The sequence below is a fragment of the Pseudonocardia sp. genome, from assembly GCF_035305885.1.
Lineage (GTDB): Bacteria > Actinomycetota > Actinomycetes > Mycobacteriales > Pseudonocardiaceae > Pseudonocardia.
Map to the genome: position 1 here is coordinate 1 of NZ_DATGOP010000132.1, position 56,337 is coordinate 56,337.

The following is a 56,337-nucleotide window of genomic DNA, read 5'->3' on the forward strand; positions in this document are numbered from 1 at the left end:
TGGACCAGAACCTGTTCAACGAGATCTGCCTGCAGCAGCTGACGCTGTCCGGGGTGCACGATGGCGAGACCGTCGCCGTCCTGACCAGGGGCGACGACCGCGCCGAGTACGCGAGCGCGTTCATGTGGGCCGCGCAGAAGCTCGGCGCCGCCACCTTCCACCTGCGCCTGCCCAACCCGGCCACGCCCAGCGGCGCGTGGGCCGTCGGCGACTCCGGGCTGGCTACCAACCCGCTCGCGGTCGAGGCGCTCAAGTCCGTCGACATGCTCGTCGACTGCACGTTCCTGCTGTTCTCCAAGGAGCAGTTCGAGATCCAGGCCGCCGGCACCCGGATCCTCACCGCGGTCGAGCCCGCCCCGCTGCTGGCCCGCCTCATGCCGACCAAGGAGCTGCGCGAGCGCGTCGAGGTCGGCGCCGAGCTGCTCGCCAAGGCCCAGACCATGCGGATCACCAGCCCGCACGGCACCGACGTCACCTACCGGCTCGGCGTGTACCCGACGATGAGCGAGTACGGCTACACCGACCAGCCCGGCCGCTGGGACCACTGGCCCGCCGCGTTCGTGTTCACCGGCGGCGCCGACGACGGGGTCGACGGCCGGATCGTCCTCGCGCCCGGCGACGTCCTGCTGCCGTTCAACACCTACGTGCAGACACCGGTGGAGTTCACCATCGAGGCCGGGTTCATCCGCGACATCCGCGGCCTCGACGGCCACTCCAGCCTCGACGCCGAGCTTCTCGACTCCTACATCAAGAGCTTCGACGACCCGCGCGGCTACGGCATGAGCCACGTCGGCTGGGGCCTCGACGAACGCGCCCACTGGCACGGGCTCACCCAGTTCGGCGGGGGCATGGGCATGGAGCTGCGCAGCTTCTACGGCAACGTCATGTTCTCCATCGGCCCGAACAACGAGCTCGGCGGCCCCAACGACACCCCCTGCCACTTCGACATCCCCATGCGCGGCTGCTCGCTGTACCTCGACGACGAACTCATCGTCGACGCGGGCGAGCTGACCGTGCCGGAGATGCGCCCCGCGGGCAGGCGCTGAGCATGGGCACGCACCACGTCGGGATGATCGTCCCGAGCTCGAACCGCACGATGGAGACCGAGCTGCCCCGGATGCTCGCCGCCCGCGAGCGGGAACACCCGCGGGACCGGTTCGTCTTCCACTCGGCGCGGGCGCGCATGCAGCACGTGACGCCCGAGCAGCTGCGGGCCATGAACGCGCAGGCCGAGCGGGCGGCCGCGGAGCTGGCGGACGTCCGTCCCGACGTGGTCGCCACCGCCTGCCTGGTCGCGATCATGGCCCAGGGCCCCGGCTACCACTGCACCGCGGAGGAGACGATCAGGGCCGCTTTGCGCGCCGAGGGCGCGCAGGCACCGGTCGTGTCCAGCGCGGGCGCGTTGCTGTCGGGGATCGCGGCACTCGGCGCGCGCAAGGTCGCGATCATCACCCCGTACCTGAAGCCGCTCACCGAGCTGGTGGTGGCCTACCTGGAGGACGCGGGCGTCGAGGTCACCGACGCCCTGTCGCTCGAGGTGCCCGACAACCTCGCCGTCGCCCGCCTCGACCCCGCCGACCTGCGCGAGCACTGGCGCAAGCTCGACCTGACCGGCGCCGACGCGCTCGTGGTCTCCGCGTGCGTGCAGATGCCCTCGCTGGAGTCGGTCGAGGCGATCGAGGCCGAGGCCGGGCTGCCCGTCCTGTCCGCGGCGACGGCCACGGCGCACCGGATCCTCACCGAACTGGGCCTGCCGCCGCAGGTCCCGGGGGCGGGGCACCTGCTCGCCGCCTGACCGGCTCCCACGCGTTCCGGCGAACGGCGCGTTCGTCGAAACCCATCGGGCGAACGCGCCGTTCGTCGGATCATCGAGCGCTGCTGCGCGCCTCGTCCTGCCGCGCGGCGCGGGCCCGCAGCTCGGCGAAGGCCACGGCGGCGGCGCCGGCCGGTGCGGCCTGGTAGACGACGAGCTGCTGGTGCGGGGCGTCGTTGACGCGGAAGGCCTGGAGTCGGATGTCCAGCTCGCCCACGTCCGGGTGGGCGAGGCGCTTCGCCTGCCGGGTCTTGCGCATCACCTCGTGCCGCGCCCACCGCTCGGCGAACTCCGGGCTCCCCGCGCGGAGCAGGTCGACGACCTCGGCGATCCGCGGGGAGCCGGGGTCGTGGCCGTACGCGGCGCGCAGCTCGGCCACGGACGAGTCCGCGGCCTGCTCCCAGTCCCGGTAGAAGGTCCGCCCGGCCGGGTCCAGGAAGACCATGCGGGCGAGGTTGTCGAACCGCTCGAACCCGCTGTGCAGGGCCGCGGCGAGCGCGTTGTGCGCCAGGACGTCGAGGGCCGGCCCCAGGATGAAGGCGGGCGTGTCGGGCCAGCCGTCGATCAGCTCGAACAGCTGCGGGCTGACCTGGTCGGGGCCGGCCGGGGCGCTCCGCCGCTCCCGGGGCGCCCGGGCGAGCCGGCGCAGGTGGTCGTGGGCGTCGCCGTCGAGGCGGAGGGCGGCGGCGATCGCGTCGAGCACCTGGAGCGAAGGGCTGGACTCGCGGCCCTGTTCGAGGCGCACGTAGTAGTCGGCGCTCACGCCGGCGAGCATGGCGACCTCCTCGCGGCGCAACCCCCGCACCCGGCGGCGGCCGTGCCCGGGCAGCCCCACGTCCCGCGGCGTGACGGCCTCGCGCCGCGCTCTGAGGAAGTCCCCCAGCGGGGTGCTGTCGCTCATGACGCCTCGAACCTAGTCGTCGCCGCGCGTCCGGGCGATGCGGACGCCCTGCTCGGGCAAGGGGGAGGCGGGGCCGCCGGCGCGGAGCCCGTCCAGCGCCAGCACGAGGTGGCGCCGGGCGCTGCGCTGCGCCTCGGCGGGTGGGATTCCGGGGATCGGCCGCAGGAGCGCGGCGAGCAGCAGCGCGACGTCGTCGACGGCGACGTCCGCGCGGAGGGCGCCCTCGTGCTGGGCGCGGCGCACGACGCGGTCGAGGATCGCCAGGAAGAGCCGCCGCAGCCGCCGGTTCTCCGGGTCGGCCCGCAGCTCGTCCCAGGTGCTCGCGAACCAGATCGACAGCCACGTGGCGAGCCGCAGCTCGTCGGCGGCGTCGAGGACGAAGCGCGACAGGGCCGCCCACGCGGTCGGCTCCTCGTCCTCGGCGGTCCGCGCCAGGTCGACCACTCGCTGGAAGCTGTCGAGCGCGAGCGCGCGCACGAGGGCCGCGCGGTCCGGGAAGTGCCGGTACACGGTGCCGATGCCCACCCGCGCGCGGCGCGCGACCGCCTCCGTGGTGGTGTCCGGCCCGTGCTCGGCGACCAGCTCGCGCGCCGCGGCGACGATGCGTTCGCGGTTGAGCCGTGCGTCGGCCCGCATCCCGCGGCCGCGTTCCTGATCGGGCACGCGCCGAGTGTAACCGGAGGATTTCCTACCGTATTGTGGGATGAAGCGGAGGGTCATCTATCGGTTAGGAGGCCGCGGTGCTCGACGCGATGCTCCGCCGGATCGGCTACGCCGGCCCGCTCGGCCGAGACGCCGCCACCCTCGTGGCACTGCACCGCGCCTGGCGCCGCGCCGTGCCGTACGAAACCTCGACATCCAGCTCGGCAGGCAGATCCGCCTGGACGAGCCGAGCCTGCTGGACAAGATCGTCACGCGACGGCGCGGCGGCTACTGCTACGAGCAGAACGGCGGGCTCGCCGCGCTGCTGCGCGCTGCGGGCTTCCCGGTGACGACGGCGGAGGCGGGCGTGCTGCGCGCGACCCGCGGCGACGCGGCGTGGGGCAACCACACCGTGCTGCTGGTCGACGCCGACGGGCGGCGGTGGCTCGCAGACGCCGGGATCGGCGACGGGTTCCTCGACCCGCTGCCGCTGCGCGAGGGCGTCCACGAGCAGCACGGGTTCACCTACCGGCTGGACCGGCTCGACGACGAGACCTGGCGCTTCGTGCACCACCCGCGCGGCAGCATCGGCTCCTACGACTTCCGCCGGGAACCGCGCGAGCTCGCCGACTTCGAGGGGCACTCGCACCGGCTCGCCACGTCCCCCGAGTCGCCGTACGTGACGACGCTCGTGGTGGCGCGCCCCCGGGGTGGCCCACACGCTCCTGCTGCTGTCCCGCACGCTGCGGCGGCTGGGCACCTGCGGGCGGACGGTGAGCGCGGTGGAGTCCGTCGAGGAGTTCGCGAACCTGCTCGCCGGTCCACTCGGGGTCCCGCTGCCCGACCTCGGGCCCGGTGCCGTTGCCCGTCTGTGGGAGCGAGCCTGCGCGCAGGACGACCTCCGGCGGGAGGCGCCTCCGCCGGCCCGACCTCCACCGGTGGTGAGGCCCACGATGGCCCGTATCGCCGAACGGCCCTGCGCCGGAGCGCGTTTCGGACCACGATGGGGGCCGTGCCGACCGACGACGCACCGCTGCACCCGACGTCGCACTACCGGAACGTGCTCCAGCACGCCGAGGCCGAGGCCAGACGGCGCGGCCACCAGCACCTCGGACCCGAGCACCTGCTGCTCGGCATCCTCGACACCGGGGAGTCGGCGGCGACGGCGGCGATCGCGAAGTTCGTCGACGTGCCGACGATCCGCCGCGAGCTGGAGCGGGTGCTCGCCTCGGAGACCTACGCCCGCGACCACCCCGGCCCGGTGCCACACCCGCGCGCGACCGACGAACGGTCCGACACCGTTCCGGTGCTGCTGGTCCGCGGCGAGGAGCGCCAGCGCGCGGTGATCCGCTGGTGGTGGATCGGCCGCGGCCCGGACGACGTGTACCGGGCGGAGCTGGAGTGGTCCGGGCCCGCGCTCGAGGTCAGCGCCCACGACATGTTCGACGCGCTCGTCCGGTTCCGCGAGCAGCTCGAGCCGGAGGGCTGGTTCGTCGCCGTCCAGGGCTCCCGACTCGACACCTACCCCAGCGCCATGCAGCGCGACATGGGCGGGGGCCTCAGCGTCTACGTGATCCGCATGGGCGAGCCGGCCCGCTCGAGCGACGTGGTCGACACCTTCGCCGAGGCCGATCCCGCCCTGCTCGCCACGGTGGAGGACCAGCGCCGCCACGCCGAGGAGTGGTCCCGCTCGGTGGAGGGCGCCGCGGCCCGGTGACCGTCACACGAGGATCCGCCCCTCGTCATCCACCGGGCCTCGGGCCGGCAGCTCGAAGCCCCCGTCGTCGAAGACGACGGACCAGAACGTCGTCCTCCGGGTAGTCCGCGCCGAGCGGCGTCGTGGGGCGGGGTGAACAGCCACGGCCGGACGTCGGCCCGACGGATCGCCACGACCGCCGCCTGATGCATCACCCCCACCGGTCAGAACGGCAGCTGGATCGGGTTGACCACGTCGGCGACCAGCAGGATCGCCGACCACCCGATGAACAGCAGCGCCACCACGTAGGCGATCGGCAGCAGCTTCGCCGCGTCCACCGGGCCCGGGTCGGGCCGGCCGCGCATCCGCGCGATGCGCTTCTTCACCGCCTCCCACAGCGCGGGGAAGATCTGCCCGCCGTCGAGCGGGGGCAGCGGCAGCAGGTTGAACATGAACAGCGAGATGTTCACCAGCGCCAGCAGGTTGAACAGGAACAGCACCTGCTGGGTGGCGGTGAACTCCGCGGAGGCCAGGAACTCGCCCCCGATCCGCGACACCCCCACGATGCCGACCGGCCCGTCCTGGTCGCGCTCGGCGCCGAGGAACGCCGAGCCGAACAGGTTGGGCAGCCGCTCGGGCAGGTTGAGGATGGCCTGACCGGTTCGGACGATCACATCACCGACCGCCACGACCACGGCGTCGGGCCCCTGCCGCGCGATCGTCCGCACCGGGGTGACGCCGAGGAAGCTCGCCTCCACGATGCGGTCCGGGTCGTCGAGGTCGCGGGCCTCGGTGCGGATCAGCGTGGGGGTGAGGTCGAGCCGCTCGCCGCCGCGCTCCACCGTGATCGTGACGGTGCCGGAGGCGGCGCGGATGGCCTCCTGCAGGGCCCGCCAGTCGTTCTCCACCACGGGCGCGCCGTTGAAGGCCACGATCTTGTCGCCGGGTCGCAGCCCGGCCGCCGCGGCCGGGCTGGGCGGGGCGTCGGCGGGGCACACGTCGGTGGCCGGGGCCGACGCGGGGAGGACGCACTCGCTGACCGTCGCGATCGTGGTGCTGTTCGTCGGCACCCCGATCCCCATGATCGCGATCGCGAAGAGCACCACCGCGAGGATCAGGTTCTGGAACGGCCCCGCCGCCATCACGACGATCCGCTTCCACGGGGCGCGCGTGTAGAACTGCCGGTGCGCGTCCTCGGGCCGGACGTCCATCGCCGACTGCCTGCGGGCGTCGTCGATGAGGCCCTGGAACGGGCCGGTGCGGCGGCTGCGGCCCAGCGTCTCGCCCTTGGCCGGCGGCAGCATGCCGATCATGCGGACGTAGCCGCCGAGCGGGATCAGCTTGACGCCGAACTCCGTCTCGCCGACCTGGCGCGACCACAGCGTCTTGCCGAACCCGACGAAGAACTCCGGGACCTTGATGCCGAACTTGCGCGCCGCCAGGTAGTGGCCGAGCTCGTGCCAGGCCACCGAGAACATGATCCCGGCGAACAGCAGCAGGATCCCGAGCACGAACATCATGACAGCCCCGCTCCCCTCGGGAGCGCCTTCCTCCGCGACGCCGCGAGCTCGCCCGCGCGCGCCCGCGCCCATTCCTCCGCCGCCAGCACGTCCGCCACGGTAGCGGGGTCGGCGGTCCAGCCGTCGGCCGCGTCGAGCACCTCCTCCAGCACCTCGAAGATGCCGGCGAAGGGCAGCTCGCCGGCCACGAACGCGGCGACGGCCTCCTCGTTCGCGGCGTTGAACACCGCGGGCACGCTCCCGCCGGCCGCGCCGGCCGCCCTGGCCAGCCGCACGCCGGGGAGCGCGTCGTCGTCCAGCGGCTCGAACGTCCAGCTCTGCGCGGCGTCCCAGCGGCAGGGCGGGGCGGCGCCGGTGAGCCGGTCCGGCCAGCCGAGGGCGAGCGCGATCGGCAGCTTCATGTCCGGCGGGCTGGCCTGGGCGAGCGTGGAGCCGTCGGTGAACGTCACCATCGAGTGCACGATCGACTGCGGGTGCACGACCACGTCGATCCGCTCGTAGGGCACCCCGAACAGCAGGTGCGCCTCGATGACCTCGAGGCCCTTGTTGACCAGTGTCGCCGAGTTGATCGTGATGACCGTGCCCATCGCCCACGTGGGGTGGGCGAGCGCCTCGTCCACGGTGACGTCCGCGAGCTCCTCGCGCCGCCGCCCGCGGAACGGGCCGCCGGACGCGGTGAGCACCAGCCGCTCGACCTCGTCGGTCCGCCCTCCGCGCAGGCACTGGGCGAGCGCGGAGTGCTCGGAGTCGACCGGCACGATCTGGCCCGGCGCGGCGGCGCCCGTGACCAGCGATCCGCCGGCCACCAGCGATTCCTTGTTGGCGAGCGCGAGGGTGGCGCCGGAGGCGAGCGCGGCCAGCGTGGGCCCGAGCCCCACGGAGCCGGTGATCCCGTTGAGCACGGTGTCGGCGCCCGCGGTGGCCGTGAGCTCGGTCGCCGCGTCCGGCCCGGCCAGCACCTCGACGCCGGGGAGCCGCTCGCGCAGCTCGGCGGCGGTGTCGTGGCTCGCGACGGCGAGCCGGGGCACGCGGTGCTCCCGCACCTGCCGTACCAGCAGGTCGGTGTCCCGGCCGCCGGCCGCGAGGCCCGCGACCGTGAACCGGTCCGGGTGGGCGGCGACGACCTCGAGTGCCTGCGTGCCGATGGAGCCGGTGGACCCCAGCACGACGACGGAGCGACTGGTCATCACCGTCCATCATCCCCGGCGCCGTGTTGTGCGACGATGAGGGCCGTAGTTCAGGCGGACCAGGAGGACTTCGGTGGCGAGGAACACCCGTGAGCTGGCGCGTCGGCCGGAGGTCGACCCCGAGGAGGAGCCCTCGGTCGAGTGGGGCTGGCACGGCGGCTTCCCGCGCGGCATGGTGATCGCCGGCTGGTTCTGCGTGTTCCTCCTCGTCGTCTTCAACTTCACCAACAACAACCTGGTGAACCACACCGCGAACGTCTGGCTCGTCGGCCTCGCGATCGTCATGGCGATCGGGCTCGTGGCGCACTCGGTGCGCAAGCGCACGTCCTGGCGGCGCTGAGCCGGCGATGGCGGGGCCAGCCGTCGAGCTGGAGGTCGGCGACCGGGTCGTGCGGATCTCCAACCCCGACCGGGTCTACTTCCCGGCCCGCGGGGAGACCAAGCTCGACCTGGCCGAGTACTACATGTCGGTCTCCGACGGCATCGTGCGCGCGCTGCGCGACCGGCCGTGCATGCTGCACCGGTTCCCCACCGGGGTCACCGGTGAGAAGGTGCACCAGAAGCGGCTGCCGAAGGGCGCGCCCGACTGGGTGCAGACCGTCCGGATCCACTTCCCCCGCTGGAACCGCACGGCCGACGAGCTGTGCGTGCAACACATCGCCGACGTGGTGTGGGCGGTGCAGATGTCCACCGTCGAGTTCCACCCGTGGAACTCCCGGCGCTTCGACACCGAGAAGCCCGACGAGTGGCGCATCGACCTCGACCCGATGCCCGAAGCCGACTACGCCGACGTCCGCCGCGTGGCGCACGTCGCCCACGAGGTGCTCGACGAGCTGGGTGCGGTCGGCTGGCCGAAGACCTCGGGCGGCAAGGGCCTGCACGTGTACGTGCGGATCCCGCCGGAGCACGGGTTCGCCGACGTCCGCCGCGCCGCGCACGCGTTCGCCCGCGAGGTCGCCCGCCGCTGCAAGCTCGTCGACCTGACGTGGTGGCGCAAGGACCGCGACCCCAAGTCGATCTTCGTCGACTACAACCAGAACACCCGCGACCACACGATCCGCTGCGCCTACTCCGTGCGCGGCGTGCCCGAGGCCGTGGTGTCCACCCCGATCCGGTGGGACGAGATCGACGACGCCGACCCGCGCGACTTCACCATCGCCACCGTCCCGCCGCGATACGCGGAGCTCGGCGACCTGCACGAGGGCATCGACGACGCCGTCTTCCCGATCGACGAGCTGCTCGAGTGGGCCGACCGCGACGAACGCGAGGGCGAGGCCCCGCCCGACGAGGAGCCCCAGCCCCTCGACTGACCCGCGAGTCGCGCGCCGGGTGTCGGCGAGTCGCGGGCTGGGCGTCGGCGAGTCGCGCTCTGGATGCGGGCGAGTCGCGGCCCGGGCGCGTCGCCTCTCGGTCCCCGCGCGTCGTGGCCTGGGCGGCCGGCTACCCCGCTTCGACCGCCGCCCGCAGCCGCGCGAACTCCGCGATCATGCCCGGCAGCTGCCAGTGGGCGTTGAGCCCGCTCGGGTTCGGCAGCACCCACACCCCGGTGTCACCGATCCGCTCCTCCTGTGGCCCGACCGCCGCCCGCGGGGCCCCGAACGCCAGCCGGTACGCCGTCACCCCGACGACGGCGAGCCACGCCGGCCGGTACCGCGCCACCAGCTCCCTCAGCCGCCCGGCGCCCGCGACGAGCTCGGCGGGCGTGAGCTCGTCGGCCCGGGCCGTCGCCCGCGGCGCCAGGTTCGTGATGCCCAGCCCGAGCGCGGGCAGCTCCCCCTGCTCCGCGGGTGTGAGCAGCCGCGGGGTGAACCCGGCGCCGTGCAGCGCGGGCCAGAACCGGTTGCCCGGCCGCGCGAAGTGGTGGCCGGTGGCCGCGGAGACCAGCCCGGGGTTGATGCCGCAGAACAGCACCCGCAGCGGCGGGTCCCCCGGGCCGGGCAGCACGTCGTCGATCGTGCGCTCGCGCGCGGCCTCCAGCTCGGCGCGGCTGAAGCGGGCCACCCCGCTGCCTCAGGCGGTGGCCCGGTGGCGCGGGCCGTCCTCGCCGAGCGGCCCGATGCCGAACGCGGCCGCGGTGAACGCCGCCCGCTCCGTCCCGGTGAGCCCGAGGGCGCTCGCCAGCAGCCGCACGGTGACCGGCCGCGGCCGGACGGTCTCCCCCGACTCGAGCTTCCCGAGCGCCCGCACGCTCAGGCCCGCCTGCTCGGCCAGCTCCTCCTGGGTGCGCGCGGCCCGCAGCCGGTGGCTGCGAAGCAGATCCCCGAAGACCATCACGAGCCCCCCGCTCTCCTGCGTCCTCTACGAACTCAGCGCGGGGGCCGCGGCGGGTATTACGGATCCGCCCCGACGGTCGCCCGTTCGGGCCAGCCATTTCCACCGTTCGCCGCACCTATTCGGCGGTCACGCCGGTGTGCAGGTGCTGACGGTCGTCCACCCAGCTGGCGTTGGCGCGGTAGAAGCCGACGCCGCGCCCGTACGGCCGGGTGACGTCGACGGCGGTGGCGTTGCGCCCGGTCTCCACCCCGACCGGCTTGCAGGCGGGGTCGCACGCCTCGATCGCGACCAGAGCGCCCTGCAGGGTCCGCCCGGCCTCGGCGCGCACGATCGCGGTCACCGTCGTCTGGTCGGGCGTTTGGCCCCGGTCGAGCCGATAACAGACGCTCACCCCGTCGAACGGGCCGGTGCAGCGCTCCTCACCCCTGGGCTGCGGCGCCGCGGCGGCCGGTGCGGCGATGCCCAGCCCCACCGCGCCCGCGACGAGCAGGACGGCCCCGGCGCGGCGGACGTGACGTGCGATGGTGTGCATCTCTTGCTCCTCTCCGGTGGTCGTGAGCGATGCCAACGACCAAACACCGGCGGCGCCGCGCTCAACAGGAACGGCGGTGGCACTTCCCCGGCATTCGACCGGAACTCAGCCGGCGAGCGCGATCAGACCGACCGCGGCCCCGGCCAGCCCGAGCCCGGCGGCCTGCCCCCGGGTGAGCTGCTCCCTCAGCACGGTGAGCCCGAGCAGCACCGGCACCACCGGGTACAGCGCCGAGAGCACGACGGCCACCGAGACCAGCTGCTCCCGGGTCGCGAACGTGTAGCAGGCGATCGCGAGCGTCCCGACCGCGCCGCTGGCCGCGCACCCCAGCGCGAGCCGCCGCGGCATCCGCACGCGCGCACCCGCGCGCAGCACCACGACCACCAGGACGGCGACGGACGCGACCCGGCTCGCCACCAGCGGCCACAGGCCGGCCGCCGGGTCCACCGGCACGAGCGCGACGAATTGCAGCGCGAACCCGAGCCCCGACAGCAGGCCGTCGGCGCTCCCGGCGGCCGAGCCGCGCCGCGTCCCGGCGCCGGTGACGAGCCACAGCGCGGGTGCGGCCGCGACGATCCCGAGCCAGCAGGTGGCCGACGGCCGCTCCCCGAGCAGGAGCACGCCGAACAGGACCGGCACCACCACGCCCGCGACATCGCTCAGCGGCACGACGACCGAGAGCTGCCCGTTGCCCATGCCGCGGAACAGGAACGCGACCCCGATCCCCGTCCCGACCCCGGACAGCGCTCCCCACCCGAGCGCGCCCGTGGTCACCGACGACGCAGGCACCACCACCGCCGCACCCGAAACCAGCGCCGTGCCCCCGAGCTGCGCGACGAGCGCGACCGCGGCGCTGTGCACACGACGGGCGAGCAGCGCGCTCGCGAAGTCGGTGATCCCGAAGCACAGCGCGGCGCCGAGGGCGAGCGCCTCACCCACCGGTGGCGTCCCGTTCGGCCTGCCCCACCGGGCAGACCGCGCCCGCCTCGGTGCAGCAGGGCCGGTCGCACAGCCTGCACACCCGCCAGGCGCTGCCGACCTCGGCGTAGAGCGCGCGCAGCAGCCCTTCCAGCAGCCCGGCGAGGGCCTCCTGATCGGACGGCGGGAGCGCACCGACGAGGGCGGCGAGCCGGTCCCCGCGCGCGTCCAGCAGGGTCGCCGCGGCCCTCCGGCCCGCGTCGGTGGGGTGGACGGCAACCCACTTCCCGAACGTCGGCCGCCGCTCGACGAGGCCGCGCGCCTCCAGGGCGTCGACCATCCGGGCGGCCGCCGACTGGGTCAGGCCGACCCGCCTGCCCAGCTCCGTGACGCTGATGCCCGGGTCCGCACCGAGCACGACCAGCGCGGCGGCGCCGCTGCCGCTCACCCCGACGGCGCCGGCCGCGCCCGCGAGGGCGAGGTCGGTGACGGCCAGTGCGGTCGCCCCGAGCAGGTTCGCCGTCCTCCTCGTGTCATGCATGACTCATGCATACCGGCACAAACACGGGCCATGCGGCAGACTGGCGGCCGTGAAGCTCCCGGTCATGCCGCCCGTCGCGCCGATGCTGGCCAAACCGATCGGCGACATCCCCGCAGGCCAGATGTACGAGCCGAAGTGGGACGGCTTCCGCTCGATCATCTTCCGCGACGGCGACGAGGTGGAGATCGGCAGCCGCAACGAGCGGCCGATGACCCGCTACTTCCCCGAGGTCGTCGCGGCCGTCATCGCGAACTTCCCCGAGCGCGCCGTGGTCGACGGGGAGATCGTGGTGGCCGACACCGCCCGCAACCGGCTCGACTTCGAGGCGCTGCAGCAGCGCATCCACCCGGCGGAGAGCCGCGTCAACCTCCTCGCCGAGCAGACGCCGGCGAGCTTCATCGCGTTCGACCTGCTCGCGCTCGGCGACGACGACCTCACCCAACGCCCGTTCGCCGAACGCCGCGCCCTGCTGGAGGAGGCGTTCGCCGACGCGGCGCCGCCTGTCCACGTCACCCCGCTCACCCGCGACCTCGACACGGCGAGGCAGTGGTTCCAGCAGTTCGAGGGGGCCGGGCTGGACGGGCTCATCGCGAAGAAGCCCGACCTGCCCTACCAGCCCGACAAGCGGGTGATGAGCAAGATCAAGCACGAGCGCACCGCCGACTGCGTGGTGGCCGGGTACCGGGTGCACAAGTCCGGCCCGGACGCGCTCGGCTCGCTCCTGCTCGGCCTCTACGACGACCGCGGCGTGCTCAACTCGGTCGGCGTGGTCGGCGCGTTCCCGATGGCCACCCGGCGGGCGCTGCTGAAGGAGCTCCAGCCGTTGGTCACCACGTTCGACGACCACCCGTGGAACTGGGCCGCCCACGAACAGGGCGAGCGCACCCCGCGCAAGAACGAGACCAGCCGCTGGAACGCGGGCAAGGACCTGTCCTTCGTCCCGCTGCGGCCCGAGCGGGTGGTCGAGGTCCGCTACGACTACATGGAAGGCGACCGGTTCCGGCACACCGCGCAGTTCGTGCGCTGGCGCCTCGACCGCGACCCGCGCTCGTGCACGTACGAGCAGCTGGAGCGGCCGGTCACGTTCGACCTGGCCGACGTGCTCGCCGGGGGCTGACGTGCGGATCCGGCCGGCCCGCGCCGACGAGGCGACCGAGCTCACCGAGCTGGTCCTGCGGTCCAAGGCGCACTGGGGGTACGACGAGGAGTTCCTCGCCGCGTGCCGGGACGAGCTCGCGATCGCCGCGGACGACGTCGCGCGCAGGCGGGTCGTCGTCGCCGAGGACGAGACCGGGGTGCGCGGGGTCGCCTCGCTGGAGGGCGCCCCGCCCGACGGCGAGCTCGGGCTGCTCTTCGTGGAGCCGCGGGCGATCGGTACCGGGGTGGGTGGGGCGCTCTACCGCCACGTCCTCGCCACGGCGGCGGCGTTGGGGTTCACCCGGCTGCGGATCGAGGCCGACCCGCACGCCGAGCCCTTCTACCTCGCGATGGGCGCCCGGCGGATCGGCGCCGTGCCGTCCGGCTCGCTGCCCGGGCGCGAGCTGCCGCTGCTGGAGGCGGTCGTCGGTCAGGCCTGGGCGGCGAGCTGACCGCACGCCGCGGCGATCTCGCGCCCGCGGGTGTCGCGCACGGTGCACGCGATCCCGGCGGCCCGCACGCGCGCCACGAACTCGTCCTGGACCCGCCGCGGCGAGGCGTCCCACTTGCTGCCCGGCGTGGGGTTGAGCGGGATGAGGTTGACGTGCACGCGCGACGCGCCGACCCGCTGCCGCAGCAGCGTGCCGAGCAGATCCGCGCGCCACGGGTGGTCGTTGACGTCGCGGATCAGCGCGTACTCGATCGACACCCGCCGCCCGGTGGTCCGCGCGTAGCGGCGGGCCGCGTCGAGCACCTCCGTCACCTTCCAGCGGTTGTTGACGGGCACGAGCGTGTCGCGCAGCTCGTCGTCGGGGGTGTGCAGCGACACGGCGAGCGTGACCGGCAGCCCCTCGTTCGCGAGCCGGTCGATCGCCGGCACCAGCCCCACCGTGGAGACCGTGACGCCGCGAGCGGAGATCCCGAGCCCGTCCGGCGCCGGGGCCGTGATGCGCCGGACGGCGGCCACCACGCGCTTGTAGTTGGCGAGCGGCTCCCCCATGCCCATGAACACGACGTTGGACAGCCGCATGGGGCGGCCGAGGGCGCCGTCGCGGGCCGCGGCGGCGGCCTGCCGGACCTGCTCGACGATCTCCCCGGTGGACAGGTTGCGCTGCAGCCCGCCCTGCCCCGTGGCGCAGAACGGGCACGCCATCCCGCAGCCCGCCTGGCTGGACACGCAGACCGTGGCGCGGTCCGGGTAGCCCATCAGCACCGACTCGGCGCGGGTGCCGTCGTGGGCCTGCCAGAGCGTCTTCCGGGTGGCCCCGTCGTCGCAGGCCTGTTCGAGCACCGGCGTGACCAGCGGCGGCAGCAGCTCGCGCAACGTGTCGCGGGCGGCCGCGGGCAGGTCGGTCATCGCGCCGACGTCGGCGGTGAGCCTGCCGAAGTAGTGGCGGGCGAGCTGGTCGGCGCGGAACCCCGGGAGGCCGAGCTCGCCGACGGCGGCCCGGCGGTCGGCCGGGTCGAGGTCAGCGAGGTGGCGCGGCGGCTGGGCACGCCGGGGCGCCTCGAAGACGAGGGGCAGGGAAGTCATGACCCCCCGATTGTGCCAGCACCGTCGGGCGCTCCCCCGGCGCGGCGGAGCGCGTAGCCCAGCACGGCGATCGCGAGCGCCGGTCCCCAGCCGAAGAACGGGAACACCACGAGCCCGAAGAGGTCGCCGGAGGCCACGGTGATGACCACCATCGGCACCGCGGCCACGGTGAACAACGCCGCCACCACCGCACCCGGCACGACGGCCGCGGCCGGCGGCACCGCTCGTCCCCGCACGACCGGCACCCAGCACGGCCAGACCTCGCCCCACCGCGCCACCAGCCCGGTCGTGAGCACGGCACCGGCGAGCGCGGCGAGCCCGAGCAGCAGGCCGTGCAGCCGCATCTCCGGCGCCGCCGCCAAGGCCGCCGGGTCGATGCCGAACGGCCACGGCGTGAGCCAGGTCAGCCGGAGCAGGCCGTACGGCAGGGCGCAAGCGGCCGCGACGAACGTCGCCGTCCGTCCCCACCGGGCCGTCGCATCGGGGCGCATCCAGGCGGGGAGCTGCCCGCTCGTCCGGTCGCCGAGCGCCGTCCGGGCGCCCAGCACCGCCCACATCAGGCCACCGGTCAGGAAGAACGCGGCGAACAGCGGCGGCACGGTGCGCGGCAGCGCCGACCCCAGGACGGCGAGGTAGCGCCGGACCACGTCGCCGTCGGCGAGCCCGGTACCCCACGCAGCCGACCCGACCAGCACGAACGCCCCGACGGCGAGGGGACCGCCCCGCCAGCGCCACGCCCCGGTGAGCACGGTGGCGAACAGCACGACCGGCCCGAACACCGCCATCAGGTAGCCGGCGAGGACGAGCGGGCGCAGGCCCGGTACCGCCAGCCCGAACACGGCGAACCACGCCGCCGCCACGAGCAGGACGACGCGCCGGGCCCAGCCGGCGCGGGCGAGCGCGGCCGCCCCGAGGCCCACGGCTCCGGCCGCCACCAGCGCGGGCGGCACGAGCGCCGGGGGTACGACGTCGAGCAGCGTGCCGGCGGTGGTGCCGGGATCGGGCGGGAACGGGTAGTGCTCGGGCCTGCTCGACCACCACAGCCCGAGCGCGCCGGTGGCGGCCGACCACGCGGCCGCGGCCAGGGGCACGCTCGAGGTGCGGGTACGGGTGCGCCGCCCGGCCGGCGCGTACGCGATGTCCATGCCGGCGACGATCTCCCGGCCGGTGGCCCGGATCCTCCCGGGACGGGGTGAACCCGCTCCCCCGCGAGGGGGAGGTCAGCGGCGGACGCGGTAGTGCGCCTCGGCGAGCAGGCCGGTGCGGTGCGCGCCCGTCAGCCAGAACAGCCCGCCCGCGACGAGCCCCACCAGCCCTTGCGGGTACAGCGCGCCCGCCGAGCTCAGTGCGAGCAGCGCTCCGGCCGCACCGAGCACCATCAGCGCGCCCCCGAGCGCGAGCATCGCCCGCACGTCCAGCTGAGAGGCCAGCATCATCGTCGCGACGCCGATGATGACCGCGGCCACCGGGACCGCGAGCTCCCCCCACGTCAGCCGCGCGAGCGCGGTGGAGGCGACGGCCACCAACGCCGCGGTGACCCCGAGGAGCCGCAGGAAGCGGCCCCGTCCACCACGCGGCAGGGGGTCGCCCGGCCCGTAGCGGCGCCGCAGCGCCATCACGAGCACTCCCGTGACACCCAGCCCGGCGGCCAGCACGACCGTGCCGATCCCGGCGTCGAGCGCCATGGCGCCGACCGTCCACCACGCGGCGCCGACGATCGGCTCGAGGTAGGGCACCGGAGTCCCGCGCATGCCGCCACGGTAGCGAGAACGCCCCGCGGGGCGTCGCCGGGTCACGCGCGGAACGTCTCCTTGCGACGCACGTGCAGCCGGTAGCCGACGGCCAACGTGAGGCCGGTGGTCTGGGCGATCGCGCGTTCTGCGACGGGGCGCGAGAACTCGATCCGCAGCACGGCCTCGAGGGTGTCGCGGTCCGGGAAGCGCCAGATCGTCCGGATGCGCCGCATCGAGAAGCCCTGCCGCTCGAAGAACTGCTCGACCCGGTCCGGGCGGTAGCGCGGCAGGTCGGCGCGCATCCAGTCCCCGTAGGGCGGGACGGTGGCGTCGAGGTCGACGATCGCGATCGCGCCACCGGGCCGCAGCACGCGCTCGGCCTCGGCGAGCCCCGGCTCGCAGCCCGGGCCGAAGAAGTAGGCGGTACGGGCGTGCACGAGGTCGACGCTGGCGTCCGGGAGCGGCAGCGCGGCCGCGCCCGCCTGGAGCACCGTCGCCCGGCCACCGACGCGCCGCCGCGCCCGCTCCACCAGCCCGGCGTGCGGCTCGACCCCGGTGACGGACGCGGCCTCGGCGGCGAAGACGGGCAGGTGGAAGCCGTCGCCGCAGCCGACGTCCAGCACGTCGGCGCCGCGCCACGGCACGGTCTCGCGCAGCGCCGCCCAGATCGCGCCCTCGACGTCCTGCGCGCGGTTCTCGCGCTCGTACACGTCGGGCCAGTTCCAGATGTTCGGGCTCGGGATCGCCGCGTCCTCCGGCGCGACGCCGGCGAGGCGCCGTAACGACCTCACGGCACGACGATGCTGAGCAACGCCCACGCGACGAACGCGGTGGGCAGCAGCGAGTCCATCCGGTCGAGCAACCCGCCGTGGCCCGGCAGCAGGGTGCCCATGTCCTTGATGCCGAGGTCGCGCTTGACCATCGACTCGATCAGGTCGCCGACGGTGGCGCAGGTGACGAGCAGCGCGCCGGTGAGCGCGCCCGCCCACCAGGGGCCGCCGAGCAGCAGGTGCACGCTCAGCGCGCCCGCCACCATGCCCGCGGCCTGCGACCCGGCGAAGCCCTCCCAGGACTTCTTGGGGCTGATCGTCGGGGCCATGGGGTGGCGGCCGATCAGCACGCCCGTGGCGTAGCCGCCGATGTCGGAGGCCACCCCGCAGATCAGGAACGTGAGCACGCGGCCGAGCCCGTCGTCGGCGACGACGAGCAGCACCGCGAACGAGCAGAACAGCGGCACGTAGGCGGCCGCGAACACCCCGGCCGCGACGTCCCGCAGGTAGCCCTGCGAGCCGGCGGGCATCCGCCACAGCAGCACCGCGAGCACCGTGACCGCGAACGCGACGGCGAGCCCCGTCAGCCCGAGCGGCCACGAGGCCCACACCATCGCCTGCCCGCCGACGAGAAGCGCGGGCAGCGGGATCGCGATCCCCGCGCCGCGGCGCAGCGCGCCCGCGAGCTCCCACGTGCCCACGGCCGCGGCGAGCGCGAGGACCCCGATGAAGAAGTGCCGCTCGACCAGCAGGGACGCCAGGATGACGATGCCCAGGCCGACACCGACGGTGATGGCCGCGACCAGGTCGCGCCCGGCCCGCGAGGGCCGGCGGGCCGGGGGCACCATCGCCGTCGTGTGCGGGGAGGAAGCGGTCACCGGTCAGACTTCGAGCAGCTCGGCTTCCTTGTGCTTGACCAGGTCGTCGACCTGGTGGACGTACTTGTCGGTGGTGTTCTGCAGCTCCTTCTCGGCGCGGCTCACCTCGTCCTCACCGGCCTCGCCGTCGCGCGCGATGCGGTGCAGCTCCTCCATCGCCTTGCGGCGGATGTTGCGGATCGTGACGCGCGCGTCCTCGCCCTTGCTGCGCGCCACCTTCACCATCTCGCGTCGGCGTTCCTCCGACAGCTGGGGGATGACCACTCGGATGATCTGCCCGTCGTTGCTCGGGTTGAGCCCGAGGTCGGAGTTGCGGATCGCCGTCTCGAGGGCCTTGAGCTGGCTCTGGTCGTACGGCTTGATGACGGCCAGACGCGCCTCCGGGACGGTGATGGAGGCGAGCTGGTTGATCGGCGTCATCGACCCGTAGTAGTCGACGAGCACCCGCGCGAACATGTTCGGGGTGGCCCGGCCGGTGCGCACGGTGGCGAGGTCGTCCTTCGCGACGGCGACGGCCTTCTCCATCTTCTCCTCGGCGTCGAGAAGCGTCTCGTCGATCACGGCGTGTCCCTGCCTTCCGCATACTCCTGGGTGCTGACCAGGGTGCCGATCCTCTCACCCCGAACCGCTCGGGCGATGTTCCCCTCGACGAGCAGGTTGAACACGATGATCGGCATCTTGTTGTCCATGCAGAGGCTGAACGCGGTGGCGTCGGCCACCTTGAGCCCCTGTTCGAGCACCTCGCGGTGGGTGATCTCGTCGTACAGCTTCGCGTCGGGGTCGACCTTGGGGTCGGCGGTGTAGACGCCGTCGACGCTCTTCGCGAGGAGCACGACCTCTGCCCCGATCTCCAGCGCGCGCTGCGCGCCCGCGGTGTCGGTGGAGAAGTAGGGCATGCCGACACCCGCGCCGAAGATGACGACGCGGCCCTTCTCGAGGTGCCGGATCGCGCGGCGCGGGATGTAGGCCTCGGCGACCTGGCCCATCGTGATGGCCGTCTGCACGCGGGTGTCGACGTGGTGCTCGCGCTCGAGGAAGTCCTGCAGCGCGAGGCAGTTCATCACCGTGCCGAGCATGCCGATGTAGTCGGCGCGCGCCCGGTCCATGCCCCGCTGCTGCAGCTCCTCACCGCGGAAGAAGTTGCCGCCGCCGATCACCACCGCGACCTGCGCCCCGGTGGCGACCACCTCGGCGATCTGGCGGGCGACGGTCTCGACGACCTTCGGATCGACCCCGACGCCCCCGCCGCCGAACATCTCGCCGCCGAGCTTGAGCAACACACGGCGGTAACCGGGGCCACCGGGGCCGGTCCGTAGGGTCGTCATCGCGTCGCCTTCGTCCGTTGTCGGCTCAGGCCTGGCCCACCTCGAAGCGGGCGAACTCCTTGACGGTGACCCCCGCCTCGTCGAGCAGGGCCTTCACCGTCTTCTTCGGCTCGTGGACCGACGGCTGCTCCAGCAGTACGACGTCCTTGTAGAAGCCGTTGATACGCCCCTCGACGATGCGGGGCACCACCTGCTCGGGCTTGCCCTCCTCGCGGGCGGTGGCCTCGGCGATGCGCCGCTCGTTCTCCAGGACCTCGGCGGGCACCTCGTCCCGCGTGCGGTACTGCGGGCGGGCCGCGGCGATGTGCATGGCCACGCTCTTGGCCGCCTCGTCGCTCGAGCCCTCGTAGGCCACGATCGCGCCGATGGCGGGCGGCAGGTCCGAGGCGCGGCGGTGCAGGTACAGCGCCACCGGGCCGTCGACGTGCACGTAGCGCTTGAGCTCGAGCTTCTCGCCGATGCGGGCCGAGAGGGCCTGCACCGCGTCCTCGACGGTGCCGCCGTCGAGCGGCGCCTTCTTGAGGGCGTCGACGTCGGCTGGCTTCTGCTCGATCGCGACGCGGAGGATCTTGTCGGCCAGCGCCTGGAAATCGTCGCTCTTGGCGACGAAGTCGGTCTCGCAGTTCAGCTCGACCATCGTGCCGCCCTCGGCCGCGACGAGCCCGTTGGCCGTCTCCCGGCCCGCGCGCTTGCCGACGTCCTTGGCGCCCTTGATGCGCAGCAGCTCGACCGCCTTGTCGAAGTCGCCCTCGGCCTCCTCGAGCGCCTTCTTGCAGTCCATCATCCCGGAACCGGTCAGGTCCCGGAGCTTCTTGACGTCGGCGGCGGTGAAGTTCGCCATGGTGGGTGTTTCGTCCGTTCTCTTCGAAGCCAGTGGGGCTCAGCCCGCGGTCTGCTGGGTGCCGTTGCTCGTGGAGGCCGGGGCGGCCTCGGCCGCCGGGTTGGGCGCCTCGGCGCCCTGGCCGGCCCCGGTGAGGCTCGCGCCGTCGGAACCGGCGCCCTCGGCGAGCAGGTTCTGCTCCCACTCCGCCAGCGGCTCGTCGCTGGCGACGCCCGCCTCCGGCTTGTCCTCGCCCTCGGCCCCGCGCGCCCGCTGCGCGCGCTGCATCAGGCCGTCGGCCGCCGCGCGGGCGATCACCTTCGTGAGCAGCGACGCGGAGCGGATCGCGTCGTCGTTGCCCGGGATCGGGTAGTCGACCTCGTCGGGGTCGCAGTTGGTGTCCAGGATGGAGACCACCGGGATGCCGAGCTTGCGGGCCTCACCGACGGCGATGTGCTCCTTCTTGGTGTCCACCACCCAGACCGCGCTCGGGATCTTCTGCATGTCCCGGATACCGCCGAGCGTGCGCTCGAGCTTCTCCTTCTCGCGGGTGAGCATGAGGATCTCCTTCTTGGTGCGACCCTCGAAGCCACCCGTCTGCTCCATCGACTCCAGCTCCTTGAGGCGCTGCAGCCGCTTGTGCACGGTCTGGAAGTTCGTGAGCATGCCGCCCAGCCAGCGCTGGTTCACGTACGGCATGTTGACGCGGGACGCCTCCTCGGCGATGGCCTCCTGCGCCTGCTTCTTCGTCCCGACGAACATGATCGTGCCGCCGTGGGCGACGGTCTCGCGGACGAACTCGTAGGCCCGGTCGATGTACGACAGGGTCTGCTGCAGGTCGATGATGTAGATGCCGTTGCGCTCGGTGAGGATGTAGCGCTTCATCTTCGGATTCCAGCGACGGGTCTGGTGCCCGAAGTGCACGCCGGAATCCAGCAGCTGCTTCATGGTGACGACGGCCACGGCCGGGTCTCACCTCTCGTTCGGGCGCGACCGCCGAGCGGCCACGCGTGCGGTTCTGCGGAGCGCCGGTCGGCGGCACCGCCCTGGCGTGGCGCCGGTGGCCGGACCCGAGCGGACCCGGGACCGCCCGTCCACCGTCCCGTTGGACACGGGTGCGCGCACGCGCGAAGTCACCTCGACGCCTTCGAGGTGCAGATCGAGTGTACGCCGCGCCTCGGACCGGCCCGACGCGGCGTCCTCAAGTTGTCCACCTCGACGCTGCGCCGTCCACAGATCCGGATCGACCCGCCCCACCCCACCTCCCCCGCGCCAGCCTGACCCCGTCCGCACGACCCGGAGGCGCACCCATGACCCGCACCACCCACCGTTCGCAGCCGCTCCCGCCGGTGGCGGGCGGGTCCGCGTCGGGTTCCGCGCGCGCCCGGCCCCCGACGCCCCGGCGGCTCCTCACCGCCCGCGCGCTCGTCGGCGCCCTCGGCGCGGCGACGCTGCTCGCGGGCCCGCTGGTGGCGCCCGGCCCGACGGCTGCGGCGGACGTGCCGTGGCGCGGTCGGCCCGCGGTCCTCACCGCGTCGGATCCCCCTCCCCCCTCCGTGACCGCCGTCCCCGCGCCCACGCCGGCCGGTGCGCCGGCCACGGCGCCCGAGGGGCGGCTCCGGGCCGCCGAACCCCCGCACCGCGCACTCGACCCGTCCTCGAGGTCGTTCGCGGTGACGCCGCCGTCGCCGGACGCAGGACCCCTGACCGCCACGCCACCTCCGACGCAGTCCCCCTCGCCCGACGCACCGGCCCCACCCGAAGCGCTGCTGTCAGCCACGCCGCCGCGGCCGCACCGCGAGTCCGGCCCATCCCGCGACGTGCCGCCGTTCCTGCCGAACATGGCGGCCCCGGCCGGCAGGCCGCCCTCGGTGTCGCCTCCCCCGCCCGGCACAGCAGCCCCATCCGAGGCGCCACCTGCGGCCATGCCGTCCGCGCCGCCGGGGGCACCGGCACCGTCCCGCGAGCCGTCCGCACCGGGCGGCTCGCGGTCCGCTCCCACGCCTGGCCGACCGACCCCGCCGGACCAACCCGCCCAGCTCCCGCCCCACCGCACGCAGGCACCACCGCGAGGATCGACCGCCTCGGGCCACCCGCCGCCCACCGGCACGACGGGCCGGCCCGGGACGACGCGCCACCCGCCCGAGCTCCCGCCCAACCGCACGCAGGCGCGACGCGACGAACCGACGCCACCGGATCCGCTGCCCGCGCCGCGGGAGCCGGCGCCCCGTCGGGCGCAGACCGCACGATCCGAGGGACGGTCGGTTCCCGACGCCCCGCTCGGCACCCCGCCGGATCCATCCGATGCACCGCACGCCCCCTCCGCCGCGCGCGACCGCACCCCGGCAGCACCTGCGGTGGCGGCCGCGCAGGGCGGCCCGGCACCCGCCGCCGCACCCGGCGAACCCGGCACGCCACCCGAACCCCCCAACCGCCCACCGCACCACGCACAGGCGCCACCCGACCGACGGGCCAGGCCCCCCGGACCAGGGCCGGACCGCACGCCGGCACCACCCGCGGCGACCATCGCGCCGGCCGACCCACCGCCCGCGACCACGCCGGACGGGGCCGAGGCACAGCCCGAGCCGCACACCCGCTCGCCCCACCCGCCCCGGCTGACCGGGCCTCCCGAGCCCTCGCCCGACCACCCGCCGGCCCCACCGGAGGGGCCGATCGGCCCCGGTGACCCGCCGCCCGACGCACCGGCACCGTCCGGCCCGCCACCGGCCCCGGCGGCGCCGGCGCCACCGGAGGGGGCGGGGCAGCCCGCGCCCGGTGCGCGATACGCGTGGCCGATGCTGCCGCCTCCGCGGATCGGCACGCGGTTCCGGGCGCCACCGCACCCGTACGGGCGCGGCCACCGCGGCGTCGACCTCGTCGGCACCGCCGGGCAGCCCGTCCTCGCCGCCCGGGCCGGCACGGTCGTGTTCGCGGGACCGATCGGCCCGCGCGCTGTCGTGTCGATCGACCACGACGATGGCTTGCGCACCACCTACGAGCCGGTGCGCCCCGTCGTGCGGCCGGGAACGCTGGTCCGGGCGGGCGAGGTGCTGGGCCTGCTCGACGCGGGCCACCCCGGATGCCCGGTCGCGGCCTGCCTGCACTGGGGCGTGCGCCGCGGGCCCGTCGAGTACCTGGACCCGTTGGTGCTGCTGCGCCCGCCCGCCGTGCGGCTGCTGCCGGTGCCCGACCCGTGGCCCGACCCGTCGGCCGCCGACCGGGCGTTCGCCGCCGGTTCCGCGACCCCGCCACCCGTCGCGACGGCGCGGCCTGCGCTCATCCGGCCGCGAGCTCCTCCAGCCTGCCGCGGAGGCGCCCGACCAGCCGGGTGTGCAGCTGGCACACGCGCGACTCGGTGACTCCCAGGAGCCGCCCGATCTCGGCCAGCGTCCGGTTCTCCAGGTAGTAGAGGCGCACGACGTCGCGGTCGCGTTCCTCGAGCTGCGCCACGGCGACGGCGAGTTGGCGCAGCGTCTCGGCGGCCTGCACCACGGCCACCGGGTCGGGGGCGTCGTCGTCGGCCAGGAGCTCCGAGACCCCGCCGCTGTTCTCGTCGAGCGCCTCGACGCTGATCAGCTGCACCTGGCGGGCGAGCGCGCGCACCTCGTGGACCGCGAGCCCCACTTCCTCGGCGAGCTCGGCGTCGGTGGCCGCCCGCTGGAGCCGGCTCTCGAGCCGCTCCTGCGCGCGTTCCAGCTCGCGCACGCGCCCGCGCACCCCGCGCGGCACCCAGTCCTGCGCGCGCAGCTCGTCGAGGATCGCGCCGCGGATGCGCGGCACGGCGTAGCTCTCGAACCGGGGGCTGCGCTCGGGGTCGAAGCGCTCCACCGCGTCGATGAGGCCGAAGACGCCGCACTGCACCAGGTCGGCCACCTCGACGTACGACGGGAGGGCGCTGCCGAGCCGGTACGCGACGGCCCGCACCAGGGGCGTGTAGTGCACGACGAGCTGGTCGCGCAGCTCGCGGCTGCGCTCGGTCAGGTAGGCGGACCACAACTCGTCCACGGCCGCGGCCGACGGCACACCGACCGACCGCGCCGGGGGCTCCACCACCGCGGTCGCCGTGGTGGCCGGGGTTCTGAGCTGCGCAGACGGGACCGGGAGAACGTCATGCCCGCGGATGCGCCTGCTCATGAACCACCTTCAGCCGCTCGACGGTGACCTGCGTGTAGAGCTGAGTGGTTGCTAGCTTAGCGTGACCGAGCAACTCCTGTACGTAACGGAGGTCCGCGCCACGCTCCAACATGTGGGTCGCCGCCGCGTGCCGGAGCCCGTGCGGCCCGACGTCCGGCGCGCCCGGGACGGCGGTGAGCGCCTCGTGGACCACGCGCCGGGCCACCCGCGGATCGAGCCGGCCACCGCGGGCGCCGAGCAGGAGCGCCGGCGGGGAGCCCGAGCGTGCCAGGGCGGGCCTGCCGACGGCCAGCCACCGCCGCAGCGCATCCGAGGCGGGCAACCCGTAGACGACCGTGCGTTCGCGGTTGCCCTTGCCGACCACGCGCAGGGCGCGCCGGCTCGGGTCGACGTCGTCGAGATCGAGGCCGCACAGCTCCGCGACCCGGATCCCCGTCGCGTACAGCAGCTCCAGCACGAGCAGGTCGCGCAGCGCGATCGGGTGTTCCTCCGCCGCCCCGTGCCCGGCGGCCTCGAGCGCGGCGGAGGTCTCCTCGGCGGTCGGCACCACGGGAAGGGACCGCCTGGCCCGCGGCGAGGCCAGCCGCACCCCCGGGTCGGTGGGCATGCGACCGCTGCGGTGCGCCCATGCCGTGAAGCTGCGCGCCGCCGCGGCCCGCCGGGCGAGCGTGGACCGGCCCAGCCCCGCCTCGTGCCCGGCCGCAAGCCAGCGGCGCAGCCACGCCAGGTCGAGGCCCTCCAGTTCCTCCAGGCCCTCCAGCAGGCTCACCAGGTCGCCGCGGTAGGCGCGCACGGTGTGCTCGGAGCGCCCCCGCTCGAGGGCGAGGTGCTGCAGGAACGCCTCCAGCGCTGCCGCCGGGCCGGGCGCGAGCTCGGGCATCCACCGACCGTGCGCGCCGTAGCCGGCACGGTCAAGCACTCGACGGCGTGTCGGGCCGGGGCCACGGCCGAGCCCTCGGCGGGCCGGACACCACGCACGGCCGCCGATCGGCGGGCACGGCGTGCCTGCCCACCGCCGCCGCATCACCCGGCGGCCAGGAAGGCGGATCCGGGCGAACCTCCGGCGGGCGCGCCGAATCACGTGCCGGGTGCGCCAGGCCGGCGGGCGCTCAGGGGGGCGGAGCCGGACGGGCACAGCGCCCAGGACGCGACCCTCGGCCGGGCGGCCCACCACAGGCGGGCGTAGCGGCGCAGCAGCGGCGACGGGGGATCCGCGCGGCGGCCGCGGCGGGCCGAGCGGTGCTCCGCCGCGGCCCGCTCCAGCTCGCAGCGACGCACCTGAACCACGTGCCGTGATCGCCGGCCCGGCGCGCGACGCCGCCAGGAGGTCATCGCCGACCCGTGCAGCGCGGTCGCATCACACCCCGACCACCACCCTGCGCCGCCACCGGCCCTCGCAGTGCTCGACCAGCCCGCGTCGTTCGAGGGCGACCAGCGCGATGCGCACGGCGCCGATCGGCAGACCGGACTCCAGCGCGAGCCACCGGGTGTCGCGGGCGCCCCTGGCCGGCAGGGCGTCGTGGACGCGGGCCGCGGCCGGGTCGAGGCCGTCGGTCGGCCGGTCCGCGCGGGGTTCGGGCGTTTCGGCCAGGTGCGAGCCGATCGGCGCCACCGCCTCGAGCACTTCGTCGCTGCGGGTCACGAGCAGGGCTCCGTCGCGCACGAGGCGATGGCAGCCCACCGACATCGCCGACGTGACCGGCCCTGGCACCGCCATCACCTGCCGGCCGAGCGACATGGCGTCCGCCGCGGTGCGCTGCGCGCCGCTGCGCAGCCCGGCCTCGACGACGACGGTGCCCACCGCCAGCCCGGCGATCAGCCGGTTGCGCACGAGGAACCGGTGCCGGGCCGGCACCCCGCCGGGCGGGTACTCGCTGACCACGAGCCCGCTCGCGGCGATCCGCTCGAGCAGCAGTTCGTGGGACGCCGGGTAGATCCGGTCGATGCCGCAGGCGAGCACCGCCACGGTGGCGCCCTCCACCGCCAGCGCGCCGCGATGGGCGGCGCCGTCGATGCCGATGGCCGCACCGGAGACGACGGTGCACCCGCGGTCGGCGAGCCCGGACCCGAGCTCCGCGGCGACGTGGGCCCCGTAGCTCGTGGCCGCCCGCGCCCCGACCACCGCGACGGCGGTGCCGCACAGCTCGTCGAGCCGGCCGGGGCCGCGGACCCACAGCGCCAGCGGCGGGGCGAGCTGCTCGGGGGCGGCGTCGAACGCGGCGAACGCCTCGGCGGGCCACTCGGGGTGTTCCGGCACGACCAGCCGGGCACCGGCCGCGGCCGCGGCGTCGAGGTCGGTGCCCGGCCGGTGCACCTGCCGCCGGACGCTCGTCTCGCGCGCCACCGGTTCGTCGACCCGCCCCTCGCGAACCCGGGCCGCGGCCTCCACCGGGCCGACCTCGGCCACCAGCCCGACCAGCGCGGCCGCGGGTGGCTCGGCCACTCGAGACAGGTAGGCGCGCGCGAGCAGGATCTCCTCGTTCACGTGACCCTCCGGGCGCGCAGGACCGCGACCACGACGAGCCCGCCGTCAGGCCGATCCCGCCCTGCGAGGTCAGCGATGCTCCACGCCACGCACCACGCCCGATCGGTCCGACACCGGCACGCCCGCGCCAACAAGGTCACCTCGTTCACGCGATCCTCCGATCACAGGAGAAGGCCGCGGCCCTGACGACATCCCCGCCCGGCCAACCCCGGCCCGCCGCAAGACCGGTGGGGGAACACGCCACGCACAGCCCTCCATCGACCCCACCGGACAGGTGGGCCCGCGCCGTCACGATCAGCTCGCTCACGTCGCCCTCCGGTCACGGAAACCTCGGCCACGACGAACTCGGCCTCGGTCCGGTCCCGCCCGGCGAGGCCCCACCTCACGCGCAACCCCCGATCGACCCGACGGCACCGGCAGGGCCCGTCCCAGCGGGCTCTCCTCGTTCACACGGACCCCCGGTCACGAAGGGGCAGCACGCACTCCGCACGTCCCGCACCGGGCCGCCCCCGCTCCGCTCGGCCGGCGAGCATCCACGCGGCGCCCAGCGCCCACCTGGCCCCGCGGCACCGTCGGACCCGCGTCGGCGACACCACCTCGTTCACGCCGCCCTCCGGTCGCGGAAGAACAGCGCCATCTCGACGAGGTCCGCGTCGGGCCGGTCCCGTCCGGCGAGGTCGGCGAGCGTCCACGCGACGCGCAGTGCCCGGTCGGCCCCGCGGGCGGTGAGCTGGCCCGACCGCAGGCCGGCGTCGAGCGGGCGGACGGCGCTGCGGGGCAGCGCGAACCGCGTGCGCAGCACGGGACCCGGCACCTCGGCGTTGGTGCTGAAGCCCAAGGGGCCCCACCGCTCGGCGGCGGCGGCGCGCGCGGCGAGCACCCTGGCCCGGACGGTGGCGGTGTCCTCCCCCTGACCGGCGGCGGCCAGCGCGGTGACCGGGAACATGCGGGCGCTCAGGTCGACGCGGTCGAGCAACGGGCCCGACAGCCGCCCGAGGTAGCGGCGTCGCACGAGCGACGGGCAGACGCAGTCGCGGTCGTGGGCGGGGGCGCAGGGGCACGGGTTGGCCGCGAGCACGAGCTGGAAGCGGGCCGGGTACTGCACCGTGCCGTCGGCCCGCGCGATGCGGACGACCCCCTCCTCGAGCGGGGTGCGGAGCGCGTCGAGCAGGCTCGCGCCCCACTCCGGCGCCTCGTCGAGGAAGAGCACGCCGCGGTGGGCGAGCGACACCGCACCGGGCCGCGCGATGCCGGTGCCGCCGCCGATGAGCGCTGCCATCGAGCTGGAGTGGTGCGGCGCGACGAACGGCGGCACGGTGCTCAGAACGCCGCCGACGGGCAGCCTCCCGGCCACCGAGCGGATCGCGGCGAGCGAGAGCGCCTCCGGCGGCGACAGGCGCGGCAGGAGGCCGACGAACCGCTGCGCGAGCATGGTCTTCCCGGTGCCCGGCGGGCCGACGAGCAGGACGTGGTGCCCGCCCGCCGCGGCGATCTCGATGGCCTGGCGCGCGTCGTCCTGCCCGACCACGTCGGCGAGGTCGGGCGGCTCCGCCACCTCGTCCTCGCCGGGTGGCGCCGGCCTGCGCAGCTCGCACATCCCCTGCAGGAACGACAGCGCGTCGGCCAGGCGCGCCGCACCGTGCACCTCGATGCCCTCCACCGGCGCGGCCTCGGCGAGCGCGGCCTCCGGCACGACCGCACGACGCAGCCCGGCGTCGCGCGCCGCGAGCAGGCACGGCAGCAGGCCGCGCACGGCCCTGAGCCTGCCGTCGAGGGCCAGCTCGCCCAGCAGGACCGTGCCGTCGAGCTGGCCCTGCGGGATCGTCCCGACCTCGCCGAGCACGGCGCACGCGAGCGCCAGGTCGAAACCGCTGCCGGTCTTGCGCAGCGCCGCGGGCGAGAGCGCCAGCATGATCTTGCTGTCGTCGGGCCAGGAATACCCCGAGTTGACGATCGCGGCGCGCACCCGATCCTTGGCCTCGTTCAGGGACGCGTCGGGGAGCCCGAGCAGGTGGATCCTGGGCATCCCGTGGCCGAGGTGGGCCTCGATCTCGACGACGTGGCCCTCCAGGCCGACGAGCGCCACCGCGTAGGCGCGCGTGATGGTCATCAGAACGCCGCCTCGTAGTGGTGGATCGTGGCCGGGCCGCCGGGGCCCGCGACCACGGCGAGCACGTCGAACCGGACCGGCACCCAGCGCATGCGGTGGGCCTGGAGCCACGCGTTGGTGACGCGGCGGATGCGGGCCGCCTTGCGGGCGTCGACGGCCTCGGCGGGCCGGCCGTGGCGGGTGTCCGAGCGGGTCTTGACCTCGCACACCACGAGCCGCTTGGCGTCGGTGGCCACCAGGTCGATCTCGCCGTGGCGGCACCGCCAGTTGCGCGACAGGATCACCAGGCCCCGCCGCTCGAGGTAGCGGGCCGCGAGGTCCTCACCGCGGCGCCCGAGCACGTCCTTCGCTGCCATGGGACAACGATCGGTGAGGCAGGGGCGCCGGGGTGGGGAGATCGGAGATCTGTGGACAACCGGAGGGCGAGGTGGACAACCCCGCCACGGCGCAGCAGGAGCGTCGGTGGGGTGTGCTAGGCCGTCGGCGCCGCAGCGCCCAGCCCTTGCACGGCGGGTCGGCGAAGCGGGGCTGGGCTACCGGCTCACGGGCCGAACTGGTCGCCCTCCGGCAGCCGCAGGTCGGGCTTCTCCAGCTCCTCGACGTTGACGTCCTTGAACGTCAGCACGCGCACGTTCTTGACGAACCGGGCGGGCCGGTACATGTCCCAGACCCAGGCGTCGGACATCCGGACTTCGAAGTAGATCTCCCCGTCGGCGTTGCGCGGGGTGACGTCGACCGAGTTCGCCAGGTAGAAGCGCCGCTCCGTCTCCACGACGTAGGAGAACTGGGACACGATGTCCCGGTACTCCTTGTAGAGCGTGAGCTCCATCTCGGTCTCGTACTTCTCGAGATCCTCGGCGCTCACGGTGCTACCCCTCCTCCGGAACCCTCGGACGTCCCGACGGCCAGCGCCCCATTGTGGACCAGCCCTCCGTCGAGGTCCTCCCCGAGCCCCGCCTCGATCGTGTCGTCCATCGATTCTTCGTCCACCGCGCCCCCGTCGAGCAGGCGGGAGGGCGGTCGCACGCCGTCGCGCGCCGCGCGCACGTTGACGAACGAGTACCGGTGCACGCGGCTGGGCCCGTGGGCGTAGAGGGCCTCGTCGTGGACCGGCGTGCAGTAGCCCTTGTGCTCGGCGAACCCGTACTGGGGGTACTCGGCGTCCAGCGCGACCATGATCCGGTCCCTGGTGACCTTCGCCAGCACCGACGCGGCCGCGACGCACGCGGCGACCCGGTCCCCCTTGGGCACCGCGAGCGCCGGCGTGCCGAACCCGCGTACGGCGAACCCGTCGGTCAACACGTAGCCGGGTGGGCGGGAGAGCCCCGCGACGGCGCGGCGCATCCCCTCGACGTTGGCGGCGTGCACCCCGCGGCGGTCGACCTCCTCCGGCGGGATGACCACGATCGACAGGTCCTCCGCGCGGCGGCGGATCACCGAGTAGTACTCCTCGCGCGCGGCCGCGGTGAGCAGCTTCGAGTCGGTGAGGCCCTCGAGGCGCTTCGCGTCGCCGGGGCGCAGCACGCACGCGGCGACGACGAGCGGGCCGGCGCAGGCGCCCCGCCCGGCCTCGTCCACGCCCGCGACCGGGCTCAGACCGTGCCGGTGCAGGGTGCTCTGCAGCGTCCAGCTGCCCGCGGAGCGCCGGACGACGGCGCGGGCCGGGCGCAGCTCGGGCGGCAGCACGGTGCGCACCGGACGGCGTCGCACCCGCCGCTGGGGTACAGGTCGTGCGGCCATCGTGGAGCAGTCTGCGCCACCCCGCGAGGGGCCGTGCGCTCAGGGTCGGCGTGTCGGGACGAACTCGAACTCGAGCTCGCGGGCGTGGCGGCGGCGCCGCAGCAGGGCGATCGGCAGGGTGCCGAGCATCCCGAGGGCGAGCGGAGCGCCCGCGGCGGCGTCCTGCACCGCCATGCCGACGGCGGTGGACTGCGGGTCCTGCGAGGGGACCCAACCGAACCGGTCGAAGGGCAGGACGATCAACCGCGCCTGTCCGATGACGTTCTCGACGGGGACGGCACCGTGGTCGGGCATCCGCGAGTCGGCGGAGTTGTTGCGGCTGTCGCCCATCATCCACAGCTGCCCCTCGGGCACCGTGACAGGGCCGAAGGGCGCCTGCTTGGGCGGCCCGGCCTCGGGCAGGTAGAAGATGTAGGGCTCGTTGAGCGACTTGCCGTCGACCATCACCTGGCCGCGGGCGTCGCAGCACTGCACGGTCTGGCCGCCGACTGCGATGACCCGCTTGACGAAGTCCTTCTCGTCGGGCGGGGCGAGCCCGATCAGCGAGCCGAACAGCTGCAGCCCGCGCACGACGGGGTTGCTCGGCTCCTCGATCTCGATCTCGCTGCTCCAGCTGTCCGGCCCGCGGAACACCACGACGTCGCCGGGCGCGGGATCGGTGAAGCGGTAGGTGAGCTTGTCGACGAGCACCCGGTCGTTGTTGCAGCCGGCGCAGCCGTGCAGTGTGGTCTCCATCGACCCGGACGGGATGACGTAGACCTTCGCCAGGAACGTCTGGATCAGGAACGTCAGGACGAGCGCGACCACGACCAGGATCGGCAGCTCTTTCCAGAACGTGGGGCGTCTGCGCCTGCCGGGCTTGACCTTGCGCCCGCTGGCCTCGATCTGCCGCTTGTACTCCGACGCGGGCGTGGCCCCGGGCGACGCACCGGCGCGGCGCCGGTGCCTGCCCGGGGCCTCGCTCTGGGCGGGCCCGGCCGCGGGCGGCGCGTCGGCGAAGAGGTCGCCGTGGACGACCGTGGGCTCGTCGTCGGCCGGGTCGACGGGACGCGGCGGCACCGGGCGGGCCGCCCGCGGTGGCCTCGGGACCTGTCGGTCGGGCGGCGGCACCGGGCGGCGGGGCGCACCTCGCGGGACCCCGTTCTGCGCCGGGCCGCCGCGGGGCCGGCCGCGCGGGGCGGACGGGCGCGGCGGCGGGATGTCCGGGCGCTGTCCGGGTGGGATCGGCGCCTGGTCGCGCGGCACGAACGGCTCCCCCGGCGGGGAGAAGCGCGGGGGCGCGGCTCTCCGGTCGTCGGGAAGGTCGGGGAGGGCCACGCCAACGAGGCTACGGCAACCGAGCGGGTTCGGTCAGGACGCGGACGGGGTCTCGCGCCGCTCCTTGATCTTGGCGGCCTTGCCGCGCAGCTCACGCAGGTAGTAGAGCTTCGCGCGACGGACGTCACCCCGGGTGGCGACCTCGATCTTGTCGATGTTCGGGGAGTGCACCGGGAAGGTGCGCTCGACGCCGACGCCGAACGAGACCTTGCGCACGGTGAAGGTCTCCCGGGCCCCGGAACCCTGGCGCCGGATGACGACACCCTGGAAGACCTGGATGCGGGACCGGTTGCCCTCGATGACCTTCACGTGCACCTTGAGCGTGTCGCCCGGTCGGAAGTCCGGGATGTCGGAGCGCAGCAGCTGTGCGTCCAGTGCGTCCAGGGTGTTCATCGCGAAGATCCGTCCTCGGTGATAGCGGTCGTGCAGGGGCGCGCACCACGTTCGGGTTGGGGCGCCAGGCAGGCCCGTCGGCTCGGGCAACCAGTCCATAGTGCCAGATGCGAGATCGCCGGCTGCAATCACCCGTCCCGCAGTGACGCGAGGAACGCCCGGTCGGCGTCGTCGAGGGCGTCCTCGGGCAGCTTGGCGAGCAGGTCGGGACGCCGCTTCGCGGTGCGCTCGAGCGCGCGGTCGCGCCGCCAGCGGGCGATCCTCGCGTGGTTGCCGCTGCGCAGGACCTCCGGAACGGCGAGCCCGCGCCAGACCTCCGGCCGGGTGTAGGCGGGGCCTTCCAGGAGCCCGTCGGAGAACGAGTCCTGCTCGGCCGACGCCGGGTTGCCGAGCACGCCGGGCAGCAGCCGGACCACGGCCTCCACCATGACCAGCACCGCCGCCTCGCCGCCGACCAGCACGTAGTCGCCGATGCTCACCTCCTCGACCGGCAGGCCGCGCCGCTCGAGGTCGTCGACCACGCGCTGGTCGATGCCCTCGTAGCGCCCGCACGCGAAGAGCAGCCGCTCGTCGGCGCTCCACTCCTGCGCCGTGGCCTGGGTGAACAGCCGCCCGGCCGGGGTGGGCACGACGATGCGCGGGGTGCGTTCGTCGAGCGCCAGCACCGCGTCGAGCGCCTCCCCCCACACCTGCGGGCGCATCACCATGCCCGGGCCGCCGCCGTAGGGGGCGTCGTCGACGCTCTGGTGGACGTCGTGGGTCCAGGTACGCAGGTCGTGCACGGCGAGGTCGACGAGTCCGGCGGAGATCGCCTTGCCCGGCAGCGCCTCGCGCAGCGGGGCGAGGTAGCCGGGGAAGATGGTGATGACGTCGATCCGCACGGACGGATGCTGCCAGGCGCCCGCGCACCGGGTGTCAGCCGGCCTCGCGCCTGCCCACCAGGTCCCGGACGACCGCGCGGGCGGGCGCGAGCCGCACCCCGTGCGCGGCGAGGATGTGGTGGGCCGCACCCTCGTCGGAGTGGAGCAGCCCGAGCAGGATGTGCTCGGTGCCGATGTGGTTGTGCCCGAGCGCGATCGCCTCGCGCAGGGCGAGCTGGAGCGCCTTCTTCGCCGGGCCCTCGAACGGGATGTGCCCGAAGAGCCGGCCACCCTTCTTGCCGGACGCCGCCCGGGTGCGGTCGAGCGCCCCCGGCCCGAACGCCTCCTCGACCTGGCGGCGGACCTCGTCGAGGTCGATCCCGATCGTGGACAGCGCCTCCGCGTCGATCCCGCTCGACGCGTGAACCCGGTCGACCGCGCGCAGCACCTCGTCCCGCCCGACGCCGAACCGTTCGAGCACGGCCGGCGCGAGGTCGTCCGGCGCGTCGGCGTCCGGCACGGCGTAGAAGGCGGCGAGCAGGTGCTCGGTGCGGATCTCGTCCGCCTTGCGCTGCCGCGCTTCCTCCTGGGCCTGGACGACCACCAGCCGGGCCGCTCGCGTGAACCGTTCGAACATCTCGCCTCCCCGTCCTCGGGCCGCTAGAAGCCGTAGCGGCGGTACTTCTTGTGCACGGCTTGGCGGCTCACCTGCAGCGCGTCCGCGATCTGCTGCCAGGACCACCCCTGCGCCCTGGCGTTGGAGACCTGCAGCTCCTCCAGGGACTCCAGCAGCTTCCGCAGGGACGCCACCGCCGCCAGGCCGACGGCCGGGTCCCTGCTGGACGCGGCCGCGGCGACCTTCGTGGCATCGCTCATGCCTGTCAACCTACGTTGACACGACCCACCGTGTCAACCTGAGTTGACAACTCGTCCGCACACTGCCCCGAACGGCCGTTGCCCCCGGGCCGCATCGGGAGTCCACTTGAGGCCCGCCCCGCTGCGAGGGACCCACCGTGCCCGCACCCGCCGCCCGGCCCGCCCGTCGTCGGCCGTCCCCGGACGCCGACCGCGCACGGGTCGTCATCCGCCTCCTCGGGGAGCCGGTCGCCACCGTCGACGGGCGTCCGCACCCCGAGCTCGCCGGGCCGCGCGCGCAACGGCTCCTCGCGCGGGTGGCGCTGGCCGGCGGCACCTGGGTGCCCCGCGACCGGCTCGCCGGCGAGCTGTGGCCCGACTCGTCCGCCGCGCAGGCCCGCACCAACCTGCGCAAGCTGCTGCACGACCTGCGCAAGGCGCTGCCGTGCCAGGTCTTGGAGACCGACGGCCCCGGGGTGCGCTGGCGCGACGCGGCCCTCGTGTGGCTCGACGTCGCGGCGTTCACCGACGCCGCCGACCGGGGCGAGGCCGACGCCGCGGTGCGCTGCTACGGCGGCGACCTGCTGCCGGCCTGCGACGACGAGTGGACCGTCGCCGTGCGCGAGCAGCTGCGCCGCCGTGCGGTCGAGCTGCTCGCGCGGCTCGCCGCACGGGCCGACGCCGAGCGGCGCGACGCGGACGCCGAACGGCACGCCCGCCGGCTGCTCGCGGTCGACCCGCTGCACGAGCCCGCCTGCCGACTGCTGATGGGCACGCTGGCTCGGCGGGGCGAGCGGAGCGAGGCGCTGCGTTGCCACGACCGCCTCGCCGCCGCCCTCGCCCGGGACCTGGGCGTCGCGCCCGAACCGGCCACGTCGGCGCTCGCCGCGCGGCTGCGCGGCCCGGGGGGCGACACCCGCCGCGGGCCGGTGCTCGTCGGCCGGGCGGCCGAGTTCCGGGCCGCCGAGGCGACGTGGCGAGACGCCGCCCGCGGGCGGGCGCGGCTGCTCCTCGTGACCGGCGAGCCGGGTATCGGCAAGTCGCGCCTGGTCGAGGAGCTGGCCCGCCGGGTGACCGCGGAGGGGCACGTGGTGGCCCACGGCCGGGCCTACGCGGCCGCGGGCGGCCCGCCGTGGGGACCGGTCATCGACTGGCTGCGGTGCGCCCCGGTGCAGGCGGGCCTCGACGCCGTCGGCGAGCCGTGGCGCACCGAGCTCGCCCGGCTGCTGCCCGAGCTCGGGCCCCCTCGGCGGCGGGCGGGCCCGTCCGCCGCCGAGGTCGGCCGCCGCCACCACCTCCTCGACGCCGTCCGCCACGCGCTGCTCGCCACCGCGCGACCGGTGCTGCTCGTCCTCGACGACCTGCAGTGGTGCGACACCGACACCCTCGAGCTCTGCAGCTACCTGGTGCAGAGCTCGCGGTCGGCGCCCCTGCTGGTCGCCGGGACCGTGCGGGTCGGCGACGCCGACGGAGCACGGGCCGCAGCGGGGCTGCGCGCGAACCTCGCGTCCCACGGCGCGTTCTCGACGATCGACCTCGGCCCGCTCGACCCGGCCGCGACCGCCGAGATGGCGGCGCTCGTCGAGGGCCGCCCGCTGGCGGCCGACGCGGCGGCACGGCTCTGGCGGGAGACGGAGGGCAACCCGCTGTTCGTCCTCGAGGCGCTCCGCGCCGGGTTCAGCCACACCCGCAGCGGGCGGATCGCGCTCACCCCGACCGTCCACGCCGTCATCACGGCGCGCCTGGACCGCCTCTCCCCCGGGGCGCGCCGGCTCGCCGAGGTCGCCGCGACGCTCGGCCGCGAGTTCTCCACGGCCGTGCTCGCCACCGCGGCGGGCCGGGAGGAGGACGAGCTCACCGACGACCTCGACGAGCTCTGGCGCCACCACGTCGTCCACGAGCGCGGACCGGCCTACGACTTCACCCACGACCGGCTGCGGGAGGTGACCGTCGAGCTGATCAGCCCGGCGCGGCGGCGCGCGCTGCACCGCAGGGCCGCCGCGGCCATCGAGGCGCACCACGCGGCCGACCTGGACCCGGTCAGCGCGCGCATCGCCGACCACTACGCCAGCGCCGGTCTCGACGCGCGCGCGGTCGAGGCGTACGAGCGGGCGGCGCGGCACGCCCGCCGCGTCTTCGCGCTCGACGACGCGATCGCGCTGCTCGAGCGCGCGTTGCTGCTGCTGGAGGAGTCGCCGCGGGGCGCGGCGCGCGACCAGGTGGAGCTGCGGCTGCGCTCGGCGCTCGGCGTGCCGTTGGTCGCCCGGCGCGGGTACGGCGCGCCGGAGGTCCTGCGCTGCTACGAGCGGGCGCTCACGCTGCACCGCAAGCTCGGCAGCCCGCCGGGGCCCGCCGTGCTGCGCGGGCTCGCGCTGCACGCCATCGGCACCGTCCAGCTCGACCGGGCCGTGGAGCTGGGTCGGGAACTGCTCGCGGACCCCTCCGACCGCACCGCCCGCACCGAGGGCTCGTACGTACTCGGCGTGACCGCGTTCTGGCGGGGCGAGTTCGCCGCCGCGGAACGCCACCTGCGCGACTCCATCGCCCGCTACCGGGTGGAGGACGCCCCCCTGCACATCGCGCGCTTCGCCCAGGACCCGCACGGCGTCTGCCTGTCCCGGCTCGCCCTCACCCACCTGTTCCGCGGGCGGGTCGCGACCGCCGGGTCGACGATGCGGGCCGCCCTGCGGGTGGCCGCGGAGCTCGACGACCCGATGACCACCGGCTACGTCCGCGCCTTCGACGCCATCCTCGCCGCCCTCCAGCCCGGGCTGCGCGACCTGCACGAAGCGGTCGCCGCGCTGGAGAGCGTCACGCAGGCGATGCACATCGGGTACTTCGAGATCGTGGCGCAGCTGCTGCACGGCTGGCTCGACGTGCTCGACGGCGACCCGAGCGGCGTCGCGGCGATCCGGGAGAGCGTCGACCGGCTGCGGGCCGAGCAGCCGCTGCACCTCAGCCTCGCGCTGCTGCTGCGGGCGCGCGCCCACCTGCTCGCGGGCGACGCGGCCGCCGGCCGGGCAGCCACCACCGAGGCGGTGCGCCTCAGCGAGGCGAGCGGCCAGCGCTACCTGCTGCCCGAGCTCCTCCGCGTCGACGCCGAGCTGCGCGCGCTCGCCGGCGACCGGACGGGCGCCGTCCGCAGCGCCGACCTGGCCGTCGAGACGGCCGCGGCGCTCGCCGCACCGTGGCTGCGCGAACGCGCCGCCGCGACCCGCGGCCGCCTGTAGATCGGGAACGCTGCGGGAACGCCGCATCCGGCATGGTCGCCGCCCGTCGAAGGAGCAGGAGGGGACCATGACCACGATCGCCGAGCTGCGCGAACAGGTGCGCGGACCCGTCGTCGAGCCGGGCGAGGACGACTACGAGGAGCTGCGCCGCGTCCACAACGGGGTGCACGACCGCAGGCCCGCGCTGATCGTCCGCGCCACGTCGACCGCCGACGTCGTCGCCACCGTCAACCACGCCCGCGAGGCCGGGCTCGACCTCGCCGTCCGCGGCGGCGGGCACAGCGCACCCGGCTTCGGGACCTGCGACGGCGGAGTGGTGCTCGACCTGTCGCTGATCAACAACGTGTTCGTCGACCCCGTGCGCAAGACCGCCCGCACCGGCGGCGGCGCGACGTGGGGCGATTTCAACCACGCCACCCACGCCTTCGGCCACGCCACCACCGGCGGCATCATCTCGACCACCGGCGTGAGCGGCCTGACGCTGGGCGGCGGGGTCGGCTACCTCGCGCGCGGCTGCGGGCTGACGTGCGACAACCTCGTCTCCGCCGAGGTCGTCACCGCCGACGGGCGGATCCTCGTCGCGAGCGAGACCCAGAACGAGGACCTGCTGTGGGCGCTGCGCGGCGGGGGCGGCAACTTCGGGGTGGTCACCTCGTTCGAGCTCGGACTGCACGACGTCGGCACGATCTACGGCGGCCCGCTGCTGTACGAGGTCGAGGACGGGCCCGCGGTGATGCGGGCCTACGACGAGTACATCCAGCAGGCCCCCGAGCAGCTCGGGGCGTTCTTCGGCTGGCAGATGGCGCCGCCGCTGCCGTTCATCCCCGAGGACCGGCACGGGGACATGTTCTGCGTGGTGGTCACGTGCTGGAGCGGCCGGCCCGAGATGGGCGAGCAGGCGATCAAGCCGTTCCGCGACGTGGCCGAGGTCAAGGCCGAGCTCGTCGGCCCGATGCCCTACCCGGCGCTCAACTCCGCGTTCGACGGCCTGTTCCACAAGGGGATGCGCCAGTACTGGAAGGCCGACTACGTGCTCGACCTGCCCGACGAGGCGATCGCGGCGCACGTGGAGCACGGGCCGCCGACACCGAGCCTCTCCTCGACGATGCACCTCTACTCCATCAACGGGACGCCCTCACGCGTCGGCCCGGAGGAGACGGCGTTCGGCCACCGCGACGCGCGGTACGTGATGGTCATCGGCGCGTTCTGGGACCCGCCGGTCGAGGACGACGCGGCCATCCGATGGGTGCGGGACTACTACGACGCCGTCCACCCGTTCTCGGGGACCGAGGGCGGCTACATCAACATGCTGTCGGAGGACGACGACCGCGTGGCGCAGAACTACGGGCGCAACTACGAGCGGCTGCAGCAGGTCAAGGCCACCTACGACCCGGACAACCTCTTCCACCTCAACCAGAACATCACCCCGGCCCGCTGACCGGGCCGAGCGTCCCCGCGATCCCGTCCAGCAGCCAGTCGAGGATCCGCTCGAACGACTGCGGGGCGGGGTCGTGGCGGCTCGGGTCGTTCACCCAGCGGATGAAGTGCGGGTAGCGGCCCTCCTGCGTGATCCGCTGGAGGTACGGCCGGGCCGCCTCGGTGAGGTCCGCGTCGGAGGCGAACCCGGCCCGCTCGCGCATCGCCCGTTCCTCGAGCAGCGCGAGACCGGAGCCGAACACGTGACCCAGCACCGTGTTGATCGCGCCCATCCGCTCGGCGGCCGACAGGTCGAAGCCGTCCAGCGCGGCGAGCGCCGCGTCGTAGACCGCGAGCGCGTGCGGCCCCAGGGGCGGCCGGCTGAACGCGAGCCGGGCGAACCACGGGTGCCGCTGCACGGCCGCCCAGCCGGAGCACCCGAGCCCGCGCAGGCTCGTGCGCCACTCCCCCGCCGGGACGGTGATCTCGCCGTACACCTCGTCGACCATCAGGTCGATCAGGCCGTCCTTGCTGCCCACGTAGCGGTACAGCGACATCGGCGTGCTCGAGCCCACCCGCGCGGCGACCGCACGCATCGTGACCTCGCCGCGGACGTCCTCGTCGGCCAGCGCGATCGCGGCCGCCACGATGCGTTCCCGGCTGAGCTGCTCGCCCCGCGGCGGCGCCGGATCGTCGAACCACACGAGGCCCATTGCCGCATGGTACGGGGGCGTGTACAACGTACACGTGAATGTACAACGTACACAGGTGTTGGTCGTCGGCGGCGGGCTCGTCGGTCTCACGGCCGCGCTGGTGCTGCGCCACCACGGCGTCGACGTCACGCTCGTGGAGCGGCACCGGACGTGCTCACCGCAACCCAAGGCGCGGCGGCTGCACTTCCGGAGCATGGAGGTCTTCCGCGAGCTCGGCCTCGCCCCGGCCGTGCACGAGGCCGCGCGCGACCTCGCCGGCCACGACCACATGGCGGTCGGCCGGACGCTCGCGGAGGCCGAGCGGCTGCCGCTGTGGCAGCCGCCCGGCGGGCCGGTACCGGAGGTGGGGCCGGAGCCGCCCTGCCTCGTCGCGCAGGACGTGCTCGAACCGGTCCTGCGCGCGGCCGCCCGGGACGCGGGCGCCGACGTGCGGTTCGGCACCGCGCTCACCGGCTTCGCCCAGGACGCCGACGGGGTCGTCGCGGACCTGGGGGGACGACCGCTGCGGGCCGAGTACGTCGTCGCCGCGGACGGGGCGCGCAGCGGGGTGCGCACGGCGCTGGGCATCAGGCGGTCGGGCCGCGGCGCGGTCGGGGAGCCCGCGGTCAGCATGTACTTCCGGGCCGACCTCGCCTCGGTCGTCCGCGGCCGGGAGTTCAACCTCTGCACGATCCAGCACCCCGAGGCGACCGGCACGCTCGCGTCCGTCGACGGCCACTCGCGCTGGGTGTTCATGGCCGCGAGCGGGCGGACCGACCGGGACTGGCCTGCGGTGCTGCGCACGGCCCTGGGCGTCGCGGTCCCGGACCTCGAGGTGCTCAGCGTGCTGCCGTGGAGGGCCGAGATGCTCGTCGCGGACCGCTACTCCGCGGGGCGCGTCCACCTCGCGGGCGACGCGGCGCACGTCATGCCGCCCTACGCCGCGATGGGCGCCAACACCGGCATCTCCGACGCCCACGAGCTCAGCTGGAAGCTCGCCGCCGTGCTCTCCGGTGACGCGGCGCCCGCGCTGTTGGACACCTACGACGCCGAGCGGCGGCCCGCCGGGTGGTTCGCCGCCGACCAGTCGGCGCGCCGCGCAGACCAGATGTCCGGCGCCGCGGGCGACCCGGGCCTCGCGCACCCGCTCGTGCTGGTGGCGGGCGGGTTCCAGTACACCGACGGCGCGCTGTGCCACGACGGCGCGCCCGACCCGGAGCCGGTCGGCGAGTTCGCGCCCGCCGGGCGGGTGGGGACGCGGGTGCCGCACCGCTGGCTCGACGCCGCGCGCACGCGCTCGACGCTGGACCTGGCCGGGCCTGGTTGGGCGGTGCTCGTCTCCGGGGACCCGCGGCCATGGGAACGGGCGGCGGGCGGGATGGCGGTGCAGCGGCTCGACGCCGACTTCCTGCCGGACGGCACCGGCCTGCTGCTGCGCCCCGACGACGTGGTGGCCTGGCGGGGCACCGATCCGGAGGCGCCGGCGCGGGTGCGGCGCGGGATCCTGCGGGCCGCGCCGGTCAGTCCAGCAGGCCCTCGGGTGGGGTGAGGACGACCCGCCCGGCCCCCAGGTCGACGGTGGGGACGATGGCCGTCACGAAGGGCACGAGCGCGTCGGAGCGGCCCTCGCGCGCCACGACGAGCATGTCGCCGCCGGGACCGATGAGGACGTCGCGGACCGTGCCGACGACGGTGCCGTCCTCCAGCTCGACCCGCAGGCCCTCCAGCTGGTGGACGTGGAACTCGTCCTCGTCCTCCGGCGGCGCGATGGCGTCGGCGCGGACGAGCAGCCGGGTGCCCCGCAGCCCCTCCGCCGCGGTGCGGTCCCGCGCCTCGGCGAACCGCACGAGCAGCCGTCCGGAGTGCGGGCGCGCCGACTCGACGGTCAGGGTGCCCGCGGGCTCCCCCGGCCGCTGCGCGATGAGCGAGTTGCCCGGCGCGAACCGCTCGTCGGGCGAGTCGGTGTGCACCTCCACGACGAGCTCGCCGCGCAGCCCGTGCGGCCGCACGGCGATCCCGACGAGGTACTCGGCCCCGGAGCCGCTACCGGTCGGTGTCGACGACATCCACGCGAACGCCCCGCCCACCGATGCCGCCGACGACGGTGCGCAGGGCGGTGGCGGTACGGCCGCCGCGGCCGATCACCTTGCCGAGGTCGTCGGGGTGGACCCGGACCTCGAGGGTGCGGCCGCGGCGGGTGGTGACGAGCTCCACCTGCACGTCGTCCGGGTGGTCGACGATGCCCCGGACGAGGTGCTCGAGAGCGTCCGCCAGGACGCTCACGATTCTGAGGAGGCCTCGGAGGCCTCCGCCTCGCCCTTCGCGCGGCGGTCGCTCTTCTTCTTGGGCGTGGTGGCCTCGGTGGTGGGCTCCTCGTTGGCCGCCGCCAGCGCCGCCTGGAAGCGGGCCAGCTTGTCGACCTTCTCCGGCTGCGGCTTGAGGCTGCCCTCCGCACCGGGCAGGCCCTTGAACTTCTGCCAGTCGCCGGTGATCTCGAGCAGGTGGCGGACGGGCTCGGTGGGCTGCGCGCCCACACCCAGCCAGTACTGCGCCCGGTCCGAGTCGATCTCGATCAGGCTCGGCTCGCTCTTCGGGTGGTACTTGCCGATCGTCTCGATCGCCCGGCCGCTGCGGCGGGTGCGGGCGTCGGCGACGACGACGCGGTAGTACGGCTGGCGGATCTTGCCCAACCTCATCAGCTTGATCTTGACGGCCACGCTGGTCGGTGCTCCTCGCGGATCGTGTGTTTCGGGTGAGTCCGCGCGGCTCGCGTGGGGTTACGGGCTGCGCATTACTCGACGTGTGTGTCCGCGGCAACGGTAGAGGGCCAGCCGCGGGACCGATCGGCCATTCTGCCAGACGCGTTCGCGGGACGGGCGGTCAGCCCATCGGAATGACACCCAGCAACCCGAGCATGAGCGCGATGCCGGGCAGGAGGTTGTTGACCTGGTGGGCGACGATGCTCGCCAGCAACCGCCCGGTGTAGAGCCGCGCGATGGCGATCGGGATGGCCACGACGACCAGCAGCGGGGTGCGGGTCGGCTCGAGGTGGGCGATCGCGAAGATCACCGTGCTGACCACCATCGCCACCCAGCGTCCCGCGATCTTCTCGAGCCCGCCCCAGAGCAGGCCGCGGTAGAGGATCTCCTCGCAGAGCGGCGCGACGACCACGACGGTGAGCAGCACCAGCACCGCGAGGCCCGGACCGGCCCTGATCCCGCTGAACTCCGCGCCCACCGCGGAGGTGGCGTCCTCGCCGACGATCGCGACGTAGACGAACGACGCCGGGATCGTCAGCGCCAGACCGCCGAAGCCGAAGGCCAACCCGAGCCCCAGGTCGCGCCACGACCACACGAGGCCGAGGTCCACGCGCGGGCCGTTGCCGCGCAGCCGGGTCGCCACCAGCGCGGTGGTCGCGGCGAGCACCGTGGGGACGCCGAGCGCGACGAGCAGCGTGGTGGCCGTCTGGGGCGTACCGCTGAGCATCATGTAGAAGCCCAGCGCCAGCGAGCACGCCATGAACACCGCCCACGCCAGGAGGAACGCCCCCAGGCCCCAGCGGTGCGTGCGGGAGGTGTCCGGGGCGGCCCAGGACCAGCGGGCCGGCCTGCGGCCGATCGACGGCGCCGGGTGCGGGCCGAACTGCGGGTGGGGCGCGGGCGGGTACGGGCCCGGCGGGTACGGCCCGGGTGGGTAGCCGCCTTGCGGGTACGGGCCCGGCGGGTACGGCCCGGGCGGGTAGCCGCCTTGCGGGTACGGACCGGGTGGAGGCGGGTACGCGCCCTGCGGGTACGGCTGGCCCGGGGCAGGGGGCGGCGGCCACCCGGGGTAGCCCTGCTGCTGCGGCCCGGGACCGCCGGTCCCCGGCGCTCCCGGGGGCGCGGGTGGCGTGGCGCCGGCGACCTCCTGGTCGGACGGGTGCGCCGCGGGAACGTCGGCGGCGGTCTCCTCGCTCCTCGAGCCGGGCCCGGGCTCCTCCGACCCTGGTCGACCGTCCCTCTGCAGCGCTCCCACGGCCCCGACGCTACCGGCCGACCGAAGCGCGCGCCGCTCACCCACCCGCGTGCGCCCGCGCACCGGTGGGGTTCGTCACGTCCTCGGACACGGTCGTGACCCCGCTACCGCCCCGCCGGGACCGGCCGGCCCCGAAGCACCACGAGGGCGGGTTCGTGCAGCACCGACAGGTCGGTGCGCGGGTCGCGGTCGTACACGACGAGGTCGGCGCGGGCGCCGTGCTCCAGCCCGGGCCGGCCGAGCCAGGCCCGGGCGGCCCAGCTCGCGGCGCCGAGCGCGTCGGCGGCGGACAGGCCCGCGCGGTGCAGGGCGATCACCTCGTCGGCGATGCGGCCGTGGGCGATGCCGCCGCCCGCGTCGGTGCCCGCGTACACGGGCACGCCCGCCTCGACCGCGCGGCGGACCGTGTCGTAGGCGCCCGCGTACAGCCGCCGCATGTGGTCGGCGTAGGTGGGGTACCGGCTCGCCTGGTCGGCGATGCCCGGGAAGTTCTCGACGTTGATCAGGGTGGGCACGAGCGCGGTGCCGCGCTCGGCCATCTCGGCGATGAGATCGTCGGTGAGCCCGGTACCGTGCTCGATGCAGTCGATCCCGGCGCGAACCAGCCCGGGGATCGCGGCCGCGCCGAACACGTGCGCCGTGACCCGCGCCCCGGCCCGGTGGGCGGCGTCGACCGCCGCCGCGAGCACGTCGTCGGGCCACACCGGGGCGAGGTCGCCCACGGAGCGGTCGATCCAGTCGCCGACGAGCTTCACCCATCCGTCGCCCGCGGCGGCCTGCTCGGCCACGACGTCGGGGAGCAGCGCCGGGTCGTCGAGCTCGAGCGCCATGTTCGGCAGGTACCGCTTCGGGCGGGCGAGGTGCCGCCCGGCGCGGATGATCTCCGGCAGGTCGGCGCGGGTCTGCAGGGGCGTGGTGTCGACGGGCGAGCCGCAGTCGCGGATCAGCAGGGTGCCCGCGTCGCGGTCGGTGCGGGCCTGCACCTCGGCCTCGTCCAGCGAGACCCCGCCTGCGGAGCCGAGCCCGATGTGGCAGTGGGCGTCGACCAGGCCCGGCACGATGAAGCCGCCGTCGACGAGGGTCTCCGCGCCCTGCGCCGGCTCGGCGAGCCGGCCGGAGGCGTCGACGAACAGCTCGACGGTGTCCTCACCGGGCAGCAGCACCCCGCGGAGGCGGTACAACGGCTACTTCCCCTTCGGGAACTTGAGCTTGCTCGGGTCGAACCCGGGCGGCAGCTGGTCCAGGCCGGGCGGGAGCTCGCGCAGCGACGGCGGCAGCCCGGACAGGTCGGGCATCCCGCCACCGCCGAACGGCAGGCCGGCGCGGGCGGGCGTGGGGCCGCGCCCCTTCGCCTTGCCCTTCTTGCCCTTGCGGCCCTTGTTCTGCTTCTTCGTGGCGCTGCGGCCGCCGAAGCCGAACTGCCCGGCCATCTGCTTCATCATCTTCCGGGCCTCGAAGAACCGGTTGACGACGTCGTTGACCTCGGCGACCGTGACCCCGGAACCGTTGGCGATGCGCAGCCGCCGCGACCCGTTGATGATCTTCGGGTTGGCCCGCTCCTCGGGCGTCATGCCGCGGATGATCGCCTGCAGCCGGTCGAGGTGCTTGTCGTCGACCTGGGCGAGCGCGTCCTTCATCTGCCCGGCGCCCGGCAGCATCCCGAGGATGTTGCCGATGGGGCCCATCTTGCGCACCGCGAGCATCTGCTCGAGGAAGTCGTCGAGGGTGAGCTCGCCGGTGGAGATCTTGGCCGCGGCCTTGGCCGTCTGCTCCTGGTCGAACGCCTGCTCGGCCTGCTCGATGAGCGTGAGCAGGTCGCCCATCCCGAGGATGCGGCTCGCCATCCGGTCCGGGTGGAAGACGTCGAAGTCGGCGAGCTTCTCCCCGTTGGACGCGAACAGGATCGGCTGGCCGGTGACCTCGCGGACCGACAGCGCCGCACCGCCTCGGGCGTCGCCGTCGAGCTTGGTGAGCACCACGCCGGTGAAGCCGACGCCGTCGCGGAACGCCTCGGCCGTGGCCACGGCGTCCTGACCGATCATGGCGTCGACGACGAACAGGATCTCGTCGGGCGAGACGGCGTCGCGGATGTCGGCGGCCTGCCGCATCATCTCCTCGTCGACGCCCAGGCGGCCCGCGGTGTCGACGATGACGATGTCGTGGAGCTTGTCGCGGGCGTAGGCCACGCCGCGGCGCGCGACGTCCACCGGGTCGCCGACCCCGTTGCCGGGTTCGGGTGCGAACGTGGTGGCGCCGGCCCGCTCGCCGACGATCTGCAGCTGGTTGACGGCGTTGGGCCGCTGGAGGTCGCAGGCCACCAGCAGCGGCGTGTGGCCCTGGTTCTTCAGCCAGAGCGCGAGCTTGCCCGCCAGCGTCGTCTTACCGGAGCCCTGCAGACCGGCGAGCATGATCACCGTCGGCGGCTCCTTGGCCAGCCGGATGCGCCGCGTCTCGCCGCCGAGGACGCTGATGAGCTCCTCGTTGACGATCTTGACGACCTGCTGGGCCGGGTTCAGCGCACCCGAGACCTCCGCGCCCTTCGCGCGCTCCTTGACCCGCGCGATGAACCCGCGGACCACGGGCAGCGCGACGTCGGCCTCCAGCAGCGCGATGCGGATCTCACGCGCCGTGGCGTCGATGTCGGCGTCGGAGAGCCGCCCCTTGCCCCTGAGGTTGGCGAGGGTGCCGCTGAGGCGCTCGGAGAGGGTGTCGAACACCTCTCCAACCCTACTGGCGCGCCGCGAGGCGCTGCAGGGCCGCCAGTGCCTCCGCCGACGGCGACCCCGGATCGGCGAAGTACGTGATCAGCATCTGGCCGGGAGCGCTCGTCACCGCGAAGGTCTCCCACCGCACGGTCACCTCGCCGACGGTGGGCGAGACCACGCGCTTGGCCCCGGTGGACTTGGCGCGCACGTCGTGGCGGGCCCACAGCTTCCGGAACCCCGGGCTCTTCACCGAGAGCTCGCCGACCAGCGCGACCAGCCGCGGGTCGTCCGGCGCGGCCGCCGCCGACGCGCGCAGGGCGGCGACCGTCTCGGCCGCCACCTCGGCCCAGTCCGGGTACAGCTCGCGCGCGGCGGGGTCGAGGAACACCTGGCGGACGACGTTGCCGTCGCCGGGGACGCCCCCGCACAGCAGCTCGGCCTCCCGGTTGTGGGCCAGCACGTCCATGCACCGACCGAGGACGAACGCCGGCACGCCGCGCATCGCGTCGAGCAGCCGGACGATCTCCGGCGCCACCCGCTCCGGCTCCCGGCGGGTGCGCCGCCGCGGACGGGGCGGTGGCTGCGCCAGCGACGCCAGGTAGGCGGTCGACTCCTCGTCGAGGTCGAGCACCCGGGCCAGGGCCGCCACGACCTGCGGGGAGGGGTGCCGGTCCCGGCCGCGCTCCAGGCGCAGGTAGTACTCGGCGCTGATGCCGGCGAGCATCGCGACCTCCTCGCGCCGCAGCCCGGGCACGCGGCGACGGCCCACCGGCAGGCCGTGGTCCTCCGGGCGCGTCAGCTCCCGGCGGGCGCGCAGGAACTCGCCCAACAGGTTCGGCACGGACCCCACGGTATGCCCGCCGCGCAGGCGAGGGGAGGTCCCGCGACTACCCCCATCGGTGGGGCCTCCCCCTGGCCACGTCGGTGCGCACAGCCTCGACGCCATGACCTACGACCTCACCGGACGAACCGCCGTCGTCACCGGCGCCAGCAGCGGGATCGGCGCCGCCACGGCGCGGGCGCTGGCCGCGGCGGGCGGCCGGGTCGCCGTGCTCGCCCGCCGCGTCGAGCGGATCGAGTCCCTCGCGAAGGAGATCGACGGGCTCGCCGTGCCCGCCGACGTGACCGACCCCGAGAGCATCGCGACCGCCGCCGCCGCGATCCGGACCGAGCTCGGCCGCCCCGACCTCGTCGTCGCCAACGCAGGTGTGATGAACGGTGCCCCGTTCGCCACCGCCGAACCCCGCGAGTGGTCGGCCATGGTGGACACGAACCTCACCGGTCTGATCCACACCGGCAGGGCGTTCGTCGACGACCTCCTCGCGGCCGCCGCCGACGGCGGACCCGCCGACCTGGTGCACGTCGGTTCGATCGCGAGCCACGAGGTGTTCCCCGGCTACGCCGTCTACGCCGCGACGAAAGCGGGCGTGGCGGCGCTGACCCGGGGCCTGCGCCGCGAGCTGGGACCGCGCGGGGTGCGCGTGCGCGCCGTCGAACCGGGGCTCACCGAGAGCGAGCTCGGGGAGACGATGCTCGACGCGGAGGGCCGCGCGGCGCTCGAGCAGATCCGGCGCGAAGTGGGGCCGATCCCGGCGAGCGACGTCGCCGACACCATCTGTTGGTCGGCCGCGGCGCCGGCCCGGCTCAACGTCGCGCAGCTGATCGTGCTGCCGACCACCCAGGGCTGACGTCCACCTCGATCGCGGGGCCGACGTCCAACCGCAGGCCCCCGCGCGCGGCCTCCCGGTCGAGCACGGTGATGCTGCGCCACCCCTGGGGCGGGTCACCGAGGAGCTCGGCCGCGGTGCGCTCGGCGTGCCGGGCGTGGTTGCTGAACGACGCCTCCGGCACCACGCGGCCGCGCTCGTACTGGGCCCGCCGGGCCTCCGCCGCGTCGGCGTGCAGCCACAGCAGGTGGGCGTCGCGCCGGGTGAGGGCCGCGAGGCGGGCCATCGCGGCGCGCGTGCCCGGCTGGGTGGCCGGCAGGTGCACGACGACGGTGGGGGTGGCCGACAGCGCCGCCCGCACCACGGCCATGCGGTGCGCGAGGTGCACGACCGGGCGCAGCCAGGCGTAGGGCACGGCATCCGCGATCGGCCGCAGGGCGGCGCGGTGCGCCTCGGAGTCGAGGACGGTCAGCCCGTCGGCCGGCGGCAGGCTCGCCAGCAGCGTGGACTTGCCTGCGCCCGGCAGGCCGGCCACCAGCAGCAGCGTGCGTCCCGGCAGGGCGAGCCGCACCGGCGGTGTCGCGGTGGTCACGCACCGCCAACGTGCGATTCGGGCGCTTCGTTCCACCTCGCGAACCGCGCCCGGTACCGCAGCGCGCGACTCGCGAACACCCAGCCCGCGACTCGCGAACACCCACACCGCGACTCGCCGACACCCAGCGCAGTGGTCAGCCGGCCGCGGCGAGCACCGCCTCCTCGATGCGGCGCCGCTCGGCGAGCCCGAGCTTGCCCCTGCCGTCGGCGCTGGCGAGACCGAACGCGTCGACCACGGAAGCCCCCAGCGTCGACGCCTTGGCCCACCGGACGTCGGCCCCGCACTCCTCCAACGCGGCCGCGACCCGGTGCAGCAGCCCGATCCGATCGGTGCTGCGCAGCTCGAGGACGACGGAGCCGGTGGCCTCGTCGTCGAACCACAGGACCCGCGACGGGGCGGGCGGCTCGACCGCGGGGCCGCGCGGGGCGTAGTCGCGCTCCTTGCGGGCGAGCGCCTCGGGCAGCTGGAGGCTGCCCTCGAGCACCCGGGTGAGGTCCGAGCGCAGCAGGGCGGGGTCGGGCAGGCCGCCGAACCGCGGCGAGACGGTGAAGGTGAACACCGCGACGTCGCCGAGCGTGGCGAGCTCCGCGGCGTGGACCTCCAGCGAGTGCAGGGCGAGCACGCCCGCAGCCGCGGCGAGCGAGCCGATCCGGTGCGGCACGGCCACGACGACGACCGCCGGGTCGCCCTCGTCGAGGCGCACCTGCGCCCGCCCGTCGGCCTCGACGGTCCTGGCCAGCGCGGTGGCGGTCTCCGACGGCGGGGTGGGACCGGGCAGGGCCTCGCCGGCGAGGACGGCGCGGCAGCGGTTGGCGAGGTCGTGGATGAGCGTCCGCTTCCACGGGCTCCACACGCCGGGGCCGGTGGCGAGCGCGTCGGCCTCGGCGAGCGCCTCCAAGAGCTCCAGCAGGACGACGTTGCCCTCGAGCGTGTCGACGACGCGGGTGACCGTGGCCGGGTCCTCGAGGTCGCGCCGCGTGGCGGTGTGCGGCAGCAGGAGGTGGTGGCGGACCATCCGTCCCAGCAGGGCGACGTCCTCCTCGGGGAAGCCGAGCCGGTGCCCGATCTGCACGGCGAGCGACTCCCCCACCTCGGAGTGGTCACCCCCGCGCCCCTTGCCGATGTCGTGCAGCAGCGCGCCGACGAGCAGCAGGTCGGGCCGGGCGACGCGCGTGGTGAGCCGGGCGGCGTGCGCGCAGGCCTCGACCAGGTGCCGGTCGACGGTCCACACGTGCGCCCGATCCCGGGGCGGCAGGTCGCGCACCGCCCCCCACTCGGGGAACAGCCGCCCCCACAGCCCGGTGCGGTCCAGCGACTCGACCACATCGACCAGCGGGCGGCCGGTGCCGAGCAGCGACAGCAGCTCACCGAGGGCCGCCCGCGGCCACGGGGCCCGCAGCTCCGGCGCGGTGTCGGCGAGCCGGTGCAGGGTGCCCGCCGCGATCGGCAGGCCGGTGCGCGCGGCCGTGGCGGCCACCCGCAGCACGAGGGCGGGGTCACGGGCCGCGGAGGCGTCGCGGGCGAGCGCCACCTCGCCGATGTGCTCGACGACGCCGGTGTCCAGGGGGCGGCGGACGGGTGGGCGACGCAGCGCGGCGAGCCCGCGCCGGGGCAGGGCGTTGCGGGCCGAGCGCAGCCCGACCTCGGCCGCGAACGCGACCGACCGGGCCGCACCGGAGAGCGCGCGGGCGAGTTCGAACCGGTCGGAGATCTCCAGTGCGGCGGCCACCTCGTCGGCGTCCTGGGCGTGCAGGACCTCCCGGGCCCGCCCCGCGAGCCGGTGCAGCTCGGTGCGGACGTCGAGCAGGAGCGTCCGGGCCGCCTGCACGTCCGCGGCGGGCCGGTCGATGAGCTGGGCCGCGGCGAGCGCGTCGATGAGCTGGATGTCACGCAGGCCGCCGTGGCCGTGCTTGAGGTCGGGTTCCACCCGGTGGGCGACGTCACCGACCTTGCGCCACCGTTCCTGGGCGCTCTCGGCGAGCTCGTCGAAGCGGCCGCGGATCCCGGCCCGCCACGACTGGCGCACCGCCGCGCGCACCTTCTCCGACAGCGCCGGGTCGCCCGCGATGTGCCGGGCCTCGAGCAGCCCGAGCGCGGCCCGCAGGTCGGTGGCGGCCACCTGCACGGCCTGGCCGGGTGTCCGGACGGAGTGGTCCAGCCCGATGCCGGCGTCCCACAGCGGGTACCAGAGCTCCCGCGCCAGCCGGTCGATGTCCTTGCGGCCGTCGTGCAGCAGCACCAGGTCGAGGTCCGACCACGGCGCGAGCTCCCGGCGGCCCAGCGCCCCCACCGCCACGAGCGCCGCCCGCTCGGTGAGGCCGATGGCGGCGGCCCGCGAGGAGAGCCAGAAGTCGTGCAGGTCGACCAGCGCCGCGCGCAGCGCCTCCGGCCCGAGCCTGCGCTTCCCCGCGCCTTGCTCCAACAGAACGGCTTTTGCCCGGGCCAGGTCCCCCGCGTCCCCCGACGGCGCGGCCACGGCACCCACTACCCGCATCTCCCCTTACATCTGTGATTGCCCGGAACGACGCATGGTGGCCCCACCCCGGAAGGGCCGGAGCGGAGCCACCATGCCGAGAAAGAGAAGGCGCGTCAGACCGCGTCGGCCCCGCGCTCGCCGGTGCGGACCCGGATCACGGTCTCCACGGGCGTGACCCACACCTTGCCGTCCCCGATCTTTCCGGTGCGCGCCGCCTCGACGATGGCGTCGACCACCTTGTCGGCGTTGGTGTCGTCCGCGACGACCTCCACGCGCACCTTGGGCACGAAGTCCACGGAGTACTCCGCACCCCGGTAGACCTCGGTGTGGCCCTTCTGCCGGCCGTAGCCCTGCACCTCGCTGACCGTCATGCCGAGCACGCCGATCTGCTCGAGCGCACCCTTGACGTCCTCCAGCACGAACGGCTTGACGATCGCCGTGACGAGCTTCATGCTCACGCCTCCTTACCGGCTGCTGCCGGGACGTTCCCGGCGGGGGCCGCCGCGGTCTCCGGGCGGGCCGAGCCCAGGCCGGAGAGGCTGCGGTGGCTGGAGAAGTCGTAGCCGGTCTCCGCGTGCTCGACCTCGTCGACGCCGGTGGCCTCCTCCTCGGCGGTGACCCGCAGCCCGAGGGTCGCCTTGACGATGTAGGCGAGGACGAGCGACACGACGAACGTGTAGACCATCACGGCGACCGCACCGACGACCTGGCGCCACAGCTGGTCGACCCCGCCGCCGTAGAACAGGCCGGCGACGGCGGCGGGCGAGCCCGGGTCGGCGAACAGGCCGATGAGGACGGTGCCCACGAGGCCACCGACCAGGTGGACGCCCACGACGTCGAGCGAGTCGTCGTAGCCGAAGCGGAACTTGAGGCCGACCGCGAGGGCGCAGAGCACGCCGGCGATGAGGCCGATCGCGATCGCGCCCAGCGGGGACACCGACGAGCAGGACGGGGTGATGGCGACCAGGCCGGCCACGATCCCGGACGCGGCGCCCAGGCTGGTGGGCTTGCCGTCGCGGATCCGCTCGGTGATCAGCCAGCCCAGCATGGCCGCGCAGGTCGCGACGATCGTGTTGACCAGCGCGAAGGCCGCGGTGCCGTTGGCACCCGCCGCCGAGCCGGCGTTGAACCCGAACCAGCCGAACCACAGGATGCCCGCGCCGAGCATGACCAGCGTGAGGTTGTGCGGCCGCATGGGCTCACGCGGCCAGCCCGCCCGCTTGCCGACCACGATGGCGAGCGCGAGGGCGGCCGCACCGGCGTTGATGTGGACGGCCGTGCCACCGGCGAAGTCGACCACGGCGAGGTCGTTGGCGATCCACCCGCCGACGACCCCGGCCTCGTCGTCGCTGAACGCGAACACCCAGTGCGCAACCGGGAAGTAGACGATGGTCGCCCACAGGCCCGCGAACAGCAGCCACGGGCCGAACCGCATGCGGTCGGCGACCGCACCCGAGATCAGGGCCACGGTGATGATCGCGAACGTGGCCTGGAAGCCGACGAAGAGCAGCGCGGGGATCGTGCCCGCCATCGGGTAGACGCCGGCTTCGTAGTCACCGACGAACAGGCCCCGCAGCCCGATGTACTCGAACGGGTTGCCGAGCAGGCCGCCGCCCACGTCGTTGCCGAACGCGATCGAGTAGCCGTACAGCGCCCACAGGATGCCGATGAGCCCGATGGAACCGAAGCTCATCATCATCATGTTCAGCACGCTCTTGCTGCGGACCATGCCGCCGTAGAACAGCGCCAGGCCCGGTGTCATGAACAGCACGAGCGCGGTGCTGGCCAACATCCAGGCGGTATCGCCGGTATCGAGCACGTCAACTCCTTCCCGAGTGGTGCGGGAAGCATCGGATCGACGTGTTTCGAGCACCGGCGCCTGCTGTTTCCGGAACGTGAACGAGCCGCGCCCGGGTGTTACATCAACGTGACGCGGCTGGTCACCGGTCCAGCAGGGCGTCGACGAAGGCGGCCGGCTCGAACGGAGCGAGGTCGTCGGGGCCCTCGCCGAGGCCGACGAGCTTCACCGGAACGCCCAGCTCGCGCTGCACCCGGAAGACGATGCCGCCCTTGGCGGTGCCGTCGAGCTTGGTCAGCACGATGCCGGTGACCTTGACGACGTCGCCGAACACCCGGGCCTGGGTGAGCCCGTTCTGGCCGGTGGTGGCGTCCAGGACGAGCAGGACCTCGTCCACCTCCGCCTGCCGCTCGACCACGCGCTTGACCTTGCCCAGCTCGTCCATGAGCCCGGTCTTGGTGTGCAGGCGGCCCGCGGTGTCGAGCAGGACGGCGTCGGCGCCTTCCTCGGTGCCCTGCTTGACCGCGTCGAAGGCGACGCTCGCCGGGTCGGCGCCCTCGGGACCGCGCACGACCGTGGCGCCCGCCCGCTCGCCCCAGGTGGCGAGCTGCTCGGCGGCGGCGGCGCGGAAGGTGTCCGCGGCGCCCAGCACCACGCGCCTGCCGCCCGCGACCAGCACGCGGGCGAGCTTGCCGGTGGTGGTGGTCTTGCCGGTGCCGTTGACCCCGACGACGAGCACGACCGCCGGGCGGCCGTCGTGCGGCAGGGCGCGCACCGCGCGGTCGGCGTCGGTGTGCAGCGCGTCGGTGAGGACCTCGCGCAGCAGCTGCCGGGCCTGGTCGGCCGAGCGGACCGCGCGGGCGGCCAGCTCCGTGCGCAGGGTCTCGACGAGCTCGAGCGTCATCTCCGGGCCGAGGTCGGCCTGCAGGAGCATCGTCTCGACGTCCTCCCAGGACTCCTCGTCCAGCTCGCCGGCGCCGAGGAGGCCGAGCAGGCCCTGCCCGAAGCTGCTGCGGGAGCGGGCGAGGCGGCCGCGGAGGCGTTCGAGCCGCCCCTCCGCGGGGGCGATCTCCGGGGCGGCCGGGGCGGCGGGCGCGGCACCGTTCGTGTCGGCCGGGGCCGGCACGCTGGGAGCGGTCTCCGCAGGCGGAACCGCGGTGGCCGTGCCGGTCCCGTTGGGGCCCCGTTCCCCCTCGTCCGGCCGGGCGGCGGGCGCGGCCGGGGCGGTGTCGGTCGGGGCGGTGTCGGTGGGAGTGGTCTCGGTCGGCGCGGTGTCGGCGGGCGCGGTCTCGGCGGGCGCAGCCTCGGCGGGTGCGGTGTCGGCCGGCGCGGCATCGGTCGGTGCCGGCTCGGTGGGGGCCGGCTCGGTGGGGGCCGGCTCGGTGGGCGCCGTGTCGGTGGGCGCCGTGCTGGTGGGCGCCGTGCCGGTCGGGGCGGCGTCCTCGGCGCGCGGCTTCTCGGGGGCCGGGGCGGGCGGCCGCATGAACACCGTGTCGTCGACGGTGGGCTTCGGCGCAGGTGGCGCGGCCGGCTCCTCCGGGGGCGCTTCCGCGGTGTCCGTGCCGCCCGCGAACGAGATCCCGCCCGAGGCCTGGTAGCTGCCGCCGCGGCGGGGCGGGGCGGTGTCCGTGCCGCGCTCGACCTGCTCGGCCTCGCGGAGGCTGATCCGGCGCCGGTTGCGCAGCACCAGCCCGAGCGCGACTGCGATGATCACGATCGCCACGACGACCGCGACGAGGATCCAGAGGGTCTGCGTGGTCACCGCTCCAGCCTGTCACGCCCGCCGCGCCGGCGAGCGCGGGGCCGGACCCGCCGCCACCTGGACGAACGGGCCGCTGGTCCGATGGCGCGTCGCGCTGCTCCGCTCGCGTGATGCCCGCGGTCAGCTCGCGGCGCGCAGCCGCTGGCTGACCACGGTGGTGATGCCGTCGCCACGCATGCTCACGCCGTAGAGCGCGTCGGCGACCTCCATCGTCGGCTTCTGGTGGGTGATCACGATGAGCTGGCTGGTCTCCCGCAGCTCCTCGAGCAGCGAGATGAGCCGGCGCAGGTTGACGTCGTCGAGGGCGGCCTCGATCTCGTCGAGCACGTAGAACGGCGACGGACGGGCCCGGAAGATCGCCACCAGCAGGGCCATCGCGGTGAGCGACCGCTCGCCGCCGGACAACAGCGACAGCCGTTTGACCTTCTTCCCCGGCGGGCGGGCCTCGACCTCGATGCCGGTGGTGAGCATGTCGTCGGGGTCGGTGAGCACGAGCCGCCCCTCGCCGCCGGGGAACAGCGTGCGGAAGACGATCTCGAACTCGCGGGCGACGTCGTGGTAGGCCGTCGTGAAGACCTCGAGGATCTTGTCGTCGACCTCGCGGACGACCGTGAGCAGGTCGCGGCGGGTGTTCTTGAGGTCCTCGAGCTGGGTGGACAGGAACCGGTAGCGCTCCTCCAGCGCGGCGAACTCCTCGAGCGCGAGCGGGTTGACCTTGCCGAGCATCGCGAGGTCCTTCTCCGCGCGCTGGGCCCGCCGCTCCTGGGTGCCGCGGTCGTAGGGCATCGGCGGCGGCTCGACGACGTCCTCGCCGCGTTCCTTGGCCGCCTCGTACTCGGCCATCTCGGTGGCCGAGGGCGGAACGGGGACGTCGGGGCCGTACTCGGCGATGAGGTCGTCGACGCCCAGGCCGTACTCGGCGAGCACCTTCTCGGTGAGCTGTTCGAGCCGCATCCGGTTCTGGGCGCGCAGCACCTCGTCGCGGTGGACGGCGTCGGTGAGCTTGTCCATCTCCGCCGACAGCCGCTGCGTGGCGAGCCGGGCCTCGCCGAGGGCGCGCTCGCGGGCGTCGCGGGCGGCCGCGGCGGCGTCGCGCTCCGCGGCCGCGGCGGCGAGCGACTCGGCGATGCGGGCGCTTGCGATCTCACCCGCCTCGACGACGCGGCGGGCGATCCGCGCGCTGCGCTCGCGCGCCTCCCGGGCGGCCGCGGCGCGCGCCCGCGCCTGGCGCTCCGACGCCGCCTGGCGGCGCAGCGACTCCGCGCGGCCAGCGATCGCCCGCGCCCGCTCCTCGGCGGTGCGCAGCGCCAGCCGGGCCTCGACCTCCGCGGCCCGGGCGGCGGCCACCGCCTCGGCGGCGGCGTCACGCACCTCGGTGTCGGGCTCCTCCTCGAGCGGTTCGTCCTCCGCCCTGGCCAGCTGCTGTTCTGCGGCCTCGAGCGCGAGCAGGGCCTCGGAGCGGCGGGCCTCCACCGCGTCGCGGCGCTCGCGCAGCCGCTGCGCCTCGGCGGTGGCCGACCGGACGGCCTGCTCGAGGCGCCCCAGCTGCGCGGCCGCGGCGGCCCGGCGCGACTCGGCCTGCTGCTGCACCTGCTTCGCCGCCTCGACGTCGGCGAGCCGGGCGGCCTCCTCCGCGCGGGCGCCCTCCAGCGCGGGGCGCAGGCGGGCGAGCTCCTCCTCGACGGCCTCGCGGCGCTCGACGGCCTCGTTGACCGCGGCCTGCACGTCGAGGGCGCTCGACGCGGTGCCGGACCCGCCGGTGGCGCGGGCGGCGCCGAGCACGTCGCCGTCGCGGGTGACGGCGGTGAGGTCGGGGTGCGCGGCGATCACGGCCTTCGCGGCGGCGAGATCGTCGACGACGACGACG

The 56,337-nt window shown here is 75.0% G+C and carries 57 protein-coding genes and 1 pseudogene (1 of these 58 only partly in view); 13 read left to right on the forward strand and 45 right to left on the reverse strand.

Going from position 1 to position 56,337, the window contains the following annotated elements:
• Positions 1-1,046: 2,5-dihydroxypyridine 5,6-dioxygenase NicX family protein (locus tag VKZ81_RS30170; protein WP_324245131.1), on the forward strand; the 1,046-nt coding region annotated here is incomplete at its 5' end.
• A 2-nt stretch (positions 1,047-1,048) separates the two neighbouring features.
• Positions 1,049-1,795, forward strand: coding sequence for a maleate cis-trans isomerase family protein (locus VKZ81_RS30175; RefSeq protein ID WP_324245132.1), 747 nt, complete (start codon positions 1,049-1,051; stop codon positions 1,793-1,795).
• 70 nt (positions 1,796-1,865) lie between these two features.
• Here the strand turns inward: VKZ81_RS30175 and VKZ81_RS30180 are convergent, their stop codons facing one another.
• Both VKZ81_RS30180 and VKZ81_RS30185 read right to left on the reverse strand, forming a co-directional pair.
• Positions 1,866-2,714, reverse strand: a complete 849-nt coding sequence (locus VKZ81_RS30180) for a helix-turn-helix transcriptional regulator (RefSeq protein WP_324245133.1) — start codon at positions 2,712-2,714, stop codon at positions 1,866-1,868.
• A gap of 12 nt (positions 2,715-2,726) precedes the next feature.
• Positions 2,727-3,377, reverse strand: a complete 651-nt coding sequence (locus VKZ81_RS30185; protein WP_324245134.1) for a TetR/AcrR family transcriptional regulator — start codon at positions 3,375-3,377, stop codon at positions 2,727-2,729.
• A gap of 40 nt (positions 3,378-3,417) precedes the next feature.
• Between VKZ81_RS30185 and VKZ81_RS35280 the strand changes: the two are divergent.
• Together VKZ81_RS35280 and VKZ81_RS30195 are read left to right on the forward strand one after the other, a co-directional pair.
• A pseudogene (locus VKZ81_RS35280) lies at positions 3,418-4,002 on the forward strand (arylamine N-acetyltransferase family protein); the annotation flags it as partial.
• 366 nt (positions 4,003-4,368) lie between these two features.
• Positions 4,369-5,073, forward strand: a complete 705-nt coding sequence (locus VKZ81_RS30195; protein ID WP_324245136.1) for a Clp protease N-terminal domain-containing protein — start codon at positions 4,369-4,371, stop codon at positions 5,071-5,073.
• 203 nt (positions 5,074-5,276) lie between these two features.
• Here VKZ81_RS30195 and VKZ81_RS30200 read toward each other — a convergent pair whose 3' ends face one another.
• Together VKZ81_RS30200 and dxr are read right to left on the reverse strand one after the other, a co-directional pair.
• Complete coding sequence (locus VKZ81_RS30200) at positions 5,277-6,572, reverse strand: M50 family metallopeptidase (RefSeq protein WP_324245137.1); 1,296 nt, start codon at positions 6,570-6,572, stop codon at positions 5,277-5,279.
• The gene (dxr, locus tag VKZ81_RS30205; RefSeq protein ID WP_324245138.1) at positions 6,569-7,759 is read right to left on the reverse strand and encodes a 1-deoxy-D-xylulose-5-phosphate reductoisomerase; all 1,191 of its coding nucleotides are present in this window, start codon (positions 7,757-7,759) and stop codon (positions 6,569-6,571) included. The genes VKZ81_RS30200 and dxr overlap by 4 nt, the downstream gene beginning before the upstream one ends.
• Before the next feature lie 73 nt (positions 7,760-7,832).
• On the opposite strand from dxr, the gene VKZ81_RS30210 reads away from it, so the two are divergent.
• On the forward strand, positions 7,833-8,099 hold the full coding sequence (locus VKZ81_RS30210; protein WP_324245139.1) for a DUF2631 domain-containing protein: 267 nt from the start codon (positions 7,833-7,835) through the stop codon (positions 8,097-8,099).
• A gap of 7 nt (positions 8,100-8,106) precedes the next feature.
• Complete coding sequence (gene ligD, locus VKZ81_RS30215; RefSeq protein WP_324245140.1) at positions 8,107-9,069, forward strand: non-homologous end-joining DNA ligase; 963 nt, start codon at positions 8,107-8,109, stop codon at positions 9,067-9,069.
• 130 nt (positions 9,070-9,199) lie between these two features.
• Here ligD and mug read toward each other — a convergent pair whose 3' ends face one another.
• The 5 genes from mug to VKZ81_RS30240 form a co-directional block, all read right to left on the reverse strand.
• Complete coding sequence (gene mug / locus VKZ81_RS30220; RefSeq protein WP_324245141.1) at positions 9,200-9,760, reverse strand: G/U mismatch-specific DNA glycosylase; 561 nt, start codon at positions 9,758-9,760, stop codon at positions 9,200-9,202.
• A 9-nt stretch (positions 9,761-9,769) separates the two neighbouring features.
• On the reverse strand, positions 9,770-10,030 hold the full coding sequence (locus tag VKZ81_RS30225; protein ID WP_324245142.1) for a helix-turn-helix domain-containing protein: 261 nt from the start codon (positions 10,028-10,030) through the stop codon (positions 9,770-9,772).
• A 118-nt stretch (positions 10,031-10,148) separates the two neighbouring features.
• Positions 10,149-10,565 carry a hypothetical protein gene (locus VKZ81_RS30230; protein ID WP_324245143.1) on the reverse strand — a complete coding sequence of 139 codons (417 nt, stop codon included), beginning with the start codon at positions 10,563-10,565 and terminating at the stop codon, positions 10,149-10,151.
• 105 nt (positions 10,566-10,670) lie between these two features.
• On the reverse strand, positions 10,671-11,504 hold the full coding sequence (locus VKZ81_RS30235) for an EamA family transporter (protein ID WP_324245144.1): 834 nt from the start codon (positions 11,502-11,504) through the stop codon (positions 10,671-10,673).
• Complete coding sequence (locus VKZ81_RS30240; RefSeq protein ID WP_324245145.1) at positions 11,497-12,024, reverse strand: MarR family winged helix-turn-helix transcriptional regulator; 528 nt, start codon at positions 12,022-12,024, stop codon at positions 11,497-11,499. Before VKZ81_RS30240 ends, VKZ81_RS30235 begins: the two co-directional genes overlap by 8 nt.
• Before the next feature lie 49 nt (positions 12,025-12,073).
• Between VKZ81_RS30240 and VKZ81_RS30245 the strand changes: the two genes are divergently transcribed.
• Both VKZ81_RS30245 and VKZ81_RS30250 read left to right on the forward strand, forming a co-directional pair.
• Positions 12,074-13,141 (forward strand): ATP-dependent DNA ligase, encoded by a 1,068-nt coding sequence (locus VKZ81_RS30245; protein WP_324245146.1) that lies wholly within the window; start codon positions 12,074-12,076, stop codon positions 13,139-13,141.
• Position 13,142: 1 nt separating this feature from the next.
• A complete protein-coding gene (locus VKZ81_RS30250; RefSeq protein ID WP_324245147.1) occupies positions 13,143-13,613 on the forward strand; it encodes a GNAT family N-acetyltransferase in 471 nt (156 codons plus the stop codon).
• Here VKZ81_RS30250 and rlmN read toward each other — a convergent pair.
• The 9 genes from rlmN to rpsB form a co-directional block, all read right to left on the reverse strand.
• Entirely contained in the window at positions 13,592-14,695 is a 1,104-nt protein-coding gene (rlmN, locus tag VKZ81_RS30255; protein ID WP_324245148.1) for a dual-specificity RNA methyltransferase RlmN, read from the reverse strand. The two genes, VKZ81_RS30250 and rlmN, sit on opposite strands and share 22 nt — an antisense overlap.
• A complete protein-coding gene (locus VKZ81_RS30260; RefSeq protein WP_324245149.1) occupies positions 14,692-15,840 on the reverse strand; it encodes a hypothetical protein in 1,149 nt (382 codons plus the stop codon). Before VKZ81_RS30260 ends, rlmN begins: the two co-directional genes overlap by 4 nt.
• Before the next feature lie 75 nt (positions 15,841-15,915).
• Positions 15,916-16,446, reverse strand: a complete 531-nt coding sequence (locus VKZ81_RS30265; protein ID WP_324245150.1) for a hypothetical protein — start codon at positions 16,444-16,446, stop codon at positions 15,916-15,918.
• 41 nt (positions 16,447-16,487) lie between these two features.
• Positions 16,488-17,219, reverse strand: coding sequence for a class I SAM-dependent methyltransferase (locus VKZ81_RS30270; RefSeq protein ID WP_324245151.1), 732 nt, complete (start codon positions 17,217-17,219; stop codon positions 16,488-16,490).
• On the reverse strand, positions 17,216-18,046 hold the full coding sequence (locus VKZ81_RS30275) for a phosphatidate cytidylyltransferase (RefSeq protein ID WP_324245209.1): 831 nt from the start codon (positions 18,044-18,046) through the stop codon (positions 17,216-17,218). The genes VKZ81_RS30270 and VKZ81_RS30275 overlap by 4 nt, the downstream gene beginning before the upstream one ends.
• A gap of 33 nt (positions 18,047-18,079) precedes the next feature.
• Positions 18,080-18,637, reverse strand: coding sequence for a ribosome recycling factor (gene frr / locus VKZ81_RS30280; RefSeq protein WP_324245152.1), 558 nt, complete (start codon positions 18,635-18,637; stop codon positions 18,080-18,082).
• A complete protein-coding gene (gene pyrH, locus VKZ81_RS30285) occupies positions 18,634-19,401 on the reverse strand; it encodes a UMP kinase (protein WP_324245153.1) in 768 nt (255 codons plus the stop codon). Before pyrH ends, frr begins: the two co-directional genes overlap by 4 nt.
• Before the next feature lie 25 nt (positions 19,402-19,426).
• A complete protein-coding gene (gene tsf, locus VKZ81_RS30290) occupies positions 19,427-20,242 on the reverse strand; it encodes a translation elongation factor Ts (RefSeq protein WP_324245154.1) in 816 nt (271 codons plus the stop codon).
• A 39-nt stretch (positions 20,243-20,281) separates the two neighbouring features.
• Positions 20,282-21,184 (reverse strand): 30S ribosomal protein S2, encoded by a 903-nt coding sequence (rpsB, locus tag VKZ81_RS30295; protein ID WP_324245155.1) that lies wholly within the window; start codon positions 21,182-21,184, stop codon positions 20,282-20,284.
• Between the two features lie 1,832 nt (positions 21,185-23,016).
• Between rpsB and VKZ81_RS30300 the strand changes: the two genes are divergently transcribed.
• A complete protein-coding gene (locus tag VKZ81_RS30300) occupies positions 23,017-23,580 on the forward strand; it encodes a M23 family metallopeptidase (RefSeq protein ID WP_324245156.1) in 564 nt (187 codons plus the stop codon).
• Here the strand turns inward: VKZ81_RS30300 and VKZ81_RS30305 are convergent.
• From VKZ81_RS30305 to VKZ81_RS30365, 13 genes are all read right to left on the reverse strand, one after another.
• Positions 23,498-24,355 carry a FliA/WhiG family RNA polymerase sigma factor gene (locus VKZ81_RS30305; RefSeq protein WP_324245157.1) on the reverse strand — a complete coding sequence of 286 codons (858 nt, stop codon included), beginning with the start codon at positions 24,353-24,355 and terminating at the stop codon, positions 23,498-23,500. The two genes, VKZ81_RS30300 and VKZ81_RS30305, sit on opposite strands and share 83 nt — an antisense overlap.
• Positions 24,330-25,235: a tyrosine recombinase XerC gene (locus VKZ81_RS30310; RefSeq protein ID WP_324245158.1), complete on the reverse strand. Its 906-nt coding sequence runs from the start codon at positions 25,233-25,235 to the stop codon at positions 24,330-24,332. The genes VKZ81_RS30305 and VKZ81_RS30310 overlap by 26 nt, the downstream gene beginning before the upstream one ends.
• Positions 25,236-25,432: 197 nt before the next feature.
• On the reverse strand, positions 25,433-25,642 hold the full coding sequence (locus VKZ81_RS30315) for a hypothetical protein (RefSeq protein WP_324245159.1): 210 nt from the start codon (positions 25,640-25,642) through the stop codon (positions 25,433-25,435).
• 70 nt (positions 25,643-25,712) lie between these two features.
• Entirely contained in the window at positions 25,713-26,840 is a 1,128-nt protein-coding gene (gene dprA / locus VKZ81_RS30320) for a DNA-processing protein DprA (RefSeq protein WP_324245160.1), read from the reverse strand.
• A gap of 601 nt (positions 26,841-27,441) precedes the next feature.
• Positions 27,442-28,950 (reverse strand): YifB family Mg chelatase-like AAA ATPase, encoded by a 1,509-nt coding sequence (locus VKZ81_RS30325; RefSeq protein WP_324245161.1) that lies wholly within the window; start codon positions 28,948-28,950, stop codon positions 27,442-27,444.
• Positions 28,950-29,306, reverse strand: a complete 357-nt coding sequence (locus VKZ81_RS30330; protein WP_324245162.1) for a YraN family protein — start codon at positions 29,304-29,306, stop codon at positions 28,950-28,952. Before VKZ81_RS30330 ends, VKZ81_RS30325 begins: the two co-directional genes overlap by 1 nt.
• A gap of 185 nt (positions 29,307-29,491) precedes the next feature.
• Positions 29,492-29,815: a DUF2469 domain-containing protein gene (locus VKZ81_RS30335; RefSeq protein ID WP_324245163.1), complete on the reverse strand. Its 324-nt coding sequence runs from the start codon at positions 29,813-29,815 to the stop codon at positions 29,492-29,494.
• Positions 29,812-30,660, reverse strand: coding sequence for a ribonuclease HII (locus tag VKZ81_RS30340; RefSeq protein ID WP_414709514.1), 849 nt, complete (start codon positions 30,658-30,660; stop codon positions 29,812-29,814). The genes VKZ81_RS30335 and VKZ81_RS30340 overlap by 4 nt, the downstream gene beginning before the upstream one ends.
• 69 nt (positions 30,661-30,729) lie before the next feature.
• The gene (lepB, locus tag VKZ81_RS35285; RefSeq protein WP_414709515.1) at positions 30,730-32,007 is read right to left on the reverse strand and encodes a signal peptidase I; all 1,278 of its coding nucleotides are present in this window, start codon (positions 32,005-32,007) and stop codon (positions 30,730-30,732) included.
• A 33-nt stretch (positions 32,008-32,040) separates the two neighbouring features.
• Positions 32,041-32,400: a 50S ribosomal protein L19 gene (gene rplS, locus VKZ81_RS30350; RefSeq protein ID WP_324245165.1), complete on the reverse strand. Its 360-nt coding sequence runs from the start codon at positions 32,398-32,400 to the stop codon at positions 32,041-32,043.
• Between the two features lie 128 nt (positions 32,401-32,528).
• Complete coding sequence (gene trmD / locus VKZ81_RS30355; protein WP_324245166.1) at positions 32,529-33,281, reverse strand: tRNA (guanosine(37)-N1)-methyltransferase TrmD; 753 nt, start codon at positions 33,279-33,281, stop codon at positions 32,529-32,531.
• A 34-nt stretch (positions 33,282-33,315) separates the two neighbouring features.
• Positions 33,316-33,897, reverse strand: coding sequence for a Clp protease N-terminal domain-containing protein (locus VKZ81_RS30360; RefSeq protein ID WP_324245167.1), 582 nt, complete (start codon positions 33,895-33,897; stop codon positions 33,316-33,318).
• Between the two features lie 23 nt (positions 33,898-33,920).
• Complete coding sequence (locus VKZ81_RS30365; protein WP_324245168.1) at positions 33,921-34,136, reverse strand: helix-turn-helix domain-containing protein; 216 nt, start codon at positions 34,134-34,136, stop codon at positions 33,921-33,923.
• A gap of 137 nt (positions 34,137-34,273) precedes the next feature.
• Between VKZ81_RS30365 and VKZ81_RS30370 the strand changes: the two genes are divergently transcribed.
• Positions 34,274-37,345, forward strand: coding sequence for an ATP-binding protein (locus VKZ81_RS30370; protein WP_324245169.1), 3,072 nt, complete (start codon positions 34,274-34,276; stop codon positions 37,343-37,345).
• Positions 37,346-37,412: 67 nt separating this feature from the next.
• A complete protein-coding gene (locus VKZ81_RS30375; protein WP_324245170.1) occupies positions 37,413-38,783 on the forward strand; it encodes an FAD-binding oxidoreductase in 1,371 nt (456 codons plus the stop codon).
• On the opposite strand, the gene VKZ81_RS30380 is transcribed toward VKZ81_RS30375, so the two are convergent.
• Positions 38,767-39,474 (reverse strand): TetR/AcrR family transcriptional regulator, encoded by a 708-nt coding sequence (locus VKZ81_RS30380; RefSeq protein WP_324245171.1) that lies wholly within the window; start codon positions 39,472-39,474, stop codon positions 38,767-38,769. The genes VKZ81_RS30375 and VKZ81_RS30380 overlap by 17 nt on opposite strands.
• 55 nt (positions 39,475-39,529) lie before the next feature.
• Here VKZ81_RS30380 and VKZ81_RS30385 point away from each other — a divergent pair, with 55 nt between their 5' ends.
• Positions 39,530-41,002, forward strand: coding sequence for an FAD-dependent monooxygenase (locus VKZ81_RS30385; RefSeq protein WP_324245172.1), 1,473 nt, complete (start codon positions 39,530-39,532; stop codon positions 41,000-41,002).
• On the opposite strand, the gene rimM is transcribed toward VKZ81_RS30385, so the two are convergent.
• The 7 genes from rimM to VKZ81_RS30420 all read right to left on the reverse strand — a co-directional run bounded on the left by rimM (position 40,974) and on the right by VKZ81_RS30420 (position 47,013).
• Positions 40,974-41,519 carry a ribosome maturation factor RimM gene (gene rimM, locus VKZ81_RS30390; RefSeq protein ID WP_324245173.1) on the reverse strand — a complete coding sequence of 182 codons (546 nt, stop codon included), beginning with the start codon at positions 41,517-41,519 and terminating at the stop codon, positions 40,974-40,976. The genes VKZ81_RS30385 and rimM overlap by 29 nt on opposite strands.
• The gene (locus VKZ81_RS30395; RefSeq protein ID WP_324245174.1) at positions 41,497-41,736 is read right to left on the reverse strand and encodes an RNA-binding protein; all 240 of its coding nucleotides are present in this window, start codon (positions 41,734-41,736) and stop codon (positions 41,497-41,499) included. The genes rimM and VKZ81_RS30395 overlap by 23 nt, the downstream gene beginning before the upstream one ends.
• Entirely contained in the window at positions 41,733-42,170 is a 438-nt protein-coding gene (gene rpsP, locus VKZ81_RS30400; protein ID WP_324245175.1) for a 30S ribosomal protein S16, read from the reverse strand. Before rpsP ends, VKZ81_RS30395 begins: the two co-directional genes overlap by 4 nt.
• Before the next feature lie 163 nt (positions 42,171-42,333).
• Positions 42,334-43,467, reverse strand: coding sequence for a CPBP family intramembrane glutamic endopeptidase (locus tag VKZ81_RS30405; RefSeq protein ID WP_324245176.1), 1,134 nt, complete (start codon positions 43,465-43,467; stop codon positions 42,334-42,336).
• A 104-nt stretch (positions 43,468-43,571) separates the two neighbouring features.
• Positions 43,572-44,648, reverse strand: a complete 1,077-nt coding sequence (locus VKZ81_RS30410) for an amidohydrolase family protein (RefSeq protein ID WP_324245177.1) — start codon at positions 44,646-44,648, stop codon at positions 43,572-43,574.
• Positions 44,649-44,651: 3 nt separating this feature from the next.
• Positions 44,652-46,184, reverse strand: coding sequence for a signal recognition particle protein (gene ffh / locus VKZ81_RS30415; RefSeq protein WP_324245178.1), 1,533 nt, complete (start codon positions 46,182-46,184; stop codon positions 44,652-44,654).
• A gap of 10 nt (positions 46,185-46,194) precedes the next feature.
• Positions 46,195-47,013 (reverse strand): helix-turn-helix transcriptional regulator, encoded by an 819-nt coding sequence (locus VKZ81_RS30420; RefSeq protein WP_324245179.1) that lies wholly within the window; start codon positions 47,011-47,013, stop codon positions 46,195-46,197.
• 103 nt (positions 47,014-47,116) lie between these two features.
• Between VKZ81_RS30420 and VKZ81_RS30425 the strand changes: the two genes are divergently transcribed.
• Positions 47,117-47,860, forward strand: coding sequence for an SDR family oxidoreductase (locus VKZ81_RS30425; protein WP_324245180.1), 744 nt, complete (start codon positions 47,117-47,119; stop codon positions 47,858-47,860).
• Here the strand turns inward: VKZ81_RS30425 and VKZ81_RS30430 are convergent.
• From VKZ81_RS30430 to smc, 6 genes are all read right to left on the reverse strand, one after another.
• A complete protein-coding gene (locus VKZ81_RS30430) occupies positions 47,817-48,431 on the reverse strand; it encodes an AAA family ATPase (protein WP_324245181.1) in 615 nt (204 codons plus the stop codon). The genes VKZ81_RS30425 and VKZ81_RS30430 overlap by 44 nt on opposite strands.
• A 136-nt stretch (positions 48,432-48,567) precedes the next feature.
• Positions 48,568-50,928, reverse strand: coding sequence for a [protein-PII] uridylyltransferase (locus VKZ81_RS30435; protein WP_324245182.1), 2,361 nt, complete (start codon positions 50,926-50,928; stop codon positions 48,568-48,570).
• A gap of 95 nt (positions 50,929-51,023) precedes the next feature.
• Entirely contained in the window at positions 51,024-51,362 is a 339-nt protein-coding gene (locus VKZ81_RS30440; protein ID WP_324245183.1) for a P-II family nitrogen regulator, read from the reverse strand.
• A 2-nt stretch (positions 51,363-51,364) separates the two neighbouring features.
• Positions 51,365-52,702, reverse strand: coding sequence for an ammonium transporter (locus VKZ81_RS30445; protein WP_324245184.1), 1,338 nt, complete (start codon positions 52,700-52,702; stop codon positions 51,365-51,367).
• A 148-nt stretch (positions 52,703-52,850) separates the two neighbouring features.
• Positions 52,851-54,470, reverse strand: a complete 1,620-nt coding sequence (ftsY, locus tag VKZ81_RS30450; RefSeq protein ID WP_324245185.1) for a signal recognition particle-docking protein FtsY — start codon at positions 54,468-54,470, stop codon at positions 52,851-52,853.
• Between the two features lie 120 nt (positions 54,471-54,590).
• Positions 54,591-56,337: the 3' portion of a chromosome segregation protein SMC gene (smc, locus tag VKZ81_RS30455; protein WP_324245186.1), read on the reverse strand. Its footprint extends 1,847 nt past the window's final position; the window shows 1,747 of its 3,594 coding nt (coding positions 1,848-3,594); its start codon lies beyond the right edge, outside the window; its stop codon occupies positions 54,591-54,593.

Coding starts and splice junctions, on each gene's coding strand:
- VKZ81_RS30175 (WP_324245132.1), top strand. CDS start 1,049: ATGGGCACGCACCACGTCGGGATGATCGTCCCGAGCTCGAACCGCACG.
- VKZ81_RS30180 (WP_324245133.1), bottom strand. CDS start 2,714: ATGAGCGACAGCACCCCGCTGGGGGACTTCCTCAGAGCGCGGCGCGAG.
- VKZ81_RS30200 (WP_324245137.1), bottom strand. CDS start 6,572: ATGATGTTCGTGCTCGGGATCCTGCTGCTGTTCGCCGGGATCATGTTC.
- dxr (WP_324245138.1), bottom strand. CDS start 7,759: ATGACCAGTCGCTCCGTCGTCGTGCTGGGGTCCACCGGCTCCATCGGC.
- ligD (WP_324245140.1), top strand. CDS start 8,107: ATGGCGGGGCCAGCCGTCGAGCTGGAGGTCGGCGACCGGGTCGTGCGG.
- VKZ81_RS30225 (WP_324245142.1), bottom strand. CDS start 10,030: ATGGTCTTCGGGGATCTGCTTCGCAGCCACCGGCTGCGGGCCGCGCGC.
- VKZ81_RS30230 (WP_324245143.1), bottom strand. CDS start 10,565: ATGCACACCATCGCACGTCACGTCCGCCGCGCCGGGGCCGTCCTGCTC.
- VKZ81_RS30240 (WP_324245145.1), bottom strand. CDS start 12,024: ATGCATGACACGAGGAGGACGGCGAACCTGCTCGGGGCGACCGCACTG.
- rlmN (WP_324245148.1), bottom strand. CDS start 14,695: ATGACTTCCCTGCCCCTCGTCTTCGAGGCGCCCCGGCGTGCCCAGCCG.
- VKZ81_RS30260 (WP_324245149.1), bottom strand. CDS start 15,840: ATGGACATCGCGTACGCGCCGGCCGGGCGGCGCACCCGTACCCGCACC.
- VKZ81_RS30265 (WP_324245150.1), bottom strand. CDS start 16,446: ATGCGCGGGACTCCGGTGCCCTACCTCGAGCCGATCGTCGGCGCCGCG.
- VKZ81_RS30275 (WP_324245209.1), bottom strand. CDS start 18,046: ATGGTGCCCCCGGCCCGCCGGCCCTCGCGGGCCGGGCGCGACCTGGTC.
- pyrH (WP_324245153.1), bottom strand. CDS start 19,401: ATGACGACCCTACGGACCGGCCCCGGTGGCCCCGGTTACCGCCGTGTG.
- tsf (WP_324245154.1), bottom strand. CDS start 20,242: ATGGCGAACTTCACCGCCGCCGACGTCAAGAAGCTCCGGGACCTGACC.
- VKZ81_RS30300 (WP_324245156.1), top strand. CDS start 23,017: ATGCTGCCGCCTCCGCGGATCGGCACGCGGTTCCGGGCGCCACCGCAC.
- VKZ81_RS30305 (WP_324245157.1), bottom strand. CDS start 24,355: ATGAGCAGGCGCATCCGCGGGCATGACGTTCTCCCGGTCCCGTCTGCG.
- VKZ81_RS30310 (WP_324245158.1), bottom strand. CDS start 25,235: ATGCCCGAGCTCGCGCCCGGCCCGGCGGCAGCGCTGGAGGCGTTCCTG.
- VKZ81_RS30325 (WP_324245161.1), bottom strand. CDS start 28,950: ATGACCATCACGCGCGCCTACGCGGTGGCGCTCGTCGGCCTGGAGGGC.
- VKZ81_RS30330 (WP_324245162.1), bottom strand. CDS start 29,306: ATGGCAGCGAAGGACGTGCTCGGGCGCCGCGGTGAGGACCTCGCGGCC.
- rplS (WP_324245165.1), bottom strand. CDS start 32,400: ATGAACACCCTGGACGCACTGGACGCACAGCTGCTGCGCTCCGACATC.
- VKZ81_RS30360 (WP_324245167.1), bottom strand. CDS start 33,897: ATGTTCGAACGGTTCACGCGAGCGGCCCGGCTGGTGGTCGTCCAGGCC.
- VKZ81_RS30365 (WP_324245168.1), bottom strand. CDS start 34,136: ATGAGCGATGCCACGAAGGTCGCCGCGGCCGCGTCCAGCAGGGACCCG.
- VKZ81_RS30375 (WP_324245170.1), top strand. CDS start 37,413: ATGACCACGATCGCCGAGCTGCGCGAACAGGTGCGCGGACCCGTCGTC.
- VKZ81_RS30380 (WP_324245171.1), bottom strand. CDS start 39,474: ATGGGCCTCGTGTGGTTCGACGATCCGGCGCCGCCGCGGGGCGAGCAG.
- rimM (WP_324245173.1), bottom strand. CDS start 41,519: ATGTCGTCGACACCGACCGGTAGCGGCTCCGGGGCCGAGTACCTCGTC.
- VKZ81_RS30425 (WP_324245180.1), top strand. CDS start 47,117: ATGACCTACGACCTCACCGGACGAACCGCCGTCGTCACCGGCGCCAGC.
- VKZ81_RS30435 (WP_324245182.1), bottom strand. CDS start 50,928: ATGCGGGTAGTGGGTGCCGTGGCCGCGCCGTCGGGGGACGCGGGGGAC.
- VKZ81_RS30440 (WP_324245183.1), bottom strand. CDS start 51,362: ATGAAGCTCGTCACGGCGATCGTCAAGCCGTTCGTGCTGGAGGACGTC.
- VKZ81_RS30445 (WP_324245184.1), bottom strand. CDS start 52,702: ATGTTGGCCAGCACCGCGCTCGTGCTGTTCATGACACCGGGCCTGGCG.